Annotated in this window: 69 protein-coding genes; 59 read left to right on the forward strand and 10 right to left on the reverse strand. The window is 28.3% G+C overall.

The window, feature by feature from the left end; translation table 11 throughout:
- The 9 genes from IC218_RS20975 to IC218_RS21015 all read left to right on the forward strand — a co-directional run.
- Positions 1-256, forward strand: a 256-nt coding sequence (locus IC218_RS20975; protein WP_227825414.1) for a hypothetical protein, incomplete at its 5' end; no start/stop codon positions are given.
- A 16-nt stretch (positions 257-272) separates the two neighbouring features.
- Positions 273-1,739 carry a hypothetical protein gene (locus tag IC218_RS20980; protein ID WP_227825415.1) on the forward strand — a complete coding sequence of 489 codons (1,467 nt, stop codon included), beginning with the start codon at positions 273-275 and terminating at the stop codon, positions 1,737-1,739.
- Positions 1,740-1,755: 16 nt separating this feature from the next.
- Positions 1,756-2,052, forward strand: coding sequence for a hypothetical protein (locus IC218_RS20985; protein ID WP_227825416.1), 297 nt, complete (start codon positions 1,756-1,758; stop codon positions 2,050-2,052).
- Positions 2,052-2,234 carry a hypothetical protein gene (locus tag IC218_RS20990; protein ID WP_227825417.1) on the forward strand — a complete coding sequence of 61 codons (183 nt, stop codon included), beginning with the start codon at positions 2,052-2,054 and terminating at the stop codon, positions 2,232-2,234. The genes IC218_RS20985 and IC218_RS20990 overlap by 1 nt, the downstream gene beginning before the upstream one ends.
- 63 nt (positions 2,235-2,297) lie before the next feature.
- Positions 2,298-2,726: a phage holin family protein gene (locus tag IC218_RS20995; protein WP_227825418.1), complete on the forward strand. Its 429-nt coding sequence runs from the start codon at positions 2,298-2,300 to the stop codon at positions 2,724-2,726.
- A gap of 3 nt (positions 2,727-2,729) precedes the next feature.
- The gene (locus tag IC218_RS21000) at positions 2,730-3,524 is read left to right on the forward strand and encodes an N-acetylmuramoyl-L-alanine amidase (protein ID WP_227825419.1); all 795 of its coding nucleotides are present in this window, start codon (positions 2,730-2,732) and stop codon (positions 3,522-3,524) included.
- 59 nt (positions 3,525-3,583) lie between these two features.
- Complete coding sequence (locus tag IC218_RS21005; RefSeq protein WP_227825420.1) at positions 3,584-3,850, forward strand: hypothetical protein; 267 nt, start codon at positions 3,584-3,586, stop codon at positions 3,848-3,850.
- A 6-nt stretch (positions 3,851-3,856) separates the two neighbouring features.
- The gene (locus tag IC218_RS21010; protein WP_227825471.1) at positions 3,857-4,345 is read left to right on the forward strand and encodes a DNA methyltransferase; all 489 of its coding nucleotides are present in this window, start codon (positions 3,857-3,859) and stop codon (positions 4,343-4,345) included.
- A 131-nt stretch (positions 4,346-4,476) separates the two neighbouring features.
- On the forward strand, positions 4,477-4,812 hold the full coding sequence (locus IC218_RS21015; protein ID WP_227825421.1) for a BlaI/MecI/CopY family transcriptional regulator: 336 nt from the start codon (positions 4,477-4,479) through the stop codon (positions 4,810-4,812).
- A 10-nt stretch (positions 4,813-4,822) separates the two neighbouring features.
- Here IC218_RS21015 and IC218_RS21020 read toward each other — a convergent pair whose 3' ends face one another.
- From IC218_RS21020 to IC218_RS21030, 3 genes are all read right to left on the reverse strand, one after another.
- On the reverse strand, positions 4,823-5,338 hold the full coding sequence (locus IC218_RS21020; protein WP_227825422.1) for a hypothetical protein: 516 nt from the start codon (positions 5,336-5,338) through the stop codon (positions 4,823-4,825).
- A gap of 82 nt (positions 5,339-5,420) precedes the next feature.
- A complete protein-coding gene (locus tag IC218_RS21025) occupies positions 5,421-6,326 on the reverse strand; it encodes a ParM/StbA family protein (RefSeq protein WP_227825423.1) in 906 nt (301 codons plus the stop codon).
- 18 nt (positions 6,327-6,344) lie between these two features.
- Entirely contained in the window at positions 6,345-6,548 is a 204-nt protein-coding gene (locus IC218_RS21030; protein WP_227825424.1) for a hypothetical protein, read from the reverse strand.
- A 602-nt stretch (positions 6,549-7,150) separates the two neighbouring features.
- Here IC218_RS21030 and IC218_RS21035 point away from each other — a divergent pair.
- Positions 7,151-7,744 (forward strand): hypothetical protein, encoded by a 594-nt coding sequence (locus tag IC218_RS21035; RefSeq protein WP_227483849.1) that lies wholly within the window; start codon positions 7,151-7,153, stop codon positions 7,742-7,744.
- Between the two features lie 635 nt (positions 7,745-8,379).
- On the opposite strand, the gene IC218_RS21040 is transcribed toward IC218_RS21035, so the two are convergent.
- The 4 genes from IC218_RS21040 to IC218_RS21055 form a co-directional block, all read right to left on the reverse strand.
- A complete protein-coding gene (locus IC218_RS21040; protein ID WP_054277857.1) occupies positions 8,380-8,532 on the reverse strand; it encodes a type I toxin-antitoxin system toxin in 153 nt (50 codons plus the stop codon).
- 119 nt (positions 8,533-8,651) lie between these two features.
- Positions 8,652-9,395: an endonuclease gene (locus tag IC218_RS21045; RefSeq protein WP_227825425.1), complete on the reverse strand. Its 744-nt coding sequence runs from the start codon at positions 9,393-9,395 to the stop codon at positions 8,652-8,654.
- Between the two features lie 65 nt (positions 9,396-9,460).
- The gene (locus tag IC218_RS21050; RefSeq protein ID WP_227825426.1) at positions 9,461-10,696 is read right to left on the reverse strand and encodes a replication initiation protein; all 1,236 of its coding nucleotides are present in this window, start codon (positions 10,694-10,696) and stop codon (positions 9,461-9,463) included.
- A 54-nt stretch (positions 10,697-10,750) separates the two neighbouring features.
- Complete coding sequence (locus IC218_RS21055; protein ID WP_227825427.1) at positions 10,751-11,467, reverse strand: GIY-YIG nuclease family protein; 717 nt, start codon at positions 11,465-11,467, stop codon at positions 10,751-10,753.
- A 408-nt stretch (positions 11,468-11,875) separates the two neighbouring features.
- Here IC218_RS21055 and IC218_RS21060 point away from each other — a divergent pair, with 408 nt between their 5' ends.
- Complete coding sequence (locus tag IC218_RS21060) at positions 11,876-12,565, forward strand: helix-turn-helix domain-containing protein (RefSeq protein WP_227825428.1); 690 nt, start codon at positions 11,876-11,878, stop codon at positions 12,563-12,565.
- A gap of 148 nt (positions 12,566-12,713) precedes the next feature.
- Here the strand turns inward: IC218_RS21060 and IC218_RS21065 are convergent, their stop codons facing one another.
- The gene (locus IC218_RS21065) at positions 12,714-13,097 is read right to left on the reverse strand and encodes a BlaI/MecI/CopY family transcriptional regulator (protein WP_227825429.1); all 384 of its coding nucleotides are present in this window, start codon (positions 13,095-13,097) and stop codon (positions 12,714-12,716) included.
- Positions 13,098-13,469: 372 nt separating this feature from the next.
- Here IC218_RS21065 and IC218_RS21070 point away from each other — a divergent pair, with 372 nt between their 5' ends.
- Positions 13,470-13,976 carry an FxLYD domain-containing protein gene (locus IC218_RS21070; protein WP_054277862.1) on the forward strand — a complete coding sequence of 169 codons (507 nt, stop codon included), beginning with the start codon at positions 13,470-13,472 and terminating at the stop codon, positions 13,974-13,976.
- A 549-nt stretch (positions 13,977-14,525) separates the two neighbouring features.
- On the opposite strand, the gene IC218_RS21075 is transcribed toward IC218_RS21070, so the two are convergent.
- Positions 14,526-14,897: a helix-turn-helix domain-containing protein gene (locus IC218_RS21075; protein WP_227825430.1), complete on the reverse strand. Its 372-nt coding sequence runs from the start codon at positions 14,895-14,897 to the stop codon at positions 14,526-14,528.
- Between the two features lie 158 nt (positions 14,898-15,055).
- Between IC218_RS21075 and IC218_RS21080 the strand changes: the two genes are divergently transcribed.
- Genes IC218_RS21080 through IC218_RS21095 form a run of 4 tightly spaced genes read left to right on the forward strand, consistent with a single transcriptional unit; the run spans position 15,056 to position 16,732 of the window.
- Entirely contained in the window at positions 15,056-15,232 is a 177-nt protein-coding gene (locus tag IC218_RS21080; RefSeq protein WP_021402925.1) for a hypothetical protein, read from the forward strand.
- 16 nt (positions 15,233-15,248) lie between these two features.
- A complete protein-coding gene (locus tag IC218_RS21085; protein WP_227825431.1) occupies positions 15,249-15,467 on the forward strand; it encodes a hypothetical protein in 219 nt (72 codons plus the stop codon).
- Positions 15,468-15,496: 29 nt separating this feature from the next.
- A complete protein-coding gene (locus tag IC218_RS21090) occupies positions 15,497-16,519 on the forward strand; it encodes a helix-turn-helix domain-containing protein (RefSeq protein WP_227825432.1) in 1,023 nt (340 codons plus the stop codon).
- A gap of 27 nt (positions 16,520-16,546) precedes the next feature.
- A complete protein-coding gene (locus IC218_RS21095) occupies positions 16,547-16,732 on the forward strand; it encodes a hypothetical protein (protein WP_227825433.1) in 186 nt (61 codons plus the stop codon).
- On the opposite strand, the gene IC218_RS21100 is transcribed toward IC218_RS21095, so the two are convergent.
- Entirely contained in the window at positions 16,733-17,422 is a 690-nt protein-coding gene (locus IC218_RS21100) for a hypothetical protein (protein WP_227825434.1), read from the reverse strand.
- A 126-nt stretch (positions 17,423-17,548) separates the two neighbouring features.
- On the opposite strand from IC218_RS21100, the gene IC218_RS21105 reads away from it, so the two are divergent.
- The 43 genes from IC218_RS21105 to IC218_RS21315 form a co-directional block, all read left to right on the forward strand.
- Positions 17,549-17,806 (forward strand): hypothetical protein, encoded by a 258-nt coding sequence (locus tag IC218_RS21105; RefSeq protein ID WP_227825435.1) that lies wholly within the window; start codon positions 17,549-17,551, stop codon positions 17,804-17,806.
- 20 nt (positions 17,807-17,826) lie between these two features.
- Positions 17,827-18,288, forward strand: a complete 462-nt coding sequence (locus IC218_RS21110) for a hypothetical protein (protein ID WP_227825436.1) — start codon at positions 17,827-17,829, stop codon at positions 18,286-18,288.
- A gap of 21 nt (positions 18,289-18,309) precedes the next feature.
- Positions 18,310-19,641 (forward strand): DnaB-like helicase N-terminal domain-containing protein, encoded by a 1,332-nt coding sequence (locus IC218_RS21115; protein WP_227825437.1) that lies wholly within the window; start codon positions 18,310-18,312, stop codon positions 19,639-19,641.
- Positions 19,642-20,014: 373 nt separating this feature from the next.
- Positions 20,015-20,401, forward strand: coding sequence for a hypothetical protein (locus IC218_RS21120; RefSeq protein ID WP_021382783.1), 387 nt, complete (start codon positions 20,015-20,017; stop codon positions 20,399-20,401).
- 50 nt (positions 20,402-20,451) lie between these two features.
- Positions 20,452-21,156: a hypothetical protein gene (locus IC218_RS21125; RefSeq protein WP_227825438.1), complete on the forward strand. Its 705-nt coding sequence runs from the start codon at positions 20,452-20,454 to the stop codon at positions 21,154-21,156.
- 56 nt (positions 21,157-21,212) lie between these two features.
- Positions 21,213-21,398 carry a hypothetical protein gene (locus tag IC218_RS21130; protein WP_227825439.1) on the forward strand — a complete coding sequence of 62 codons (186 nt, stop codon included), beginning with the start codon at positions 21,213-21,215 and terminating at the stop codon, positions 21,396-21,398.
- A complete protein-coding gene (locus IC218_RS21135; RefSeq protein WP_227825440.1) occupies positions 21,395-21,787 on the forward strand; it encodes a single-stranded DNA-binding protein in 393 nt (130 codons plus the stop codon). Before IC218_RS21130 ends, IC218_RS21135 begins: the two co-directional genes overlap by 4 nt.
- A gap of 21 nt (positions 21,788-21,808) precedes the next feature.
- Positions 21,809-21,988: a hypothetical protein gene (locus IC218_RS21140; protein ID WP_227825441.1), complete on the forward strand. Its 180-nt coding sequence runs from the start codon at positions 21,809-21,811 to the stop codon at positions 21,986-21,988.
- A gap of 37 nt (positions 21,989-22,025) precedes the next feature.
- On the forward strand, positions 22,026-22,571 hold the full coding sequence (locus IC218_RS21145; protein ID WP_227825442.1) for a sigma-70 family RNA polymerase sigma factor: 546 nt from the start codon (positions 22,026-22,028) through the stop codon (positions 22,569-22,571).
- A gap of 29 nt (positions 22,572-22,600) precedes the next feature.
- Positions 22,601-22,747 carry a hypothetical protein gene (locus IC218_RS21150; RefSeq protein WP_227825443.1) on the forward strand — a complete coding sequence of 49 codons (147 nt, stop codon included), beginning with the start codon at positions 22,601-22,603 and terminating at the stop codon, positions 22,745-22,747.
- 15 nt (positions 22,748-22,762) lie between these two features.
- Entirely contained in the window at positions 22,763-23,071 is a 309-nt protein-coding gene (locus IC218_RS21155) for a hypothetical protein (protein WP_227825444.1), read from the forward strand.
- 18 nt (positions 23,072-23,089) lie between these two features.
- Positions 23,090-23,626 carry a LemA family protein gene (locus IC218_RS21160; protein WP_227825445.1) on the forward strand — a complete coding sequence of 179 codons (537 nt, stop codon included), beginning with the start codon at positions 23,090-23,092 and terminating at the stop codon, positions 23,624-23,626.
- 14 nt (positions 23,627-23,640) lie between these two features.
- On the forward strand, positions 23,641-24,447 hold the full coding sequence (locus IC218_RS21165; protein ID WP_227825446.1) for a hypothetical protein: 807 nt from the start codon (positions 23,641-23,643) through the stop codon (positions 24,445-24,447).
- A gap of 24 nt (positions 24,448-24,471) precedes the next feature.
- Complete coding sequence (locus IC218_RS21170) at positions 24,472-24,732, forward strand: hypothetical protein (RefSeq protein ID WP_227825447.1); 261 nt, start codon at positions 24,472-24,474, stop codon at positions 24,730-24,732.
- Positions 24,733-24,749: 17 nt separating this feature from the next.
- Positions 24,750-25,259 carry a hypothetical protein gene (locus IC218_RS21175; protein WP_227825448.1) on the forward strand — a complete coding sequence of 170 codons (510 nt, stop codon included), beginning with the start codon at positions 24,750-24,752 and terminating at the stop codon, positions 25,257-25,259.
- On the forward strand, positions 25,253-25,513 hold the full coding sequence (locus tag IC218_RS21180) for a hypothetical protein (RefSeq protein ID WP_227825449.1): 261 nt from the start codon (positions 25,253-25,255) through the stop codon (positions 25,511-25,513). The genes IC218_RS21175 and IC218_RS21180 overlap by 7 nt, the downstream gene beginning before the upstream one ends.
- A gap of 108 nt (positions 25,514-25,621) precedes the next feature.
- Positions 25,622-26,065 (forward strand): RNA polymerase subunit sigma, encoded by a 444-nt coding sequence (locus IC218_RS21185; protein WP_227483823.1) that lies wholly within the window; start codon positions 25,622-25,624, stop codon positions 26,063-26,065.
- 136 nt (positions 26,066-26,201) lie between these two features.
- Positions 26,202-26,753, forward strand: coding sequence for a hypothetical protein (locus IC218_RS21190; RefSeq protein ID WP_227483822.1), 552 nt, complete (start codon positions 26,202-26,204; stop codon positions 26,751-26,753).
- A gap of 3 nt (positions 26,754-26,756) precedes the next feature.
- Entirely contained in the window at positions 26,757-27,401 is a 645-nt protein-coding gene (locus tag IC218_RS21195) for a tyrosine-type recombinase/integrase (RefSeq protein ID WP_227825450.1), read from the forward strand.
- 220 nt (positions 27,402-27,621) lie between these two features.
- Complete coding sequence (locus tag IC218_RS21200; protein ID WP_227825472.1) at positions 27,622-28,074, forward strand: helix-turn-helix domain-containing protein; 453 nt, start codon at positions 27,622-27,624, stop codon at positions 28,072-28,074.
- A 557-nt stretch (positions 28,075-28,631) separates the two neighbouring features.
- On the forward strand, positions 28,632-30,371 hold the full coding sequence (locus IC218_RS21205; RefSeq protein ID WP_227825451.1) for a hypothetical protein: 1,740 nt from the start codon (positions 28,632-28,634) through the stop codon (positions 30,369-30,371).
- 22 nt (positions 30,372-30,393) lie between these two features.
- Complete coding sequence (locus IC218_RS21210) at positions 30,394-31,671, forward strand: phage portal protein (protein WP_227825452.1); 1,278 nt, start codon at positions 30,394-30,396, stop codon at positions 31,669-31,671.
- Entirely contained in the window at positions 31,649-32,410 is a 762-nt protein-coding gene (locus IC218_RS21215; protein WP_227825453.1) for a minor capsid protein, read from the forward strand. Before IC218_RS21210 ends, IC218_RS21215 begins: the two co-directional genes overlap by 23 nt.
- A 58-nt stretch (positions 32,411-32,468) precedes the next feature.
- Positions 32,469-32,795 (forward strand): hypothetical protein, encoded by a 327-nt coding sequence (locus tag IC218_RS21220; RefSeq protein WP_054277885.1) that lies wholly within the window; start codon positions 32,469-32,471, stop codon positions 32,793-32,795.
- Between the two features lie 23 nt (positions 32,796-32,818).
- The gene (locus tag IC218_RS21225) at positions 32,819-33,421 is read left to right on the forward strand and encodes a DUF4355 domain-containing protein (protein WP_227825454.1); all 603 of its coding nucleotides are present in this window, start codon (positions 32,819-32,821) and stop codon (positions 33,419-33,421) included.
- A gap of 27 nt (positions 33,422-33,448) precedes the next feature.
- A complete protein-coding gene (locus IC218_RS21230) occupies positions 33,449-34,372 on the forward strand; it encodes a hypothetical protein (RefSeq protein WP_074179422.1) in 924 nt (307 codons plus the stop codon).
- A gap of 13 nt (positions 34,373-34,385) precedes the next feature.
- Positions 34,386-34,667, forward strand: coding sequence for a hypothetical protein (locus IC218_RS21235; protein ID WP_227825455.1), 282 nt, complete (start codon positions 34,386-34,388; stop codon positions 34,665-34,667).
- Positions 34,660-35,031, forward strand: a complete 372-nt coding sequence (locus IC218_RS21240) for a phage head-tail connector protein (RefSeq protein WP_227825456.1) — start codon at positions 34,660-34,662, stop codon at positions 35,029-35,031. The genes IC218_RS21235 and IC218_RS21240 overlap by 8 nt, the downstream gene beginning before the upstream one ends.
- 11 nt (positions 35,032-35,042) lie before the next feature.
- Positions 35,043-35,390 (forward strand): hypothetical protein, encoded by a 348-nt coding sequence (locus IC218_RS21245; RefSeq protein WP_227825457.1) that lies wholly within the window; start codon positions 35,043-35,045, stop codon positions 35,388-35,390.
- Positions 35,390-35,746: an HK97 gp10 family phage protein gene (locus IC218_RS21250; RefSeq protein WP_227825458.1), complete on the forward strand. Its 357-nt coding sequence runs from the start codon at positions 35,390-35,392 to the stop codon at positions 35,744-35,746. The genes IC218_RS21245 and IC218_RS21250 overlap by 1 nt, the downstream gene beginning before the upstream one ends.
- A gap of 8 nt (positions 35,747-35,754) precedes the next feature.
- Positions 35,755-36,204: a DUF6838 family protein gene (locus IC218_RS21255; protein WP_227825459.1), complete on the forward strand. Its 450-nt coding sequence runs from the start codon at positions 35,755-35,757 to the stop codon at positions 36,202-36,204.
- A complete protein-coding gene (locus IC218_RS21260) occupies positions 36,205-37,260 on the forward strand; it encodes a phage tail sheath subtilisin-like domain-containing protein (protein ID WP_227825460.1) in 1,056 nt (351 codons plus the stop codon). It begins immediately after the preceding gene.
- A gap of 15 nt (positions 37,261-37,275) precedes the next feature.
- Positions 37,276-37,716, forward strand: a complete 441-nt coding sequence (locus tag IC218_RS21265; RefSeq protein ID WP_003425675.1) for a phage tail tube protein — start codon at positions 37,276-37,278, stop codon at positions 37,714-37,716.
- Between the two features lie 15 nt (positions 37,717-37,731).
- Positions 37,732-38,148, forward strand: a complete 417-nt coding sequence (locus tag IC218_RS21270) for a phage tail assembly chaperone (protein WP_227825461.1) — start codon at positions 37,732-37,734, stop codon at positions 38,146-38,148.
- Positions 38,149-38,327: 179 nt separating this feature from the next.
- Entirely contained in the window at positions 38,328-41,717 is a 3,390-nt protein-coding gene (locus IC218_RS21275; protein ID WP_227825462.1) for a phage tail tape measure protein, read from the forward strand.
- 46 nt (positions 41,718-41,763) lie between these two features.
- Positions 41,764-42,240 (forward strand): DUF4352 domain-containing protein, encoded by a 477-nt coding sequence (locus IC218_RS21280; protein WP_227825463.1) that lies wholly within the window; start codon positions 41,764-41,766, stop codon positions 42,238-42,240.
- A gap of 62 nt (positions 42,241-42,302) precedes the next feature.
- Complete coding sequence (locus IC218_RS21285) at positions 42,303-42,935, forward strand: LysM peptidoglycan-binding domain-containing protein (RefSeq protein ID WP_227825464.1); 633 nt, start codon at positions 42,303-42,305, stop codon at positions 42,933-42,935.
- 239 nt (positions 42,936-43,174) lie between these two features.
- Complete coding sequence (locus tag IC218_RS21290) at positions 43,175-44,704, forward strand: NlpC/P60 family protein (RefSeq protein WP_227825465.1); 1,530 nt, start codon at positions 43,175-43,177, stop codon at positions 44,702-44,704.
- Positions 44,705-44,718: 14 nt separating this feature from the next.
- The gene (locus tag IC218_RS21295; protein WP_227825466.1) at positions 44,719-45,045 is read left to right on the forward strand and encodes a DUF2577 family protein; all 327 of its coding nucleotides are present in this window, start codon (positions 44,719-44,721) and stop codon (positions 45,043-45,045) included.
- Positions 45,045-45,476 carry a DUF2634 domain-containing protein gene (locus IC218_RS21300; RefSeq protein WP_227825467.1) on the forward strand — a complete coding sequence of 144 codons (432 nt, stop codon included), beginning with the start codon at positions 45,045-45,047 and terminating at the stop codon, positions 45,474-45,476. Before IC218_RS21295 ends, IC218_RS21300 begins: the two co-directional genes overlap by 1 nt.
- Positions 45,469-46,521: a baseplate J/gp47 family protein gene (locus IC218_RS21305; RefSeq protein WP_227825468.1), complete on the forward strand. Its 1,053-nt coding sequence runs from the start codon at positions 45,469-45,471 to the stop codon at positions 46,519-46,521. Before IC218_RS21300 ends, IC218_RS21305 begins: the two co-directional genes overlap by 8 nt.
- A gap of 1 nt (position 46,522) precedes the next feature.
- Entirely contained in the window at positions 46,523-47,140 is a 618-nt protein-coding gene (locus tag IC218_RS21310) for a putative phage tail protein (RefSeq protein ID WP_227825469.1), read from the forward strand.
- Positions 47,141-47,777: phage tail protein (locus tag IC218_RS21315; protein WP_227825470.1), on the forward strand; the 637-nt coding region annotated here is incomplete at its 3' end.

Below are 47,777 nucleotides of genomic sequence, written 5' to 3' on the forward strand. Positions count from 1 at the left end.
AGATTTAAATGGAAAAATAGGAGATACAACACTACTTGAAACAACAGATAAAACAAATATAGTTAGTGCAATAAATGAGGTAAAGACTAGTGTAGATAGTATAGAAACAACAGCAGATAAAACAAGTATAAAAGATACAGATAACTTATTTGAAAGTGATAATGTTGAGGGAGCATTAAAAGAAGTAATGCAAGAAGTGAAAGGTAATAGAACTAGTATTATATCAAGTATAAATAGTAATCTAATACCAATGTAGAAAGAGAGGTGACAAAGTGAGATATTATGAAAGAACAACAGAAATGAAAAAGAGAAGGGGGATATATTCTGAAATTGATTTGTATGAAAATCAACAAGCATTTAAATACACTAGTGAACCAGATTGGAATTATGTAGGTACTTTTGGAAGAAGTAATATAAAAAATATTTCTATAAATCAAAGCACAAGTATATTCTTAACCACAAATAATATATATAAAATCCGTTACTCTGATAATAGTAAAGCAACTGTAACAGATTTGGAAATGAAACAAATACTTGATATTACATTTATAAAAGACCCTATAATTAACTTAACTCCAAGTGATATTAATAGAGGTTGTACTATAGATTATAGTATTGAAGACAATGAACCTACTCAAAAATTCATAGTAACAGAAAAATTAAATGGAACAGTTATAGCAAAAAAACCTAATTCTATTGGTGGCAACTATAGCATTGTACTTACAGATGAACAGATATTGCCACTACAAGTAAACTCACAAAATAATATAACTATAGAAATAAGTACAGAGCAAGGGGGATTAGTTACAAGTAAAACAGCAACATTTACAAGAACAAATAATAAACCAGTTATTAAAGTTAATTCATATAATTCTAATACTGCAAAATTTATAGCATCTGACTTAGATAATAACTTATCTAAAATAGAATGGTATTTAGATGATGTAATAAAAGAAACTTTTATGACAGATTTAACAACAGAAAAAACAATAAACTATGAACTTACAGACAATGCAATACACACACTTAAAATAGTAGCTACAGACGCAGAGAGTGCAACTGTTGAGAAGGTTTTGAGTATAAGTAAAGAAATAATGCCACTTCAATCGGATGCAACTTTACAAGATATATCGTCTAAATTAGTAGAAATTGGAGAAGGGTTTAGAAATGGGAAAACAAGTATTATAAATACTTTAGCATTAAAGAATATAGAAGCAAATTTAAATAATACACTCGTAGAATTATCAGAGAAAATTAAAACGAGTTTTGATAGTGGGGATGCTAGTATTGAGGATTTAACAAGCAAATTAACACAGGCTAATAATACTATAACACAGTTAAATTCTAAATATAAGGTTGCTAGTGGTAGCAGTGTTGTTAATAGTTGCACCAATATGAAAGGCTTTTATTTTAATAGTGATTATCTATTTTTATTTCCTGGAGCCATTCAAATTAACGGACTTAATTTTGTTCCTAATATATTTTTTACTACTTTTGAATTAATTGATAGTGGTTATTTTCGCAAATTTTTTGTTTTTGCTTGTCGTGGTATTTTCACTCAGGATTTTGTAATTACTGCACATTATCACCGCTTAGAAACATATTTAAAAGATTTTAAAGTTGAAGGCGAAGTTCTTAAATTAAATGAACGTGATGTTTATATGGATAATAGAGGTATACAACTTCCCTGCCAAAGACAAGGTTCTTCTTTTAAGTGGCAAGCTATAAAATTTACTTAATAAATGAGGTGATAAAATGAATAGACCAAATAGAATTATATGTGACCAAACAGGCAAAATACTCTTGCAAACAGGAGAAGCAACAGGAGATATATTAGAACATGATGAAATAACAGAATTACATTGTATTGATGTTCCGTATGGAAGTATTGATTATGCTAAAAACAGAGTTATAGGTATAAATATAGAAACTAAACAACCTATCTTAGAAGAAATACCAGTATATGTAAGTGAAGCAGAAAAAGAAAAACAAGAGTTAGAAAATCAATTACTTTTATTAATAAATCAAGAAATCGGAGGAGGAATTTTATAATGAGTATAAATAATGTTGTAGTAAGAATATTAGCAGAGAGAATATTAAACAAAGGATTAAACCCTTTGAAAAATAGACCTTTTGAACTGGATGACGTTACTAACGCAGAGTACAGGAAAGCTGTAGAGGATTATATTATAGAGCATAGTGGAGTAGTAGAAGGAACAGAACCAACAATATAGGTTCTTTTTTTATGGGCTTAGATAATTTCTAAGTCCTATTTTAATGAAAAATTAGGAGGAAGCATGAACATAACAATAGTTTTTTTAGCAACAAATATATTTATAAAGTTAGTAATATTAGCAATAGCTTTTGATACTCTTTTAGGATGTTTAAGAGCAATAAAAACACATCAGTTTAATAGTTCTTTTGGCATAAATGGAGGAATAAGAAAAGTTGCAATGATAGCATGTATATTTTTTTTAGCAGTAGTTGACATACTTACAAGGTTTAACTTTTTATTTATGTTACCACAAGAATGGATTGATTTTCTGAGATTAAATCATCTTGGAATATCTGAATTTTTCTCTATTTTATTCATTTTGTATGAAAGTGTAAGTATATTAAAAAATATGTACTTATGTGGATTGCCAGTGCCTAAAAAACTAAAGGAGAAAATAGGCAATTTACTAGATACAATGACAGACGAATTAAAAGTTAAGGGAGGAAAATAAACAATGAAAATAGCAATAGTACCAGGTCATACGCTAACAGGTAAAGGAACAGGAGCAGTTGGCTATATAGATGAAGGAAAAGAAAATAGAATACTAACTGATTTAATTGTCAAATGGTTAAAACAAGGTGGAGCAACTGTATATACTGGCAAGATAGATAAATCGAATAATTATCTATCTGAACAATGTCAAATAGCAAATAAACAAGACATAGACTTAGCAGTGCAAATCCATTTCAATGCAAATAATACAACCCTAAATCCTATGGGTACAGAAACTATATATAAAACTAATAATGGCAAAATGTATGCAAATAGAGTCAATGATAAACTATCAATGGTATTTAAAAATAGAGGTGCTAAAGTGGATGCAAGAGGTCTTTATTGGCTTGGTCATACAAAAGCACCAGCAATATTAATTGAAGTATGTTTTGTAGATAGTAAAGCAGATACGGAATATTATATTAGGCATAAAGATATAGTTGCAAAATTAATAGCTGAGGGTATTTTAAATAAAAAAATAGATAACGAGGGAGTTAAACAAATGTACAAACATACAATAGTTTATGATGGAGAAGTTGACAAAATACTTGCAACTGTACTTGGTTGGAAATATAGTGACGGAAAAATATTAATATGTGATATAAAAGATTATGTACCAGGCCAAACCGAAAACTTATATATTGTGGGTGGAGGAGCATGCAATAAGATAAATTCTATGACTAACGAAAATTATACTATGATAAAAGGTAGCGATAGATTTGATACACTTAATAAGATATTATATTTTATCAAATAATAAATTGCTGCAATATCTAATCAATATAAAATTTTATTCAACTTAGGAGGATTTGCAACATGCTTAACATAGAAAAATATAAATTATACAATGGAAATTGTTTAGAAGTAATGAATCTAATAGAAGATAAAACAATAGATTTAATTCTTTGCGATCTTCCTTATGGCACTACTAATTGCAAATGGGATACAGTAATTCCTTTCAAATCGCTTTGGAATCAATACAATAGAATTATAAAGAATGGAGGTGCCATAGTACTATTTTCAGCACAGCCATTTACTACAAACTTGATAAATTCAAATATTAAAAATTATAAATATTCTTAGTATTGGATAAAAAATACTACAACAGGATTTACATTTTCTAAATACCAGCCACTTCGAAAAGTAGAAGATATTAATGTCTTCTATAAAAAGGCCCCTTTATACAATCCTCAAGGCTTAAAAAAATTAGGCAAACCTATTGCATGTAAAAAGAAAAGTAAAACTAAAGATGGGATATATAGACATCATACTTTGTCAAAAGAATATGTTCAAGAATATACAAATTATCCTAATAACGTTCTGTATTTTAATAAAGAAACAAATTGCATCCATCCAACTCAAAAGCCAACAGATCTTTTAGAATATCTTATAAGAACTTATACAAAAGAAAATGAACTTGTGCTAGATAATTGCTTTGGATCTGGTAATACAGGTGTAGCATGTGCAAATACAGGCAGAAAATTTTTTGGAATAGAGTTAGATAACAATTATTTTCTTCAAGGTAAAAATAGAATTGAAAGAGCATATAGAGACAATATAGTAGCTAGTAAAAAATAAGATAGATATTAGTTAAAATAAAGTAAGAAGTGGCAGGTTCCTCCTGCCACCTTTTTTTTGGAATAACTTACCTGCGTTATTTTAATTAAAAAGATGTTACTATATTATAAACCATTTATAAGGAGTACATCATGTTGAAACAAAATTTAAAACGTGGCGAATTAAGCATAATGAAAATCTTTTGGAAAAGAAGTTCAAGCATATCAAATAAAGAAATTATTCGCCTCTGTAATGAAAAATACAAGTGGCGGAAATCCACAACAAAAATTCTACTTAAAAGACTTGTTAAAAAAAGAGTTCTGCTTAAGAGAATTAAAATTTTCCACATATATTACATACCTATAGTTACAGAAAAGGAATATTTTAAATGCAAAATAAATAATTTAGAGCCAAATTATTTAGATGGATATTTTATTCGATTAATGTCCACTGTACATAGATTTAAAAATTTAGATGAAGAAGATTAAGTATCTCCCTTCATCTACTCTTGACATATTTCAATAAACTTTCAAGTAAAAGTTGACTCAGCAAATCATGCTTATCATAATGTTTATTTTCATCTGCAAATTTATTAAACATTTCCCACACTGTATTATTCACCCTAATTGTTGTTCTTTTTATAGAATCATCTGGAAGATTTATAGATATATCACCTTCTCTAATGACATCTATATGATAACTATCATCTTTAGTTTTAAACCATTCCAGCACACTCTTTATATTATCAATTTCACTAGATAAATATTTAATATCATCATCAATTTTATTATCAATGATACTTATATGATATTTGTCATCATCAATTTTGTTATCCTCTACAAACCTATTTCCAACTCTTTTATATCCTTTTTTATTAAGCCACTTTCTTATAGTGCTTTCATTTACTTCTAACTCATCTCCAACTTTTTTAAGACTTTCAAATTCATTTAATTTATTATTAATACAATCAACAACTTCATTAATATTTTTTTCTTTTAAATCACTCCAAGTCATATATAAACCTCCAAAAAAAATAATAGATTACAAGTATCATATACTTGTAATCTATTATACATACTATAAACTAAATCCTTTTTTATTTCATCATTTTTTTGTATCCTTTTGCATTTGCAAAAACATGTTTATCTACATCACTCATGACTATTATACCAGTTATATTCTTTTTAAATGCTTCACCTAACAATTTAGCACCTCCACCCATAACGACAACCGCAGCTGTACTGATTGGATAATTTAATTTTAACTCGTTATAAATTTGCTTAAACAATGAAACAGATGCATCTATATTTTTCTTTATGTCTTGTTTTTCACCATTTAAGAAAAATCCTTTATCTATGTAGTCTTGTATTTTTTCTCTTTTTATCTCAACTTTACCTAAAAATCTTTCATCCATTTCAAGAGATTTTTTTATTGCATCATATATATTTATCGTCCCTATGTTTATAGAGTAAGGATCAGTTGCTTTATTTCCTTGCACAAGTGCAATATCTGTTGTCTTCCCACCAATATCAACTAAAACAACATCTCTTCCTGCAACTTGGCCAACTATATCTTTTGCATAGTGCAGATAACCAGTTATACCCTCTGGGAATACTTGCACAGATCTTATTGTTATATCTCTTTTATTTGTCTCATTTCCTCTTGCAAATTCAACATGATATTCTTTTCCTTGTAACTTTTCAATAAGATCTTTTTTTAGCCCAGCAAATTGCTTAACTGGTAGGCCTAGTCCTAGATCAACAGTTTCATCATCTGTATTTCTACATATAGCCCCTAATAGTAGTGGCAGGAAGTTTTCTTTCTCATATTTAACTATATTTATTTCCTCATCACCTTCGCCTAAATAATACGTTTTATTACCTATTTTAATACTATCCGAATCTGAACCAAAATTTCTTACATCTGTAACCTTGCTTTCAAAAATATCATCTGTACTTGTTTTAACTGCATAATTTCCAATATCTATACCTAATCTACTCATTTGCATTATTTCCCCCTTTTATTCTAAACTTCCAAAATCAAAATTATTTGCTGGATCTTCTACTTCTTTTTTCTGTTCAACCATAGCATTATCCTTTTTTTTGTTCATTTCTTCCCAAACTAACTCTTTTAAATACGCTGTAGCCGATATTTTGTCCTCTAAAAACTTCTCTATAGCCTTTTCTTTTTCATTATTTTTAAATGTCAAAAGTATTTTAGCCATACACTCACTTCCTTTTTATATAAATATTATAAAATTTATTAATATTTATATATATTTTAATATATTTTACATAATAATTCAATAGTTTTATGAAAAATTTTATTATAAAAATACATAAATTTATTAATATTTATATACATTTATATATATTTATATATTTTCACAAGATACTTATTTTATTTTGCACAAAAAAGAGTGTTTCACTTATTTCTAAACACTCTTTTCATAGATAATTATTTCTTTTTCAAATTTATAGTTTCCTCAGACCCATCTCCTTGGTATTTCCCATTTTTTTGACCTTTTATTATTTTTTCTTGGCCAACCTCTATATCTTCATTCACAGTTCTAATTACTTCTTTGCCAGCTAAAAACTTATATGAGTATTCAAATTTTTGCTTAAGCCCTTCCTTTTCATGTACTTTATTTCTAATGACGATTCTTTTTCAGAAGTCGAAAGTTCAACTTTTCCAATTTTCTAAATATTTTTACTTTTTTCTATTCTATTGCAATAGAATATATGATATAATTTAAAAAAGGAGGATTCAATAGCAGTTCTGACTGGTAATATTTAACCAGACAAATTAATAAGAAAGGGTGATTTTATGAAAAAATTTTCTAAATTATTTATTTATCTATCTTTAATGTTTTCTCTAATACTATTGATAACAGGCAGAAGTTATGCAAGTGACTCAAGCAACGAAATAATACATAAAGTTAAAGTTACAATTACAAACGATCAAACAGGAGAAATCACTACTTTAAATCCAATTGCATATAATAATAAATCAACAAATACAGGATGTGAAGTTTTTATTCCAATAGGAGAATTGATTACTCCTTTTGAATCTACAGGTGGAACACACACATCAGGAGGAGTAACCGCTAAGTTGAATGTTGATTATGATGTTAATTCTACCAATGAAAAAGTCAGATTAAATAGAGTTTATGGTAGTTGGACTCCAAACTCTAGTTTATATACTTTATCAAATAGGTCAGTTAATGCACATTCTGGTGTTATTACTGGTAAAAAATTAACTAAGAGCCCAACATCAAATACTTTCTCATATACTACTGGATGGGGATACAACGATAGAGCTTGGGGCAATAATGCACCAAGAGCTTGGAGCAGTGCTAAAATTCATGTTCAGGGGATGACTGCAACACATACGATTAATGTCGAGTTCACATACTCTTAAAATTTTGAAAGTAGTTGGTGATTATGAATAAAGAAAATATATTAAATAATATATTTCTTATTATTTATCCTTTTCTAGTATTAATAGCTATGTTTTTTAACTCATCATTATATGAACAAATAATAAGATTTAATATTAATAAACTTCAATTCCTAATTTTTATATTAGTTTATTTTTTAATATTTGCATTATTTATATATAAATTTTTCATAAAAAAAGAAAGTTTTCATATAATATCTTTGATTATAGGCATAATTTGTATAATAATAATGCAAATTCCACAAGTCTTATTAAAGATTTCACACAATTTATTCAATATTGTTTATAATCAACTTCAATTAGAGATATTTATGTTTGGAACAATTTTAACTCTATATATAATAATGATTATTATGTATTATAAAAAAAATAATAAAAAAACAAGAGATTAATACCTCTTGTTTTTTTATTATTTTAAAGTTTATCTAAAAATTTTTTATATTTACTATTTAACAATTCCATAAAAGAGATTTTTGACAATCCAATTTTAACAATTCAATATAAGATTGTATCATTTTGAAGATTTTGTGATATAATAAAAGCAAGAAGAACTACAATCTATTTTGCGTTAGAGTGGAGTTCATCATAAACATAGTTTATTTTTTGAATTTAAACATAAATTTAAATTCAACCTGTAAGTCACTCTTTGCGCGAGAGTGGCTTTTTGCTTTTTTGAATAGTTTACTAATTAAGTAAACTACCACGCTAGCAGTTAAACTAGCTAAAACGTTAAACAAAAAGTTATCCATGAACTCACCTCCCCTCGAATCGTTGGGAGGATAATCTTTTGTACATGAACTCCACTCTATAGATTGTATATTACGCTCTTCTTGCTAGATTTAATTATACCATATTTTGCAATATCTGGTTAATAACTTGTACTGCAATAATCAGAAAGCCTATCCCATTCGCAATTAATATCAATTATCTTAAGAATGTCATTAACTTGACTATTTAAATCTTTAATACTTGTCTTAGGCATCAAAGGATCTTCTGCAATCTTTTTCAAAAAATCAAATTTAATAATTATATCTATTTTTTTAGATGTGTTTTCAGATTCCATTAAAATTAAGTCCTCTAATCCATTGCTCCCTAATGTACTATAAACGACTTTTAATACAGTTAAACCAAAGTTATTTGTTTCTACTTCTGTATTTTTTCCTTGTAAAAAACAACTTATTTTTATATCCTTATTTCCGATAGATATTTCTTTATTAATGCTTAACTCTTTTAATTTTTTTAATATATCTAGTGAGTATTCATCCACTTGATAAGTTATCCCATAGCCTAGAGCCTTCAAATCTATTGAGAAATCCTCTTTTAGATATTCCTTCCATACTGAATCATATGAAAACAAAGTCTTATTTGTATTCATTTTCCCTTTTCCAACTTTATTGAATTTAGGCTTCAGTTTATTTATTAAATACATCTCATAGAAATCCATAACATATTTATCATCCAACATCATGTATTCAAATCTTAAATCTTGATTACACCAATCTTCTTTTTTATTAGTTAAATGGTCAGAATGTCTATTACAGATATTTTCCGTTTTTCCAACATATAGACACTCCTCTGTTATTGGATTAATATATTTATAAACACAATACATACTTATTTCTCCTATTCTTAATTAGATCAGCAGCACAAACTACTACTAAATTTATTATTCAAATATTATTTATAATAATATCCTTCTCTATTTACTATCCCTTGATCAAATAAATTCTGTCTTACAGTTTCAAGTTTTACAGGACCTTTACTATAATCAATTTCTCTCTTGTCTTCCTCAAGTTTTTCATTATTCCAATATAAATCTAGTTCCCCTTTAAACTTTAAATCATCATTTTGATCAATTATACTTTCGCTTATTTTATTTGAAAGAGTTGATTTGAAGAAATCATAATTTTTTGTGCTTATAATATCAGTATCATCTCTTTCAAATGATATAGCAATTGCCTTGTTAAATGCTTGCTCATAAATATAATTTTTAAAATCAAACTCTTTGAAATCTGTTTTAAACATTCTAACTGTTCCTTTGGTGAATGTAGTTTTATCTGGGATATAAAATTCATCAGTTTCATTGCTTCCAATTCCAATTGTTTCTTTTTCTTCCTCAATCTTAAAACTAGGCTCAACAACGCTCATAATATTATTTTCAAAGTATTTTCTTGAATCTAAATCCTTTACAGAAAAATCTATAGAAGTTACTTTTTTTCCAGTTTTATTCTCTTGCATTTTTATGCTAAATAATTCTAACTCATTTAATTCTTTAACAGCTGGTAAAATTACTTTATTTTTAAAATTGGCATATGTATCATATGATTTTTTCTTTTCTAACATAAAAAATTCTTTAATTTCATCAACACTATATGTTATGACTTGCTTTGTATTGCTCCAAAGCCTTAAAAGTTCATACAATCTATATGAGTAAACACCTTTTAAGGAAAACATAAGTGCTAAATTTAAAGGAGTATATCCAAAACTCTTATATGTAATAAGCATATCATATATAACATTATCAATACAAAATACATAAGAATCATCATCACTTCTATATGAGTATTTAAGTATAAACCCAAAAACTGACCAATCTTTTTTTCCATTTTTCTTTTCAACTTCATAGTAAACTGGCTTTTGTCTTAAGCCTTCAAAAACTCTATCTAGTTTAGATTTTTCAATATATTGCTTTGATGATGATACTTCTAAAAATTTTTCTCTTTCAATAGCTATAGCTATATAATCATCATATTTTTTTATATTTTTCATACTTTTATAAACTTCTACCTCTACTTGAAGATTATATAGTATAAATAAATACATTCTAAGTTCAGAAGCATTTAGATTATATTTTGCTCTTATCATAGCATTATGCTTATTTAATAACATTAGTTTATTTTCATCTTTTTCCATAAGTAATTTTCTCCTATATTTATTATCAAACTAGTTGTCGTCAAAAAAGTAATATTAACACCCAAACAACTCTAATGCATGCTCCCAAGTGTAATCAAGTCTTATTATGCTAAGAACTTCATTTATAAGTTTACCTAATTTATACATTTCATCTTCTAAATAAGGTAAATCTTTCAATCTTTTCAATACATGTATTCTGACTACAACAAAATCCCCCTCCCAAGATAGCACTTGACTGAATCCAGAACACTTTATCGCATTATAACTAATATTTATTATTTCTGGTTCTATAATATCCTTAAAAGGTTTTATATCTTTATAGCTATATTTAATTTTCAAGTTATTATTTTCGTAACTTATTTCAGTATTAAGATTTAATTTTCTCATTTCTTTTAATATATCTAACATCCTTTGATTTACTTTACAATCTATGCCTATATTTTTTCCTTTTGATTTTAAATCCTTTAAAAACTTCTCCTTAGAGTATTCTATCCATACGCCATTATATTCAAATTTTGCATTAGCAGTATTTATTTTTCCTTTTCCAACTTTATTGAATCTAGGCTCTAACTTATTTATTAAATACATTTCAAAATAATCTGTAGTATATCTATCTTCAACTTCAATGTATTCCAATTTCAACTTTGTAGTACACCATTCCTCTTTTTTATTAGTCAAATGTTCTCCATGTCTACTACTTAAATTTTTTGTTTTACCTACATAAACACAATTATCATTTTCTGGTTCAATATATTTATAAACATAATACATAATAGAGTTTCTCCTTTGCAAAATATATAATTACATTATAAATATTACCAGTTTTTAAATCAAGTAACATTTCGTCAAAAAAGTAATATTTATCGTTACAAAAGTAATACTTGTCGTCAAAAAAGTAATATTTATCGTTACAAAAGTAATACTTGTCGTCAAAAAAGTAATATTTATCGTTACAAAAGTAATATTTACGACTCTCAGTTGCAGTATTACCAAGCATTACAGGCTTGTCTAAACACTATTAAACACTATTAAAAGCTTTTTAAAGACTATTAAAGAACAGTAAAGACGTCTGAACTATTCTTTTTTTAATATAAAAACTTTATTATTTATTTTTCTAGTATACTTTAAATACTTAATAAAAATAAATTCTTACAAAAGATTGGAGATGAAGAATTTTTTATGCTTGAAAACGGAAAACAAACCTCAGAAGAAATTTACTTACCAATAGCAACGCATTGTTTAAAGGATAAACAATATTACATAAAAGAATATGGAGCACTATTAATAAAAAGTGCTGAAAGTAGTGAGATTTTTAATACTCATAAAAATAGGATTTTGTATAAGAATAAACTTAACATTCAAGAAATAGCAAATGAATTGAATGTTAACAAAACAACAATCCAAAGAAATATAAAAAGACTAGAAAAATTAGATTTTAAAATACTAAAAATAGAAAATACCTTAAATGGAATTGCGTATTGTTTACCTTCAGAAAATAATATTGATACCAATAAATTTGTAACTATACGTTATGAAATGCTTAAAAAAATGGTAAATAACTTTAAATCAAACACAATGAAAGTATATTTTTTACTGAAAACAATCACTACAGAAACTAATTTTGAGCCTGCAACAAATAGTTTTATAGCTGAAAATATAGGTCTGAGTTCTAAAAGTAAAAATAATTTAGACATTATAACTTCTGCTACTAAAATTTTAGAAGAACATAAGTACATTGAAACAAAAAAAGTAAATGTATATGAATATGACAAAGAAAAACTTAGAGAAGTTCCAAAGATAAAAAAAGTTTATCGAATTTGTAATTTTGATGAGTGGAAAAAGGAAATTGATAAAAATAAAGTTGATTAAATATAGTTTTAAGACATTTAGAGGCTTGTCTGACCTATTTTAATTATAAGTTTGATGTTATTTACCTAAAAGGATGTAAATTTGCTTAAAAATGGAAATATAAGGTCATATACAAAAATAGAGAACCAAATAAAAGTATATTGGCTCTCTATTTATCTTCTTCCCAATCCTCAATAAATTTCTCTAAACTTTTTAATTTATTTTCAGATACTTCTTCATCATCATGTAAAGCACTTAATAAACTTTCAAATGAATTTTTATGAAAGAAACTAAAGAAACTTTTAGTCTCAACCTTCAAATACTCTTCTTTTCCTATTAATGCTTTATAATATGTAAATCTATCTTTCTTAACAACTTCTAAAAAACCCCTACCAGTTAATCTTCTCAAAAAAGTTAACATAGTTGACTTTTTCCATTCATATTTTTCACCTAACGTTTTTAAAATTTCAGTAGATGCAACTTCTTCATCTTCACTGTCCCAAATGTACATCATTACCAAAAGTTCTGACTCTGGAATCTTTTTTATCTTCATAAATTACACCTCATTTTCAAAAGTATATCTAAAATACTATTACAATAGAGTTGACTACACAATACTAAATGTCTAAAAATATTATTCCAATTTTTACCAATTAATTTTAATTATAAAAAATACTTTATAATACTACTAATAAAAAATATTTCAAAGTAAAATCAAGAATTTATTTAATGCTATAGCCTAAAAAACAGTTCAATAGAAATGTATGCAATTAAGTACAAGCCTTTATAAATACCTTTAATACAACAAAATATTTGGGACATACCTAAAAAAAATTCTATAATCCCATAATACTACAGTTTTAGACAGAGGGGATATACTATAATATTGTTGAGGAATAATACAATAATTTGAGGGGGATTAAAAATGTCAAAAATGATTCAATGTAAATCATGTTCAAAGGAAATAGCATCTAATGCTAAATCATGCCCTAACTGTGGGGCTAAAAACAAAAAACCATTTTATAAAAGAGGTTGGTTTATAGTTGTAGTAGTTTTCGTTTTATTATATGCTATTGGCACTAGCGGAAGTGATGATACTGGAACTGATGATGGGGCAAGCCAAACAGCTAGTGTAGATAAGCCTAAAGAAGAGGTGAAAAAGGAAAAATATGAGATAGTTGGAGAAGTAACATCAGAAACAGACAGTATGGCTACTTATATAAAAGGTGTTATTAAAAATAATAGTGGTCATGATATATCATATGCACAAGTAACATTTACTTTATATGATAAGGATGGAAATCAATTAGGCACTGCAATGGACAATATAAACGATCTTAAAAAAGATGGTACTTGGAAGTTTAAGGCTATGGGAATGAATACAGATGGAGAAATCGCATCTTATGAGTTGTCAGAGATAACTGGATTCTAAAAAAAACAAAATTATGAAAGGTTATGGATTGTAGACGTAAAATTCTATTTTCCATAGCCTTTTTTTATTTTACATTATTATTGATATATAAACTCTATTTATGTAAAATTAAATTTTAAAAAATAATCAAAAATGGTAAATTTTGACATTTGATTAATGTTGAACGAGGTGTTACAATTGTAATATAAGGAAGATATATATCGAAATAATACATATAAACTACGTACGTAAAACACTTTTAAAATAATCACAATTTTACTTTCAGATTTTAAACTCATCTTAGGACATGACATACACAATCAAAAATATAGATTATATCAATTTAAAAAACTTAAAAATTGAAGAAAGGAGTCTGTTGTTTTTCAAAAGCGGGGTAATTGCAAGAATATAAATCAGAATATTTTGAAAATATGGGGGATAATTTTATGGGAGAATTAAAAAAAGAAATTATAAATTCAATTAAAAATACAAATGATGTAAAAAAATTGAAATCAATCTTAATATTTATAAAAACAATTCTCAATAAATAAAGCCGTTATTTTAACGGCTTTATTTGTCTAACTCTTTCATAAAATTAATTAAAAAATTTCTCTGATCTTTTGTAAGCTTGTTAAAAGCTATAATGACATTTTTCATGAACTTGTCATCTGAATTAATTATATTTGCTGCTATTTCTGCAACTAAATCATCATCTGATGAATCTGCAAACATCTTGCCTTCTTTGTTTTTAAGCCATTCTTCTCTGACGCCAAATTCTTTGCTTAATTGAGACGAAATTCTATCACTCAAAGGCTTGCCATTTTTTTCTATTTTAGATATAGCAGAAGGCGTCATTTTTAAAATATTTGCTAATTCGCTTTGATTTAACCCCAGTGCCTCTCTTAATGTTTTTAAAACACTTTCATCCTTTATGTTTTCCAATTTTAATCACCTCTTAAATATAATTATACAATATAAATGTGAAAAATTCAAAACAAAAATGAAAAAATAAAAAATAATTGTGAAATTTTCATATTTATATTGAAACTTTCACAAAGATGATTTATAATAAAATTATATTACAAGAGAGGTGAATAATAATGAAAAAGATAGATACAAAGAAAATATCAAAGAACATAAAAGAATCAACAGAATTTGGAATATTGTATTCTTCATTAAAAGACAAGCAGAGAGATCGAGTTCTTGGAATTATGGAAGGTATGAAAATAGCAAATGAATTGTCAGAAAATAATTTTATGGATATAAAACATTCATAAATTGGGAGGTATTAAAGTGAATGATGAAATGATTATAAAAATGTTTAACTTAAATGAAACATATAAAATGACCTCTAGAAGATTAAATTTAGAAGTAAAAGGCGTTATCACTCATATAGATAAAAACGAAATAGTCTTGGAATACTATGACAATGAATTAGAATGCATTACAACTAAAATATTGACAATAGATGACATAAAATATAATGATTACAATCTAAAACCTTTACACTAAGAAATATCTTTTAGGAGGGAGGTGGTGAAATGAATCTCTTGAGAGATGTAAGAAAAAAAGATTGGTTTTGGTTGGAAAATGATCTTATCGATAATTTAAAGTTAAATGCATATGAAAAGATGACATATATAGTTCTAGCTCGGCATGCAAATAGTGAAAGTATGTGTTTTCCTAGCAATCAAACTATAGCAAAAAAGGTTGGATGTAGCATAAACACAGCTAGGAAGGCAATAAAAACACTAGAAGAAAAACAACTTATAAAAAAGATTGCTAGAAAGAAAAATGAAAAGGAAAATGATAGTAATCTGTATTGCATTATGAGTGCGAAGGGTATATCACGAGATGACATACCTATAGCAGGAGATGATAGAGGGGTATATCACGAGATGACATACCCTATAGCAGGAGATGATAGAGGGGTATATCACCAGGTGATAGGTAACAATACTAATATTAACAATACTAATATAAGTAATGATGGTGAAGTTGCAGACTCGGTAAAAATACCAGATGGGTGCAGTAAAAATACCGTACCCCATCCAATAAAAATATCGGAACCCATCCAATATAAAAATGGTAACAAAGAGAAAAATAGTAACTTATATTTTTTAATATCTTCAAAAGCAAAGGTATGGAATGAAGTGCCTAACGTTAGGCATGATATGCCTAACCCTATGGCACCAGGTGCCTTACATGTTAGGCATGAGGTGCCTAGTAAAAAGACTAATAATAAAAAGACTTATATAAAAAGTAATACCACTCCACAAAAAGAACCTAAAACTGATTATTTAGATCTATCATTCTTGGACTTAGATATAGAAAAAGTAAAACTAACTAAAGATGAATATGACAAACTTATAAGCAAGTTTGGGAAGAAATACATACACGATAAAATTGTTAGTTTAGAAAACTATATCGTTAATGGGAAAGGGAGTAGGTATAAGAGTCACTACAGGGCTTTGTTAACCTGGGGAAATGGAGATATGAGTAAAGGTATATTAGAGCCAGTTGCAAAGGCTAAGAATCCACTTAGTGGCTTTAAAGAACTTTAAAAATTAAATGGATAGGAGGTAGACAGGATGAATGAAAAAGAAGAGACTGTTTATTTGAATAGTTCTAATGTGAAGTTATTCTTAGGAGTTAGAGATATTAAAGAATTTGATGAATTGATAGAAAATGTTAATGAGCAAGTTTATCAACTTCAAGAAGCAATTAATAAACTTGCTCGATTTAATATTGAGTTTAAGATTAAGTCAGATATTTAGTTATTTAGGCTGAATTGCTTTTGATTTTTCTGTTTTAACTTTTAAAACAATCCATGCAACAGAAAGCTCTATCAGCAATTTTAAGTCAGTTAAATCCTTATCTGTATGCTTTTGTATGTAGTGAGCATGGTCATTGCCAAGCCAAACTGCTCTTTTTGCGACTGTTTGGAGTTCTGGGAAGTTCATATTTTCGTTAATGCATTTGCCTAAAAATGATGATTTTATTACTTCTTCATTTTTAGAATCAAGTGAAATTAAATAATCTTTAATTAGGAATTCTAAGGCTTTACGGTATCCCATGCCAGCTATTTCGTCTAAGTCTTTTTGTTCAGCTATGTAAGATTGATTATAGATTTTTACAAACGCTGGAGAAATATTTGTAATTTCTTTATCGAACTCTAATAATTTAGCTTTATAGGGAAAAGAAACAGGATTATTAGTCTGATAATAATCCTCGCCTGTTTCATAAAAGAAATCATAATCTAGATCATAACGAGTAATAAAACATTCTTTGCATTTGGTACAAAGATTTAAAATGGATAAATGTTGATTAAACCCTAATAAAAAATATGAATTAAGTGTTTTAGGCATAATAGAAGTATGGCATATAGGACATTCATCTTCAATTATACATTGTATATCTACAATTTCATCAGTAACTATATTAAGTGATTCAATGCTTTTTTTCAAATAATTACCCCCTTGAAAATTTATGTATGTATATATAAATTATAGCATGTGATTCATTAGATTGTAGAATGAAACTTATAATATCTTTGAAATCTTAAAAATTAAAAGTAGATTAGGAGGTTAATTATGAAAGATGAAAAGTTAGAACTTACTGAAAAAGACTTACACTGTATTGCAAGACATTTGCAAAATGAGGTGCTAGAGATAGCATTTAGGGGAAACAGAGAAGCCCCTACGTCATGCGAAGTTTGCGATTACCTACAAGAATGTAAGGACTATTTTACTCATATAGATACTTTCGGTAAATTAAGCAAAATGACAGGTGTGAAAATTTCTATACTTAAAACTCATTGTTTAGATGAAAATCCTGAAAATATTATCTAATAAGTTAGGAGGTATGTTAAATGGAGAGCAAAGCATATGAACTTACAGAAAAAGATTTAGAAAGACTTATTGAAGGATTAAGAAATGATCCAAAAATAAGAGAAATGATACTTGAAAGTAAAAAGAATGTGGTTGATATAGATGAGATTTGCGAGAAAGTTAATGATAAGCTTGCTAGAAAATCTAAATCTTTTAAAATTCAGCATAGTAAACCTATGAAAATAATAGATTTTGATGGAAATTATGTAGAAATAAAACCAAGTAAAAATTATGAAACTAGAATAAATACAAGAAATAAATGCGAACAGTTTGTTGAGGAAAAACTTGCTTATAGAAGTTATGGATTTGAAACCTCAAAATACTATGCAAAACTTATTGCTGACATAATTGATATTTTAGTTTACAAAAATGTTCCAAAGGATCGTATTTGTGGGGTATTGTATGACGTTGAAAGGGTAATTCCTTTAGTTGTGACATTTTAATAATAAGTTAGGGGTGATTAAATGAATTACTCTTTAGAAGCAGAGCAAAACATTTTAGGAAGTTTTCTTATAAATGACTCAATAACATACAAAATTAGAGAATTAAAAGAAAATGATTTCTACTTTGAGTCACATAAAATTATTTTATCTTGCATGAAGAAAATAATTGACTCAAATAAACCTTTAGATCTTTTGCTTTTAAAAAATGAATTAGAAAAAATAGATAGATTAGTAGATGTTGGAGGAGTTAGTTACATTACCAGTCTAACAACTATAGTCATAACTACTTCAAACATAGATCACTATATAAAAATAATAAAAGAGAAGTTACTTAAAAGACAAATTTCAGAGTTAGCAAATGAATTAATTAATAATTCAAATTCAGATACAAGTATAGACGAATTGATTGTTGATATAAACGATTTAAAAGCACTTGTGGCTACGAGTAGTAGTGTAAATGATAATTACATTGATGCATCAAAAATAAAACGTGAAAAAGGCGTACACAAGTCCATAGATACAGGTTTTAATAAACTAAACAATGCTCTAGATGGATTTAGGCATGGAACTCTTACAATTTTGACTGGTAAACCTGCATCTGGAAAATCGACTATAGTTAATCAGTTTATAGCAGAAGCAATTGCGAATAAAGAAAAAGCATTTTTATATTCTGGAGAATTACCTGCTTTTATGGCTATGGAATGGTTTAGAAAAACTGTAGCTAATGATTACCATATAAAAAAATATCAAAGCGTTTATGGAGGCGCATACACAGATATTCCAGACTATGCAGTTGATTTGATTGCAGACTGGATAAAAGATAAATTTTTTCTCTATGATGAAGATGCAATAAGCGATGAAGTAAACCTATTAAACACCATAGAACACTTGTATTTAAAAAAAGGGGTTAGACTCTTTGTTCTTGATAATCTAATGACAATAAAAACTGGCAATAAGGCAGAGAAATATGATAGACAAGAACAGATAGTAGGCAACTTAAAAAATCTCGCTAAAAAATACAACTTAGTAATAATTTTAGTTGCACATCCTAGGAAAAATATGGGTGACATGAAGCCAACTATGTATGATGTATCTGGAGCAAGTGAGATTGTCAATTATGCAGATTATATTTTATCAACTTACAGAGTTATTGATGAAGAAGAAAAGACAGACGACACTTATTTATTAATTTTAAAAAATAGAATAACAGGAAAACAGAATATAAGTTTTAAAATGAATTTTTCAGAAAGAAGAAAAAGACTTTACACGACTAGTGAAGAGTTAAACAGAGATTACAAATATGATGTAGATAAACAATATGTGCAAGCAGAAATTCCAGAAGATGTATTTTAAAAAAAGGATAAAAAATAGGAAATTTTATTAAGTAATGATTTTGTAAGAAAAACCAATATTGAATAATTTAAAAATTCAATATTGAAAAAATACCGTTTTTCAATATTGAAATTAAAATTTCATGAAGTATTGAAAATCAATATTGAAAAAAATTAATAAATATAGCAATTGCAATACTTATAGAATGTGATTGCATTACACAAAAAACACAGGTTTAAAGAAGTTGTCAAAAATCATTAAAAGATGGTAATGATAGAGAGAAAAAAATAAAATCAAAAATTTCGATAAAAACGTTATTAAATTATAGTCAAAGTTTATTAATTAATTTCCTCGTAGAAAAATATTATTTCAAATAAATAAAGGAGTGATTTTTATGATAGCATTAGAAAAATTTGCAGGTGGAGTTCTAAAAGAAAAGTTTAATACAGAGTTGCAAAAAGTTTTAGATAATATTGCAGATCCAAATACGGATTTTAAAAAAACAAGAAAGATTAGTTTAGAGATAGTGTTTAAAGCAAATGAAGATAGAGATCTTGCAGAAGTAGATATAAAATCCAAGGCGACTATAGTAGAGGCAAAAGCAACGACAACTAAAGTTTTAATAGGAAAAGACTTGGAAACAGGAAGAGTTGAGGCATCTGAATTTAAAAATCAACTAGCTGGTCAGTTGTCTCTGGATGTTTCAGACAGTAATGAAACTGAAGAAACAGAAGAAAATAGTGCTGGCGTAATTGATTTTAGAAATGCAAGTTCAAAGTAATTTAAGAGAAGTAATAAAATATAAATTTAAATAAAAAGGAGAATAAAAAAATGATAAAAAATGCAATGGAATATTTAGTTAAGTTAGGAAAAAGAGAAACAGTATGCGTAGATGGATTTAACTACACAACAGATAGATTAGAAATAATAGAAGAGCCAAGGGCTAATGATTTAGAAATAACTACATTAAGTGGGCTAGTGGACTATATAAAAAGTGGCATAGATCATAAAGAGGATGAGCTTTTATTAATACAAGTTCTAACTCCAAAAAAAGTTCTTTTAAGATCTGCTTTAAGAAAAAATAGAGATAGAGAAACATACATTGAGTGTGTTGCGCTACTTCCAGATAAAAGATTTGATAGACCTTTAGATTTAGACACTTTTAACATAATGCTACAATCAGCATTTATAAAAAATAGCGATAGAGATACACTTTTGAAGATTGCAGGCAATATCCAAGAATCTACAGTAAAAAATGTTGGAGATGATGGAGTTTCTCAATCTGTAACAATAAAAACAGGTGTTGCTAGTGTATCAGAAGCAATAGTTCCAAACAGAGTAAAGTTAATTCCTTATCGTACTTTCCAAGAGATAGAGCAGCCAGAAAGTGAATTTATTTTTAGAATGAGTTCTGGTCCTGCAGCAGGATTATATGAAGCAGATGGTGGAGCATGGAAAAATCAAGCAATGTTAAATATTAAGTCATACTTACAAGAAGAATTAAAAGATTTTAAAAATGTAAATATAATTGCTTAATTGAAAGTCTAAGAGGGCTTATTGTAAGCCCTCTTAGTAAACAAGGAGGGGATTAGATGAAAAGGATTTGTCATATGAGTATTTTAGAGAGAGCTGAATTTACAGATAAAATAGCCAATGCAATCATGTATACAGATGAAAGTATTGGAAAGGGAGATGCTTTTGTTGATGCAATTGAGGTTGTAAAGCAGATGGAGAGAAGAGAAAACGAAACATATGAGAAAGGAGACATTGCTATATGAATAATACGGTTTTAGTTGGAAGATTAGCAAGAGATCCAGAGTTGAGATATATTCCAGGCTATGGCACTCCAGTTGCCACTTTTGCATTAGCAGTTGATAGGGGCTATGTAAAAAAAGATGGAACTAGGGAAGTTGATTTTATACCAATTGAAGTTATGGGAGGATCAGCAGAATTTTGTGCTAATTATCTAGCGAAAGGAAGAATGGTTTCAGTTCAAGGTCAAATAAGGATAGAGAAATATGAAAAAGATGGAGAGAAAAAAACTTTTACAAAAGTTAGAACTAAATCTGTTAATGCACTTGATCATAAACCTAAAGAGGAAAATAGTGAGGATAAAGAGAAGAATATCGGCTTTCAAGTTCTAGATGATGAAGATATTCCATTTTAAAAAGGGAAGGTGAGATTAAAAATGATTAAACTAGAAAAATGTGAAGTATGCAACATAGAAATGGATATAAAACTACTTACTCCAGTCAGTGGGAGAAGAAAAGGCAAAGAGATAATAATTTATTTGTGCGAACAGTGCTTAAATGAAATTGTAGATAGAATAAATAGTGGAATAAATGAATGGAAATGTAATTCAAAATAGAGAAATTGATAAGCCTAAATAAGTGGGTGGTGATTATATGAGAAGTTTAGAGGAGAGAAATAAATTATTTGAAGATAATATATTTCTTGTGCCTTTTATTATAAATAAACATTTTAAATGTTTTCTAAGAAAATATCCATATTTGCGAGAAGATTTATTTCAAGAAGGTTATATAGGATTATGTAAAGCAACAAGTTGTTTTGACGAAAGCAAGGGGAAGATTTCCACAATAGCATTTCCATATATATTAGGATATTTAATGAAATTTACAACTAGATATGTTAAAAAGCATTATAGATGCGATATAGATAGTTTTGAAAAATGTGTCTATAGAAATGATTCTGATAAAGGGATAAGAATGGAAGATAGATTGGCTAGTAATGAAAATGTAGATATAGAAAATGTTCATGTTATTAGATCTTGTATAAAAAGAAGTGAGATAAAAGATATACAGAAAATAGTTTATCTAAGAGAAAAAGGCTATACTCAAAAAGAAATAAGTAAAGTACTTGGAACTAATCAAACAGCAATCTTTAGGAGACTTGAAGAATTAAAAGCTGAAATTAATATACTAGGAAAATAATATAATAATTTAAGTTTATTGGAGGCAAAATGAAAATTAAAATTATCGCTGGCAGAGAGAATGAATGTCCTATTTGTCAAGGAAATGTATTTAAAATAGAAACATCAATTGGAATGGTGTGGCAATGTAAGGATTGTGGTTGTATGTATCAAGATATGGAATGTAAAAGAGATTAAAAGGGGGTATTAAGAATGGCTTGCGTTATAAAGTGCGATTTTTGCGATGAAACAATTGTAGAAGTTAAAACAATAAAAATATTCAAAGTTAATAGTAGAGGTGGAATAATAAGTTTCGGAAAAGATATGTGTGTAAAATGTTATGACAGATTACTTGGAGATAATTTGAATAATAAGATGACTAATTATGAAAAGATAAAAAATATGAGCAAAATAGAAATGGCTGAGTTTTTTGTGAGTGGTGGAAGTGGATGTACTAGTTGCACTTATGATTTCCAAGATTGTCTAGGGGGATGTTTAGAGGGCAGAAAAAAAATGGCTTGAAAGTGAGGCAGCGAAGTAATGAAAAAGACATTAATAATAATAGGAGTAGTTATTTCAATATTGATTATGTTTGCTTGTTTGTTCCTTGTAACTAAAAATAAAGCAATTGATTTAGAAGAGCAGGTCCAATCAGCAACTGCATCTGTAGAGGTGCAAGAAAAAAGGAGAATTGATTTAATTAAAAACCTAGTAGACTGCGTGAAAGACTATGCTAAATATGAAAATAAGACATTAAAAGAAGTAACTGACATGAGAGTAAGTACAAATGATAAATCTATTAAGGAAGCAAAATTAAATATACAAGCAGTAGCAGAGAAGTATCCAGATTTAAAAGCAAATGAAAACTATAAACAACTGATGAGCGAGTTAAGCATAACAGAAAATATGATTGCTCAGCATAGAGAAAATTATAATATACAGATTCGTAATTACAATAAATATATAAGAAAATTTCCAGCAAATATAATTTTAAGTAGCATGGGATATGAAAAAATAGAATCTAAATATACTGAATATAAAGCACAAGAGGATGCACCTCAAAATTTATTTAATTAATAAGAGGTGAAAATATGAAATTTAAAACTTTTGAAATAACTAAGAGAGAATTTTTAGTGAGCATAATAATTGTTTGTGCAATGATTTGCCTTGGATTTTTCATTGATGATAAAGTTCAATCAAAATTTTTAGAAGATAATGAAAGATATTACAAAGCAACTAAGATAAATAATGATAAAGATCTCTTTGATTATGCTATGAAAACAAGCGTGGGAGATTCTTTGATAAGTGGAGAATTTAAAAGTGTAGATTCTGTATCTATAGAAGAATTAAAAGGTGACTATTGGTTTATAGAAAGAACGGAAGAAAAATACACCATGCATACTAGAGTAGTTACTACTAAAGACAGTAAAGGACATTCACATAAGCATACTGAAACTTATTGGACTTGGGACTATTATAATTCAATAGAAAAGAAATGTAGTAAATTTAATTTTTTAGATAAAGAATTTGATACAAAAATAATCACTAATTTATACAAAGATAGATTAAGTTTAAGCAAAAATATATTAAAAAACAAAAGACTTAAAATTAAAGGTAATTATGCTTACATTAATAATAAGAGAAGGTACTACTATGAAGTTATACCTAAAGAATTTAATGGGACCATGTATGCTAATTTAAAAAATAATACTATAGTGAATCCAGGCAATAAAAATATAGAAGTTTTTAAGAATGAGTCTATACAAAATATTTTAGAAAATAACAATTTTAATATAGGTTTTTTTAAAGTAGTATTTTGGATCATTTGGATATTAGTAACTACAATCATTATATATGTATTTTATTATCTAAAAAATGATTGGCTTGAAGATAAATAAAAGAGAAAGAGGAGAAGATCAGACATGAAATGTAAAGTGTATCATGCTATTGAAGATATAAAAGATGCAAATGAGTTAATTGATAGATTTGAGACAGAAAATATATTCTTTGAATTAAATGACATAGATAATGAAAATATTCTAAATGGAGAAATGGATTTAACTGATATAGAAGATATTGTATCATTACAATTTATATTAGATGGAGACTTATTTATATTTAGTAGTTGTGATGAAATGATATTTATGAATAAATATACTCAAAAAGAGTTGGGACTTCAATAAGAGAGGAGATATTAAATATGGATTTGAAATTAATTAGCAGTATACCTAATTGGAAAGTAGAAGAGCAGTTAATAAAAATTGATGAAGAAGTAACTGAGTTTAAAGAGGCTATAGATGCAGGAATTACTAAAGATATAATCGCAGAAGGATTAGACGTTTGTCAAACCATTTTAACAATGTTTCAAATTTTAGAAATGGAAGATTATATTGCAGAAGGTGTAGAGATGCATAATAAGAAACTAAATGAAAGAGGATGGGATCTCAAAGAAATAGGAGATGGCATACTTAATATAATTAAAAATTTAATGATTAATGAATTAATTAATATGAATAAAAAATTAAAATGTGTTGATGAAAAAGAATTTAGTGCAAAAATACAATTTTTGGATGTAGATAAGCTATGGAATTTGTGCATGCCTTTAGTTAACTTAAGCACTATAAAAGGAGTTAATGAAAGCATTGATGAAATGAAAACAGGGCTCTTGAAAGATATTAATGGGAGTAAGGGGGATGATCTAATATGTTAATAGAAGTAACTGGAGAAAGTAATAGAGAATTAAAAGTAGGAGATATTATTGAAATTAGTGGTAATAACGAGTTATATATGATTCTTTCTTTAAAAGAGACATTAGGTGGGCATGTTATTGTAAATATGCAGAACGGATATGATTCATTTGGTGCTTATAGAAGTTTAGAACGACTAGAATCAGACTTGAAGGTAAGTGGTTATAAATTATACAGTTCTGATGATTATAAGTTGCAATTAGTGCCTAGAAAATAAGATATATTTCAAAAAAGAAAAAAAGGAGCATTATCTTACGCTCCTGCTTGTCAAAAATCTAAAACTGTCATCACAATATTATTATAACATAATTAGGAGCGTGAAGTAATGCAGGATAGCAAAAAGGACAATTTGTTTAGTAGTGCAGAAGGCAAGTTATATAATTATAAAAAAATAAAAGCGGAGATAGAAAAAATAGACATTGATATTCAGATGATAAAAAATGACTACAGAGGATGTAGTGGAGTTGAAATTAAAGAAAAGACAGGCAAAACATATGATATTAAAAGTGTAGTTGAGATAGAGACTGAAGAAAAAGAAAAGAAAATTGCTTTAAAAGAAAAAGAGAAGAGACATAAAGAGTTGATAATAGGAAAAATAGATAATGCAATGAAAATATTAAGTGAAGAAGAAAAAAAGATAGTACAGTATAAATACTTTTCAAGTAGCAGGACATCTTGGGAATATGTTGGTAAGATGATTGGTTTTTCAGCAAGTAAGTGTAAGCAAATGAGATTTGATATTATAGATAAGATAAAAGGATTGCTATAAAAATGTCCGATTTGTGACGATTTTAAACCGATTTATGTCTGTTTTATGTCTAAAAAATGTCCGATTTGTGACCGATTTATGTCTGTTTTGTGTCTTTTAGTCATGATAAGATTGTATTGTGAGAAAAATATATTTAATGAAAATGGCTTGGAATTTACGTTCTAAGTCTTTTTTATTGTCTAGAGAGGTGTTGAAGATTAAACGTGATATAACAGAAGAAATTTCAAGTGCTGCATATGTACCAGATGATCTAAAGTATTATGACAATGTAATGAAAGAAACTCCTAGTATGTATGGAAGAGAATGTTCTTTAGATTTTATAAAGAAAAAGAAAGAAAAACTCTTAAAACTAAAAAAGAAGGTTAAAAAAAATTATGATTCTAATATCAATAAGATAGACTTATATCTAAAAATTTTAGAGGAAAGTATAATTGATGAGTCTGATCGCGTTGAGTTGGTTGTCTTTAAATTATATTTGCAGTTAGAAAATGTAGTAAAAGTAACTGAAACTGTAAATGATTTAGGATTTAGAATAATGACCAGTACTTATGCAGGAGAAAGAAAATATAACACAAATGATGTAACCTCTATAATTACAGACCCTTTTGCCAATGTGGATGAAGATTTAAAAATGTTAGTTCAAGAGAGGCAAAGAAAAAATTATCATGGTAATAAGGAGTGTTTTTAATGAATGGAAGCACATAAAGGACAAAAAGTTAATCCTATAAAAGATATTGAAGATGTATTTAGGCTTTTAAATTTTTTAGAGGAATGGAATGAAAGAAATTATTTATTAGCTCTATTTGGAATGTGTACTGGACTTAGAATAGGTGATATATTAGCACTTAAAGTTGCAGATGTGACAGATGTCAAATGGGATAAAAAAGGCAAAAGGATAAGAGTATCTAAGGATTGGATTAGAGTCATAGAGGAAAAAAGGGATTATGATAGAGAAGTTTTCTTATCTGATGTAATAAAGAGTGCTATAGAAAACTATACTCAAGATAAACCAGGAGAAGAGTTTTTATTTAAAAGTGGCAAGAGGAAGAAATTTAATAGGCCTATCCAAACAAGGCAAGCAGGAAGAATAATAAAAGGAGCAGCAGAAAAGGTAGGAATAAAAGAAAATGTTGCAACACACTCTTTAAGAAAGACATTTGCAAGGCATATTTATGATGAGGAAGAAAATAAGACTTATGCATTAGAACTTATAAGAAAGATTTTAGGGCATAAGACAATAGAAATGACAAGAAGATATATTGGAATTGATAAGGATGAAGAAGTAAAGGCAATAACTAAATTTACTAATAAGTTAAAGAAAAGAAAAAGAAATTAAAATATCTTGTATTTTATCTAAAATTTAATATGTTACGTTTTTCAACAACAGGACATTATTAGAATGTAAAGAACCTTAACAATAGAGTTTTCAAAGAATAGAGCAGATTTATTAAAATGTCTGAAAATACATATTAAAGGTCATTTATTCAAGGTATTTATAGGGATGTAGATATTTAAATGTTTATTTAGAAGCTGAGTAAAGAGGTGATTAATTGGATGTGAATGAAGTTGAAATAATCGATAGTAGCTATGAAAAAGGTAAAGAGTTAACAGAAGATCAGTGCAATATGGTAACTCTATTGATTACAGGTACTACAGTAACAGAGGCTGCCAGAATTATTGGAGTAAATAGAAAAACCATATATAATTGGATGAATAAAGAGCATGTTAGGAAAGAAATGGACAGACGGAAACAGGAGCTAACAAACCAAGGGAACTTAATGATATTAAAAGATTTAGATAGTTATATCAACAATATCAAGGAACTAGCTAGTGACAAGAGCGATAAGAGGGTTATGTTAGCAGCCAATCAGTATCTTATAAATCGTATCTATGGTACTCCTACAAGTACAATTATACAAGCAGAGGATAATAGTGTTGGCATGGGTATGGATACAACGGAGATAGAGGCAGCTATAGCTAAGATAAGAATAAGAACAGGCAAGAAGTAATTAGATATGAAATAAATCTTGCAAGAACATTGTTTAATCACGTCTGAAATCAATTAAAGTAAAACATATATTATATGTGTATTAACTTTAATAATTAAGATATAAATTGAATTTGAGTTTAATTATATTGAATTTAATAAAATTTAGTTAGACTTAATAATTAAAGTTTAATGCAGTGAAGTGTTGAGGTTTATTAGAATATATGTGAACCTATTGGAAATGCTAGGTTCTTTTTAACTATGCCGAAAATACATATTTAAGGAATAGTTGAAAGATAATTAATAATTCTAACCAAAAAAATATTTCTTGCAAGAAAATAATTCAAAACAAATTAATATTTATTTATTTTTTATTTATAGGGGGTATCCTTCTATTTTGAAAAAAGTATTTTTTATGGAAAATGAGTTCTAGAAATTTTCTAGTAAAATTTAAAAACCAGAGACATATTTCAAAGAGGGTGATTTTATTATAGAGAAAATTGTATTGTTCATTTTATTAACTATATTGCTAACTGAACCTAAAAAGAAAATAGAAGGAATAAAAGGATGTAAATACGAGTGGATAATTTAGAAAGAAATATACAATTAATATTTAGTTATCTAGCAAAGACCTTTATAAGAAATGGAGCAACTATAAAAGACGCTGAAAAAGAAGCAAATGAGATTATAAAAGCTAATTCAAACAATCTTTTTGGTGTTAATGGCCTTGCCTATCAACTTGGGAAAATAAATTTAGAATTTTTCTGTATGTATTTTATGCAAGACACATATTTACCAAAAGAAGATAATGCTGCTGCTCCTATAGCTAAAGTTCATCATGAGTTATGGGAAGATATACAAGAATCTATAATTGGAGATGGATCACAACAATTAGGAAGAATTTATCCAAGAGGTACAGGTAAAAGTGCATTTGGAGATTTGGCAACAACTGTATGGTCACACTGTTATAAACATAAAATGTACACATTAATTTGTTCAGATATAGGTTCTACAGCAGAAAAATTTGTAAAAGATATAAAGAATGCTTTACTTGAAAATGAGTATATCAAAAAAGCATTTGGAGTACTTTTAAATGATAATGATAGAAAATATATTTGCAATAGTACTCAACTAGAATTAACTAATAAAACCTTTATTGAAGCAATATCATCTTCATCGCCAATGAGAGGAAGAAAATACAATAATAATCGTCCAGATCTTATTATACTTGACGACTATCAGTCAGAAGAAAATGTTAGAACAGAAGATGCTAGAGAGAAAAAATTTAAAAGATTTTCTGATGATGTAAAATATGCTGCTCAAAAACCAGTAATCAGAAATGGTAAGACTATAAAAAGAGGAACAACTTTTATAGCATTAGGAACCTTACAACACAAAGAATGTTTCTATAGTAGGCTAAAGAATTTACCAACATGGAAGTTTAAATGTGAAAAAGGAGTTTTAGTTGATAATGTAGATGAATTATTTAACTCTGGATTATGGCTAAAATTCAAAGAACTATTATTTGATTTTAAAAATACAAATCATCTTGAAGATGCTAAAGAGTTTTACTGGGATAATGAAAAAGAAATGAAATTTCCTATATTGTGGCCAAGTTTTTGGGATTGTTTAGACATGGCTTTAAGTTATTATGAAAATCCAACATCTTTTAAACAAGAGGTACAAAATGATGTAAATTCGATAGGTGAGAAATGGTTTAAAACAATCAGAACTGAATCTAGGGAATGTATTGAAACACATAACTTCAAAAAGACAATGCTATTATGTGACCCAGCGTCTGCTGGTGGGTCTAAACATGACTATAGCGCTTTTCTTGTTGGGAGTGAGTCAGATAATGGTTTACTATATGGGAGATTAGCAGAACTAGCTAAAATAAATGCTAGAACTGATTTTGATAAGTATATAGACCATATGATTTATTTATTAAAAGTGTATCCAGATATAACACATGTTTATATAGAAAAAAATACATTTAATGGTGCAGATGCTAATCAATTAGAACTTAAAATAAAAAATGATGATGTCCTTTACTACAGAGATATAGAAATCATTAATGAGCACCAAAAGAAAAATAAAGATGATAAAATCTCTACTTTAATACCTGTTTTAAATAAAGGTCAAATGATTTTTGCAGAAGAAGATAAGGAATTTATACAACAAATACTTGATTTTACAGGTCAGAAGTATTCTTTACATGATGATGCTCCAGACATATCAGCAGAATTTATAAATAGGATTTTTAATATTAAAGTAAATGAAAGTATTACACTATTAGATAGAAGAAATTTAGGTCTTTGATTGTATGGAGGTGATACATTAAGTGGAAATAGGTTTAGATTTGATAAAAGAAATATACGATGATTGGGATTCTAGTAAATCTGAATATGACACTATGTATAAGTATTATGAGGGCGAAACAGATGCTATTAGTAACTATAAAATGGTTACTAAGAGGTCTAATAATAAGATAAACACTAATTTCTTAAAAAAGTTTATTAATGAAGAAGTCGCTTATTCTCTTGCAAATAAGATTACTTATACTAGTAGATCTGGTGATGAAAAGATTATAAATGATTTAGAATACTATACTTGCCATTGGAGTAAAAAACATGACTCAGATTTATTGAGATATACACTGCTATTTGGGCTTTGCTATGAACTTTACTATGTAAAAGATGATGAGATGCAAGTAAAGATAATAAAGCCAACGGATGGTTGTCATTATGAAAATGAAAATGGAGAAATAGTATGCTTTATTAGAGAATTTACTAAAAATTTTGAAGATGAAACATATATAGATGTATATGATAAAGAATACATCTATCATTTTGATTCAAATTTTAAAGAAGTTGAAAGCCCTACAGTGAATAATATATTTGATGGTCATGTACCAATATCAATATGCAAAAGAAGTGAAGAACTAGGAAAAAATACAATATATAATGACATAAAGGGTTTACAAGATGCTTATGAAACTAATTTAAGCGATATAAGTAATGAAATTAGTGATTTTAGAAATGCTTATTTAACCTTCTCTGGATGCAATATTAAAGAAGATGATTTGCCAAGGATGAAAGAACTTGGAATACTTCAAGTTAATGGAGAAGGTAAAATAGAGTGGCTTATTAAAGATATGAACGATACATTTGTTCAAAATACACTATCTTCAATAAAAGAAAATATGTATGAAATTACATCTCATATAAATCATAATGAGAAAATGCAAAGCAATACATCAAGTTTAGCAGTTATAGCAAGATTAATCAGTACAGAATGGATTTGTAGTCAAAATAATGATAGTATTGCAGATACTTTATTTAATAGGTACAAATTATTGTGCATTTGGCTTAACAAGAAATATGGTTTTGACTATGACTACAAAGATATTAAGGCTAAATTTACCCCTAAGATTCCTCGTGATGATTTAGTTGTAGCAAACATATTAAGTCAACTTGGAGATAAACTATCTACTGAGACAGGGCTATCCCAATTAAGTTTTATTGATAATCCTCATGCTGAAATGGAAAAAGCAAAAAAAGAGCAGGAAATAGTTTCAGAAGGAGAGATTTTATTAGATGAATCAGAAAGCGATAACTAAATCAACTGAAGATATATATAAATCTGCTGAAAATAGAACAAAATCATTTTATAAATATCAAAAAGAAAATAAGGATAAACTCTTGCTGGAAATAGCTAAAATATTGCTATCATACAATATTGTTGATGAATATGTAAAAATTAGTGATAAAGATAAGAAAAGATTAAGAGCAAAACTTAATAAAATTATAAATGAGTATTCAAATAATTATGATGAAGAAATAAAGGATATAGAAAGTATTTTATCTGACTCATCTAGAAATAAGTATTCAAATCTAGTAATTTTATTAGGAGTAATAGTAAAAATTAGAGATATGAATAATCTTAACAGTAAAATTATAAATAAAATAGTAAACAACAAAGTTGACAATAAACACTGGAGTGATAGGCTTTGGATCAATAAAAAAGGTATAGAAGAATCTCTTAAAAAAGAAATAAAGGACTTTTTAAATGGAAAAACTTCTGTAAATAAAATAGAAAAAGCAATAAGAGACAAATATTCAACTGGTGCAGGGCAAACCAGCAGACTAATAGAAAATGAAGTCGCCAGATGTCAAAGCGAGATAAATGAGTATTTTTTCAAGGTTCAAGGAATTATAAAAGTAATGTATTGTGCAGATTTAGATTCTCACACATGTAGTGACTGTGGTATTTATAATGGAGTGATATTTTATGTCAATGAAGATAGGCCTTCTTTGCCTAGGCATTGTCATTGTAGATGTCAGTATATACCTGTTTAGCACGTATTAATTAATTTAATAGGTGTTTTTATTGTGTCTAAAAAATACGAGGTGAAATATGAAAATTGAAATACTAGGAACAGAATACTTAGTGACAGAGAAACTTGAAAGCGAAGATGTGCTATTAAAAGAAAGAGCTGGATATTGTGATCACTCTGTTAAAGAAATTGTTATAGAGAAAATAAACTCTGAAGAAGGCTCATTAAAAGATTTGAGCGTATATGAAAATGAAGTTACTAGGCATGAAATAATTCATGCCTTTCTTAGTGAAAGTGGATTGAAGAGTTGTAGTTCTTGGGCTACAAATGAAGAAATGATTGACTTCTTTGCAATTCAATTTCCTAAAATAGTAAAGGTTATGAATAAAATAGAGTGTTTGAATTAAATTTTTAAAAAGGAGAATGATGTATGTTAAAAAAAGAAGTATTGGAATTACTAAAAGAAATAGAAGATGATGCAGAAATAGATTCTTTATTACAATCAACAGATTTATTCAAATCTGCATCTGATAAAAAGATTACGATAGAAGAATTTAGAGAATTGATTAATAACGATACAGACTTTAAAACCTTTATAGATAGCGAAAAAAATAAATATCATAGTGAAGCACTTGAAAACTTTAAGAAAAAAGATATGCAAACACTTATAAGTGCTGAAGTTCTAAAAAGAACTGGAGCTAATGAAACAGAAGAACAAAAAGCGATAAGAGAATTAAGAGAAAGTTTAAATAAGTTAGAGAAAGAAAAGAAACATGCAGAGAAAGTTTCTAAATATAAAGATATTTTAGTTGAAAAGAAAATACCTACAAACTTAATTGAATATTTATTATCTGATGATGATGATAAAACAAATGCAAATATAGAGATATTTGAAAATTCAATGAAACAGTATGTACAATCAAGGGTAGATGAAAGAATTAAAGATGGTTCATACGTTCCACCTGGTAAAGATAATGCAGGTTCACTATCAGAAATTAGAAAACAAATAAAGCAAGGGTTAAATAGTCTTTAATATAAAAAAGAAAGGATGATTTTATAAATGGCAAATGTATTAGAATATGTAACACTTTTTCAACAAGAACTAGATATGCAGGTAACAGTTGGCTCAACTACTGGATGGATGGAGAAAAATGCTGGCCAAGTTATATATAATGGAGGAAGAGAAGTAAAAGTACCAAAAGTAACGATGGATGGCTTAGGTGATTATGATAGATCTAAAGGGTATACGCAAGGCGCAGTTACGCTTGAGTACGAAACAATGAAAATGGAGATGGATAGAGGCAGAACATTCATGTTGGATTCAATGGATGTAAATGAAAGTAACTTCGTTGTAAATGCATCTTCCGTAATGGGATTATTTCAAAAGCAACATGTTATACCAGAGATAGATGCATATAGATACTCAAAAATATTTTCTGAAACAGCTAAAGTGGATGAGCGTGTAAAATATTCATATGAAGCATCTGTTGCAACAATTTTAAGTGAATTGAAAAATCAACTTGCATCAATACAAGATTTATCTGGAGATATACCTCTTATTATTAGTATGTCTAGCATAATTGCAAGCATATTAGAACAATCATCTCAACTTGATGATATTGAATTTGGAGATGGAGATATAAAAAGAATTGTAAAATCTATAGACAATGTGCCTATAATAAAAGTTCCATCAAAAAGAATGAAAACAGAATATGTATTTAGAGATGGTAAAACGTCTGGGCAAACAGAAGGTGGATTTACTGAAGGAGCAAAGGCTTTAGATATAAACTGGTTAATAACTCCAGCATCTGCTCCAATTGCAGTGTCTAAGACTGATAAACCAAGAATATTTACTCCAGATCAAAATCAAACAGCAGATGCTTATCAAATAGATTATAGAAAATATCATGATTTATGGATATTGGACGAATATTTAAAACTTTGCAGAGCCTCTGTAAAACAAGCTAAAGCTGTGCAAGGATAAGGAGTTGTTTTAAATGTTTACACTTCAAAAAAATAATGTGATTAAAGTCGTTGAAGATGAAACTTCGAGAGATAAGTTGATTTCAAAAGGATTTAAAATATACTTGGAAGAAGTAACTAAGGATAATATTGAGAAAAAAGAGGAAAAAATCGAAATAGTTAAACAAAACTCTAATGATTTATTTAATCTATCTAAACCAGAACTTATAGAAATTGCTAAAGGTAAGAATATAAAGGGGTATTCAAGTAAATCTAAAGAAGAGTTATTACAGATATTAGGTATCCAAAATGATTAATAATATTAAGTTAATTTTGAATTTAGAGGATGATAGATATGATAAGCTTATAACTCTTTATCTAAATAAGATAAGTGAAATGGTTTTAGAATATTGTGGTAGGCAGGAACTAAGTGTAGCACTAGAAGGATTTGTAGAAGAAAAAGTAATATCAATATTATCTTCAAGATTTGAGGAACTTAAGAAAAATAGTGGACTTGATAATCTAGAAAAGGGCTTAAAAGCTATAACTAGAGGTGACACTAAGATAGAATATAATGCTCTGACATTACAAACTGCTGAAAATAGCATAAGTTCATCATCTTTTTTAACTGATGCTGATAAAAAATTTCTAAGTCCATTTTGTATTGTTAGTATGTACTAAGAGGTGGTTACGTGACCGAAGCAGATATATTAGAAATGACATATGTTGATAAAATGACTATTATCAGAAAATCAAAAGGTTGGAATCAAGAAACATGTTCTAATGATTTTAGCAATGTTGTTATAGCTGAAAATGTACCATGTGCCATTTCAAGAAAAGAAGAGGCTATTGTAAGTGGTGATATTGGAGTTATAGTCGTAAATAGAAAGCTATTTTGTAGACCAGAAGTAGATATAAAAGCAGGTGACACTATAAATGCAACTTATAGTCATGGAGAAGAAGCTATATTTAAGGTTTCTATGGCTAACATATATCCAAGCCATATGGAAATACCTATTACAGAATTGGAGAGAATATAATGGGAATAGATAATTTAGGGGTTTTTGAATCATTAGCATTAGATTTAAAATTAAATGCATCTAACTTCAATAGAAAAATCAAGAAATTTACAAAAGAAACTGGGCAAGAACTAGCAGAAAATATAAGAGATGAAACGCCTGTTAAAACTGAAAAGTTAAAAAAAGGATGGGAAGAAAAACAACCAGAATATGATACTTATATTGTTAAAAATGAAGTTGATTATGCTACTTTAGTAAATAATGGCCATGCAACTAAAAATGGTGGAGTTGTTCCTGGTGTATTTATGGTTGAAAAAGGGATTGAAAAAACAAAGGAAAATATGACAAGCGCAAAAGCAAATCTATTTGATTGGTAGGTGATTAGTTGCTTACAAACAGAGACATTATAATAGCAGTTAATAAAAGAATCGAGAATGAATTTAAAGATATAGATATTTTTATTAATGAAGATAACACACAAGGCTTTGAGGAGGCTTGTTTTTTTGTGCAACTCTTACCTGTTTCTAATAATATTGGAAATAAAGTTTTGGATATTAAAAAGATATTCATAGATATTGAATATTATCAAAGAGCTAGAAAAAATAAATTAAATCTATATGACATACAAAGTAGATTAGAAAAAATATTTAACAGAAGCATTAGAGTTAATGATAGGAGTTTGACTATAGAGAATATATCTCCATCAATTGTAAAAGATCCTGTAGGATATAAGCTAACTTTTCTAATGACTGTATCTTATTTTGAAGAAGTCTATTTTGAAAATGAAACATTTGAAATCATGGAAAGCGTAGATTTAGAGATGGGAAGTGATTAAATGGGTTTACCGGAAATTAATATTTCTTTTATCCAAGCAGGGAAAACTTTTGTCAAACGTTCTGGGGGTATTGTAGCACTTATTTTAAAAGACGCAAAAAATACAGGATTGGTTGAGATAAAAGAAATGGAGGATATTCCAGAAAATTATTCTGCTGCTAATTTAGATTATATAAAAATGGCTATGAAAGGAAATATATATCCTCCAAACAAAATATTGGTTTATACATTAGATACAGATGAATTAATAGATGATGCTTTAGATTTTCTTGAAACTTGTGAGTTTAATTATCTTTGTATGCCAGAAGAAACAGAGCAGGATTTGCCTAAAATTAAGACATGGATTAATAAGATGAGAGAAGATAATAAAATAAAAGTTAAGGCTATCACTGCAAATAATGTAGCAGATTATGAAGGTATAATAAACTTTACAACAACTGACATTGAAGTTGAAGGCAAAAAATACACTTCAAATGAATTTCTACCAAGGATAGCGGGTTTTATTGCAGGAACTCCTTCAACTCAATCTGTAACATATGCGGAACTGTCAGAAGTTACTAATATACCTAAATTAACAAGAGTTGAAGCAAATACAGAAATAAATAATGGAGAATTAATCTTAATAAAAGAAAGTGGATCTATAGTAGTTGCTAGAGGGGTTACATCTTTTACAACTACTAACGATTCAAAAGGTGATATATTCAAAAAGATTAAGTTAGTTGATACACTAGATCAAATTCACAATGATATTAAAAAGATAATTGTGAAAAATTATATAGGAAAAACTCCAAACACTTATGACAATAAGTGTTTACTTATTGTTGCAATACAATTATATCTTCAAGAATTAGAAAAAGATGGTTTAATTGATGAAGGTTCAACTGTAGAAATTAATTTAGACGCTCAAAGAGCATGGTTAAAAAAACAAAATGTAGATATATCTAATATGGAAGAACAACAAATAAAAGAATGTAATACAGATACTCTTGTATTTTTAAAAGCAAAAATTAAATTAATAGATGCGATGGAAGATGTGTATTTAGACATCTCTATGTAGTTTGGAGGTTAAAATTTGAAAGCTAAAATAGATGCAAAAAGAATAATATCTGGTACTTTTGGTGAATGTTGGTTAGATAATAAGCAACTTACATCAACAAAAGGAATGGAAGCTAAAGTTGATATAGATAAAGAAGAAATAAAACTTTGTGGTCAAATAATGACTACATATAAAATGATAGGTGCAACTGGAAAAGGATCTATAACTCTTTATAAGATAAGTACCTTATTTGGTGAGTACGTCGAAAAAATGCTGAATGAAGGCAAAGAGTTTAAAGTAACTATAATAAGTAAATTGCAAGATCCAGATTCATATGGCTCTGAAAGAATTGCGCTTTATGGATGTATGTTTGATGATTTAACTTTAGCTGATTGGGAAGCTGCAAAAGTTGGAGAAATAGAAGTACCATTCACATTCGAAGGCTTTGAATACTTAGATAAAATAAAAGAAAAATAGGAGGATTTTTATTATATGAATACAGTAGAAAAATTATTAAATATGGATGCAGGTAAATTAAAAATGCCATCTAGCGTATTTGAATTATATTGTAAAAAGCTAGATGATACTTTAGAGATAGAGTGCAAGGCTATTGATCCAGAACGTTTTGACGAAATAAGAATGAACTCAATGGATGTTAATAGTGGAGATTTAGAAAACATTAATATATATGAACTTAAAGTAAATACAATATTAGAATCATGTTCTATATTTAACAATATGGAATTAGTTAAAAAGTTTAGCGCAATTACACCTAAGGAGTTGGTTAAAAAACTACTACTTAGCGGGGAAATAGATAAATTATATGAGGAAGTTAATAAAGTAAATGGCATAGATGCTGAAGGCGATAAAAAAAGACAAAAAGAAAGAGCTAAAGATATAAAAAACTAATAAAAACGGATGGAGAAGTTAACTTGATGTACTTATTATTTAAGTACAAAGGTATAATGCCATCCGTTTCTTATTGTATGTTAAAAGGCGAAAAGGAAATTACCAGTATCTTCATGGATCAAGAATTAGACGAGAGGAAAGAAGAAATGAAAGCTGGTGCTGGAAGGTGGTTTTAATGCATGAGTGATGGTACAAGAGTTTTACAAGCAATTATAAGAATGAGAGACGAAGCTAGTGCAACTTTAAGAAGAGTTGCAGCAAATACAAGATCTCTGCATGACTCAACTTCTAGCGCCTCTAAGGCTTTAAATAATGTTCAAAACAATTTAAAAAGTGTTGGTTCTACTGCTTTAAAAACAGGAAGTGCCATAGCTGCTGTATCTGGTGGAATACTTGCTTTAAGTGCCAAATCAGCTATTGAATTTGAAAGCGCTTTCGCAGGAGTTAAAAAGACTGTAAGTGCAAGTGATGCTGATATTAATACATTTAAAAAAAATATCATGGATTTATCAAATACAATGCCACAAACGGCTGTTGAAATTAGTGCAGTTGGAGAAGCAGCAGGGCAATTAGGTATTAAAGTTGGTAAAAATGCATCAAATATTACAAATTTTACAAAGACAATGGTTATGCTTGGGGATGCCACAAATATGTCATCTGATGAGGCTGCCACAGCCCTAGCTAGATTTGCAAATATAGTCCAGATGCCACAAAAAAACTTTGACCGACTTGGAGCTACAATAGTTCAATTAGGAAACAATTTAGCAACAACAGAAAGTGAAATTGTTGAAATGGCTCTTAGACTGGCTGGTTCTGGAAAACAAGTTGGAATGTCTGAAGCACAGATAATGTCTTTTGCAGGCGCATTAAGTTCAGTTGGTATAAAAGCAGAAGCAGGAGGCTCGGCTTTTTCTAAGGTTATGCAAAAAATGCAGTTGGCATGTGAAATTGGAGGAAGTAAATTAAATAGTTTTGCCAAAGTCTCTGGGATGAGTGCATCAAAATTTAAAGCGTCATTCCAAAAAGACGCTGCTGGAGCGATTATATCTTTTGTCAAAGGTCTTGGAGACGCTAAAAAACATGGAAATAGTGCTATAAAAATGTTAAATAAGATGGGCATAACTGAAATAGGTATGACTGATGCATTGCTCAGAGCATCTGGTGCTGGCGATTTATTTAATAATGCCATTCAATTAGGTAACGATGCTTGGAAGGAAAATGTAGCTCTGACAAATGAAGCGAATCAAAGATACGCAACAACAGAATCTCAACTCAAGATGATGAAAAATCAGATTACTCAAGTAGCAATAATCATAGGGAATAATTTATTGCCTTTTATAAGAAGCGCAGTACAAGTTGTATCTAATATGGCCAATGCTTTCTCTAACTTGCCTACAGCCTTCCAATCAACTGTAACAGGTATATTGTTGGCTGTTACAACATTTGGCTTGTTGGTCGCTACTGTAGGAATTGTAAGTCTTGTTATTTCTAAAGCAGCAGGCCTATTCGCTTTCTTTATTCCTATAATATTAAGAACAAAAATTGCCTTCAGAGCTTTTGTAATTGGTATGAAACCATTAAGTGCAGTATTTTTGGCTGTAATGGGTCCTATGGGTTGGACTATAACAGCTATAATTGCATTGTCAGTAGCCTTTACTGTCGCTTATGCTAAATCTGAAGTCTTTAGAAATAAAGTTAATTCATTAGTAAAATCATTTGTAGAATTTGCAAAACCTATAGTAAGTTTTTGTATGCCTGCACTTAAGCAATTAGGTGAAAAATTCAAAGAATTATTATCTTCGCTTGGACCATTATTTGCATCTATATTAAATTTAGGTAGTGTGATAATGAAGGTGTTAGGACCTGTCTTAATTGGTGTAATAGGTTTTCATATAGCAAAGTTAGTTGTAGTTTTGTCTACTATTGCAACTGCCTTTAAAGCTGTAGTTGATACTATAACTAATGTATTAAATGGCCTTGTATCTATTTTAAATGGTATTTTTGATTTAATTATAGGCATTGTCACAGGCGATAGTAAAAAAATGATGAATGGAGTTAAGCAAATATTTGATGGTGGCGCTAAAATTATAAAATCAATTTGGAAAGGTTTCATAGATTTTATAACTGCTCCAATAGAAGCAGTAGCTGATATTGTAGATAGTTTATTTAAGGATAAAGCGAAATGGCTTACAGATAAATGGAGAGATTTAAGAACAACATTAGAAAATCCAATAGAAGCAACTGCTAAAATTGCTACCAAAACAAATGTAAATATACCCGGAAGTAAAGCAGCAGATGCAGCTGGAAAATCTACATCAAATACAGGTGGATTAAAACAAACAATGGCAAATTTAAAAGGTTCATTTAGTGATTTTAAAACTTTTATTAAACCTATGACAGATTCTATAAGTCAAGGAGTCGAATCTGGAAAGACTAAATTTACAGAACTGCAAAATAAGATATTAAATGATGTTAAACCTGCACTAAAGATTCTAGAGGATTCTGGAGTAAATTTTAAGAATAAATTTAAGGAGTCAATAACTTCAATAAAAGATAAATTTAATGAATTAAAGGATATATTAGCTGGAAATATTAAAACAAATATAGATAATCTAGTAAAAGCATTTGAACCTTTAAAACCTCATTTAGATAATTTGAAAGAGTGTTTTGATAAGGTTAAAAAAGCAATTACTGACTTTTTTACTCCAGCCAAACAGGTTGGAGATACAGTAAATAAGGTAAGTCAACCATTGGATAGTGTTAAAAAATCTACTGATGGAATTAAAATTTCTTTCCAAAGCTTAGGTCAAGCACTTGCTCCTGTTAAAACTTGGTTTCAAGGATTTATGCCTTTCTTATCTCAAATAGGGCAACAATTGTTACCTTCTATAGGAATAGCAATAGCTGGTGTTGTTGGTGGAATAATTTTAGCATTTACATGGGTTTTAAATACATTAACTGCTATTATAACAATGGTGTCTGGTATCATAAATGGCATCATGTCTTTTATATCTGGAATTATAAATGTTGTCATGGGACTTATAACAGGAAATGCTGATCAGACCATGGATGGACTTAAGCAAATATTTGATAGTGGAGTAGGCGTAATAAAATCAATTTGGAATGGTCTAGTTGATCTAGTTAGTGGAGTACTAGAACCTGTAATAGATCTTGCTGATTCCCTTTTCAAAGATAAGGTTAAAGGAGTAAAGGAAGCTTGGAATAAACTTAAAGAGTTCTTTAATAATCCAATCAAAGGAATGATTGAGATTGTAAAAAGTGGTCCTAGCTTAAAAATAGGAAAAGGTGCAGATGCTGCTGGCGGTCCAAGAGGAGCATTCGGTATAAATAGAGTTCCTAGAAATGATTATTTAATAAGAGCACACGAAGGAGAAAAACTTTTAACTAAACAAGAGGCCAATCAATATAAGAGAAATAGTTCAAATGGAAGTTTATTTCTTGATAAGTTAGCAGATACAATAATTGTAAGAGAAGAAGCAGACATAGATAAAATTGTAAAAAAACTAAACAAAAAAATATCTCTTGCGAATGCTGGAGGCATATTGTAAATTATCGTGCTATAATTGTAGTATATAATTTACAGGGGGTTATGTTATGAATAAAAAAATACCAGTATTAGCAATATCAGTTGTACTATCTTTAAGTTTAGTTGGATGCAGCACAAATGATTCAAAAAATGGAGATAGTAAACCTAAACAAAATACTGAAGAAATTAAAAATCATAAAATAGGCGAAGTTGTTGATTTAGATGGAGCAAAGGTATCTGTTAAAAATGTTAGAAAGCTAGAATCAGATAGTAATGTATATGCAGTTGAAATTGAAATCACCAATACAGGAGAAACAGATCTTGAAAGTGATTTCCTTCAAAACTACATACTAAAAACAGATGATAATACAGTTGGAAATGCAATAAATAATCAAGAATTAAATGGAGAATTACTATTTGACAGAATACATCCAGGAGATACTTTAAAAGGCGAAATAGCATTTGAACTTACAAAAGATACAAAGCCAAAAACAATTGAAATTGCTTATGAAAATGTGGGGAAATATACAGTATTTGATTTATAATAAATCAACATTTAAAAGGTGCTTATTTTTTAAGTACCTTTTATTTTTTTTAGGAGGATATAATGGAAATTTGGTTAAGGCAAGCAAATAACTCTTTTAGATTCCCTATTTTACCAACTTCTTTTGAGATAAATGGAAATACAACAATAAATACATCCAACATATTAAACATTGGAGATATTGCAGTATTTGGAGGGCTAGGACTTAAGAGTATAGAAATAGCATCATTTTTTCCAAGTCAAGAATATAGTTTCTGTAATTATAATGGATTCCCAAAACCTTATGATTGCGTAAATTTAATACAAGGTTGGATGAAAGAGGGATTTATATTAAGATTTATAATTACAGAAACTAATGTAAACTTTGAATGTATCATATCAGATTTTAATTACAAAGAACAAGATTGTTCAAGAGATGTTTATTTTACCTTAAGTTTAAAAGAATATAGAAGAATAAAAATATCTAAGGTCAATGCTAAGGATGGCGATTTATCTTCTAGTATTGACCTACCCATTACAAAAGGATTTGAGACTAAGCAAAAAACTCACAAGGTCATTGAAGGAGATACTCTTTTTAAGATAGCTAAGAAATATTATGGAAATAGTGACCTTTGGCAGAAAATTTACGAAGCCAATAAGGATAAAATTAAAAGCCCAAACATAATACAAAATGGATGGATTTTAATAGTTCCATAAAAGGATGGTGATTTATAATTAATAAAATCAAAATACAAGTTCATATAAAAAACGGAAATATATATAATATAACTGATTTAGTAGACAAATGTACCTGGTCTGGAGATTATAGATCACCATCAAGAACACTTGAATTTTCTATAATTCAATCATCATCTGATATTAACTTTAGGCAAATAGATATTCCAGTGGCAAGTACAATTTGTTTCTATATAGATGATAAAGAGATTTTTAGAGGCATGATAATAGACAGATCTCTTGATTCAAGTAATAACAGTATTGATTTTACTGCAAAAGATATGGGTTTTTTACTTTTACAAAGTGAAGTTTCGTATAATTTTAAAGATAAATTAGTTGAAGATATTGTTAAACAAGTTTTTACAGATAATAAACTCCCACTAGGTAATTTACCTAAGACTAATGTTAAATACACTAAGATGTTTATTGGTGTAAATGGATATGACACTATAATGAGTGTTTATACAGAAGCAAGCAAAACGACAAAGAAGAAATATATGATAGAAGCCAATCTTGATAAATTTAATGTCATTGAAAAAGGAATTGTTACTCTAGATATTACCTTTGAAGAAGGTTTCAATCTTATTAATACAACCTTTTCAGAAAGTATGGAGAATGTGAAAAATAAAGTACTGGTTGTTGATCAGTATGGCAATAAGGTTAACGAAAAAATAAATGACTCTATATTCAAAAATGTTGGAGTAATTATGCAAAAGGTAATACAACAACAAGAAAATGACACTGTAGATATAGATAATGAGTTTAAAGACATAGAAAGAACTTGCTCTTTAAAAGGGTATGGTGATATAAGTTGTATAACTGGTAGAGGTGTAAAAGTAAAAGATTCATATACAAAATTAATAGGATTTTTTTATATAGATACAGATAAACATATTTGGCAAAATGGAGATTATCAGATTGAACTTGAACTTAACTTTCAAAATATTATGGATGAAAAATCTGCTGGCCAAGATGAACAAAAAGAAGATGGCAGTTCAGAGTATACTGGAGGAACAGAGTTTCCTGCTGAATTTACTGCCTATTGTCCTAGAAAATCTGAAGGTGGAGATACAGATTGTAGAAAGAAAAAATTAGACCCTTCTAAAAAAACATGTGCAGCCCCTATGGTTGGTGCCTTTAAACAATCTTACTATACAAAAGATTTCTTAGATAAACATCCATTATTAAAATATGGTGATGAAATACAATTAGTTACAGGAGTTTCAAATCGAGATGGAACATACAAAGTAAATGATGTTGGATCTGCCATAATTATAGACAAAGATGGAACTTATCACATAGATATTTTATTTGGAAATGTAGAAGATATGATGGCTTTTGGAAGAAGAAAAGGGAAAATAGTCATAGGTGGTTATGCTGGAAACATGACAGAAAGAGCAAAAGCAGTAATAGCAGAGGCAAAAAAACATCTTGGAAAACCATACAAATGGGGTGGTAATGGACCAAGTAACTTTGACTGTTCTGGACTTATGGTATATTGCTTTAAAAAAGTTAATGTTAATTTACCAAGAACATCTAGCCAACAATCTAAAGTTGGTAAAAAAGTAGAACAAAGTAATTTGCAAGCAGGAGACTTAGTATTTTTCCATAATCCAGTTAGTCATGTTGGTTTATATATAGGTAATGGAGAATTTCTACATGCCCCACAAACAGGTGATGTAGTTAAAATAAGCAAAACAAGCAGTAGTTATTACACTAAAAACTTTTCTACAGCTCGAAGAGTTTTATAAAAAGAGGTGATAAAATGGCAGATCCAATTAATGAATTTATAGGAATAATGAGAAAAGAAGGTAAATATCATAATCAGCCTTCTTTTTTTATTGGTAAAGTTAAAGATAAATTGCCAGATTTAAAGATAGAGATAAATACTCTTTTATTGGAAAAAGAAAATCTTTTAATAGATAGTTGGATACTTAATAGTCAGATAGAAACATTTGAAACAGAAATAAATCAAGAACACAAGCATAATATAAAAAACCCTTTTATTAATAATCTTGAACCTAGAGATATGGTAATAATGTTTAAAATAGGCGATAAATTTGCTGTTGTAAGTAAGTTGGTGAGTTTATAATGAGTACAATATTCCCTTTCATGGGTGTCCCAGAGGATTATACTTCTCCATCCAATGAAGAATTACCTATTTTTAAGGAATTTGCTTGGGATTTTGAAAAAGATGAAAAGATAATTGAAAATGGAGACTTTAAATTAGTTGAAAGAAATGAAGCAATCAAAGTATGGATTTATAAAACTATAAAGACAGATAAGTATGTTCATTTAATATACACTTGGGATTATGGAACAGATATAAAAAATCTGATTGGCCAAAAATATACTAAAGGTCTCACTGAAAGCGAGGCAAAAAGGTATATACAAGAAGCACTTTTAATCAATCCATATATATTAGAAGTTAATGTAACAAATACTGAATTTAAGGATGATAATTTATCTATAAATTTGAATATAAAAACAATCTATGGAGAGGAGGAGATTACTTTTGTATGATAGCCAAACATTTAGTGCCTTAAATAATAGAACTTTAAATAACATAAATCTGCCTCTTTATAAAGGTCAAGGATCTTCTCTTTATAATATAGTTTCTCCAATAAATTCAGAACTTGCACAGTTATATATAGAACTTTCTTATATACATAAGAGAGTTTTTATTCAAGATAACTTTGACGATTTTCTTGATAGAAGAGTCAATGAATTTGGTGTGTATAGAAAGTTAGGAACAGAAGCAATAGGTGAAGTAACATTTGAGGGCAAAATCGGAACTCAAATACCAAATGGAACAATAATATCTCATAGTGATTTACTATTTGTAGTTATTAAAGATATTACAATAGATGAAGATAGTAGGTTAAATGTAAGTCCTATACAGGCTTTAGAGGTTGGTATTAAGTATAATTTATCAGCTAACACAGAATTTAAACTTATAGACAATATAAATGGTGTAACTAAAATTTATAATGAACTGGACCTAAAGGGTGGCGCAGAAATAGAAACTGATGAAGAGTTAAAAGAAAGATTTTATAAAATACAGAAAAATCAAGCCACAAGTGGCAATAAAGCTCATTATGAGGCTTGGGCTTTAGAAGTTGAAGGAGTTTATAATGCTAAAGTAATCCCTAGATGGGATGGTCCAGGTACAATCAAGATTTTGCTTTATGGTCAAAATAATCAATCTGTAGATAATGAAATTTTACAAAGATGTACTGAACATATAGAAGAGGAAAAGCCAATTGGGCCTATTGTTACAGTTGTTACGCCAAGCATTTTTGATGTTAGTATTAGTGCAACATTAACACTTGAAAATGGATATGATATTGAATCTATAAAAGTTGTGTTTTTAGATATTATAAATTCTTATTTAATAGAAAATTCAAGAGAGATTATTTATATAAAAATAATGAGTTTATTAGCAAGCATAGAAGGAGTGCACGATATAAAAAATCTACTTATCAATGAAGATATTAAAAACATAATAGTTGATGAAGAAAAAGTTCCTGCTGTTTCAAATGTTACATTTAATATCGAGGTGAGTTAAATTGAAGTTAATTGACCATTTACCAAGTTTTGCAAACAATGAAATTGATATACAAATTCAAGATGCACTTGAAAATGAACTTCTAACATTACTTGATGAAAAGAATGATTTATTAGATCAGTTTTTTATAGATACAGCAACTTGGGGACTTGATGACTGGGAAGATCTATTAAAAATAAAAACAAATTCTAAGTTGGATTTTGATACTAGAAGAAGTAATATAAAAGCTAAATTAAGAGGTAAGGGTACAACTACAATAGAAGTTATAAAGGCAATCTCAGGAGCTTACGCAAAGACTAATGTTGATGTAGAGGTATTTAGTAATCTATTTAGTTTTACACTTAGTTTTATAACAAATAATTGTAGTTATAATACCATCTTAGAGTTAGATAAGAAAATAGAAGAAATAAAACCAGCACATTTAGAACATAAATTTGAAATGATTTTATATAATCAAAATGGACTTTATACAGGAGCAATGTCTAGTACAGGAGAAACAGTTACAATCTACCCTTATACTCCTAAAAATATAGAATGTTTTGGAGAAATAATACTAGCTAGTGGAAACAATAAAAGTGCTGAAAGGGTAACATTATACCCTAAACAGGAGGTGATATAATTGGCACAAGCACAATATTATACATTACTTACAGAAATAGGTAAGGCGGCTATAGCAAATGCTACAGTACTCGGGACTAGAGTTGATTTTGCAAAAATAAAAGCTGGGGATGGTGGTGGAAGTGCATATATTCCAACGGAAACTCAGACAGTACTTAAAAATGTGGTGTGGGAAAGCACATTAGAACATGTTCAAGCAGACGAAAAAAATCCTAATTGGGTAGTTATCCAAAAAACTATAACTGGAGATACTGGAAGCTTTACAATTAGAGAGGTAGGGGTATTTGACTCTAAAGACCAACTTTTGGCAGTATCTAGTTATCCCGAAACTTATAAACCTGCTCCGGATTCTGGAACAGTAAAAGAAATATTAATTAAAATTATATTAGCTGTGTCTAATACAGCAAGTATAAACTTAAAAATAGACCCAACGGTTGTGCTGGCAACTTTAAAAGATATACAAGAGTTAGACACTAAAATAGATACAACTAAAACAGAGTTAACAAGTAATATAGAAACTGCTAAGACAGATTTAAATGGAAAAATAGGAGATACAACACTACTTGAAACAACAGATAAAACAAATATAGTTAGTGCAATAAATGAGGTAAAGACTAGTGTAGATAGTATAGAAACAA

The sequence above is a fragment of the Clostridioides sp. ES-S-0005-03 genome (genome assembly GCF_020658455.1).
In the GTDB taxonomy this organism is placed as follows: domain Bacteria; phylum Bacillota; class Clostridia; order Peptostreptococcales; family Peptostreptococcaceae; genus Clostridioides.

Excerpts from the sequence above, each read along its gene's own strand:
- IC218_RS20985 (WP_227825416.1), top strand. The coding sequence starts at position 1,756 with ATGAATAGACCAAATAGAATTATATGTGACCAAACAGGCAAAATACTC.
- IC218_RS20990 (WP_227825417.1), top strand. The coding sequence starts at position 2,052 with ATGAGTATAAATAATGTTGTAGTAAGAATATTAGCAGAGAGAATATTA.
- IC218_RS20995 (WP_227825418.1), top strand. The coding sequence starts at position 2,298 with ATGAACATAACAATAGTTTTTTTAGCAACAAATATATTTATAAAGTTA.
- IC218_RS21000 (WP_227825419.1), top strand. The coding sequence starts at position 2,730 with ATGAAAATAGCAATAGTACCAGGTCATACGCTAACAGGTAAAGGAACA.
- IC218_RS21005 (WP_227825420.1), top strand. The coding sequence starts at position 3,584 with ATGCTTAACATAGAAAAATATAAATTATACAATGGAAATTGTTTAGAA.
- IC218_RS21015 (WP_227825421.1), top strand. The coding sequence starts at position 4,477 with ATGTTGAAACAAAATTTAAAACGTGGCGAATTAAGCATAATGAAAATC.
- IC218_RS21020 (WP_227825422.1), bottom strand. The coding sequence starts at position 5,338 with ATGACTTGGAGTGATTTAAAAGAAAAAAATATTAATGAAGTTGTTGAT.
- IC218_RS21025 (WP_227825423.1), bottom strand. The coding sequence starts at position 6,326 with ATGAGTAGATTAGGTATAGATATTGGAAATTATGCAGTTAAAACAAGT.
- IC218_RS21030 (WP_227825424.1), bottom strand. The coding sequence starts at position 6,548 with ATGGCTAAAATACTTTTGACATTTAAAAATAATGAAAAAGAAAAGGCT.
- IC218_RS21035 (WP_227483849.1), top strand. The coding sequence starts at position 7,151 with ATGAAAAAATTTTCTAAATTATTTATTTATCTATCTTTAATGTTTTCT.
- IC218_RS21040 (WP_054277857.1), bottom strand. The coding sequence starts at position 8,532 with ATGGATAACTTTTTGTTTAACGTTTTAGCTAGTTTAACTGCTAGCGTG.
- IC218_RS21045 (WP_227825425.1), bottom strand. The coding sequence starts at position 9,395 with ATGTATTGTGTTTATAAATATATTAATCCAATAACAGAGGAGTGTCTA.
- IC218_RS21050 (WP_227825426.1), bottom strand. The coding sequence starts at position 10,696 with ATGGAAAAAGATGAAAATAAACTAATGTTATTAAATAAGCATAATGCT.
- IC218_RS21055 (WP_227825427.1), bottom strand. The coding sequence starts at position 11,467 with ATGTATTATGTTTATAAATATATTGAACCAGAAAATGATAATTGTGTT.
- IC218_RS21060 (WP_227825428.1), top strand. The coding sequence starts at position 11,876 with ATGCTTGAAAACGGAAAACAAACCTCAGAAGAAATTTACTTACCAATA.
- IC218_RS21065 (WP_227825429.1), bottom strand. The coding sequence starts at position 13,097 with ATGAAGATAAAAAAGATTCCAGAGTCAGAACTTTTGGTAATGATGTAC.
- IC218_RS21070 (WP_054277862.1), top strand. The coding sequence starts at position 13,470 with ATGTCAAAAATGATTCAATGTAAATCATGTTCAAAGGAAATAGCATCT.
- IC218_RS21080 (WP_021402925.1), top strand. The coding sequence starts at position 15,056 with ATGAAAAAGATAGATACAAAGAAAATATCAAAGAACATAAAAGAATCA.
- IC218_RS21090 (WP_227825432.1), top strand. The coding sequence starts at position 15,497 with ATGAATCTCTTGAGAGATGTAAGAAAAAAAGATTGGTTTTGGTTGGAA.
- IC218_RS21095 (WP_227825433.1), top strand. The coding sequence starts at position 16,547 with ATGAATGAAAAAGAAGAGACTGTTTATTTGAATAGTTCTAATGTGAAG.
- IC218_RS21105 (WP_227825435.1), top strand. The coding sequence starts at position 17,549 with ATGAAAGATGAAAAGTTAGAACTTACTGAAAAAGACTTACACTGTATT.
- IC218_RS21110 (WP_227825436.1), top strand. The coding sequence starts at position 17,827 with ATGGAGAGCAAAGCATATGAACTTACAGAAAAAGATTTAGAAAGACTT.
- IC218_RS21115 (WP_227825437.1), top strand. The coding sequence starts at position 18,310 with ATGAATTACTCTTTAGAAGCAGAGCAAAACATTTTAGGAAGTTTTCTT.
- IC218_RS21120 (WP_021382783.1), top strand. The coding sequence starts at position 20,015 with ATGATAGCATTAGAAAAATTTGCAGGTGGAGTTCTAAAAGAAAAGTTT.
- IC218_RS21125 (WP_227825438.1), top strand. The coding sequence starts at position 20,452 with ATGATAAAAAATGCAATGGAATATTTAGTTAAGTTAGGAAAAAGAGAA.
- IC218_RS21130 (WP_227825439.1), top strand. The coding sequence starts at position 21,213 with ATGAAAAGGATTTGTCATATGAGTATTTTAGAGAGAGCTGAATTTACA.
- IC218_RS21135 (WP_227825440.1), top strand. The coding sequence starts at position 21,395 with ATGAATAATACGGTTTTAGTTGGAAGATTAGCAAGAGATCCAGAGTTG.
- IC218_RS21140 (WP_227825441.1), top strand. The coding sequence starts at position 21,809 with ATGATTAAACTAGAAAAATGTGAAGTATGCAACATAGAAATGGATATA.
- IC218_RS21145 (WP_227825442.1), top strand. The coding sequence starts at position 22,026 with ATGAGAAGTTTAGAGGAGAGAAATAAATTATTTGAAGATAATATATTT.
- IC218_RS21150 (WP_227825443.1), top strand. The coding sequence starts at position 22,601 with ATGAAAATTAAAATTATCGCTGGCAGAGAGAATGAATGTCCTATTTGT.
- IC218_RS21155 (WP_227825444.1), top strand. The coding sequence starts at position 22,763 with ATGGCTTGCGTTATAAAGTGCGATTTTTGCGATGAAACAATTGTAGAA.
- IC218_RS21160 (WP_227825445.1), top strand. The coding sequence starts at position 23,090 with ATGAAAAAGACATTAATAATAATAGGAGTAGTTATTTCAATATTGATT.
- IC218_RS21165 (WP_227825446.1), top strand. The coding sequence starts at position 23,641 with ATGAAATTTAAAACTTTTGAAATAACTAAGAGAGAATTTTTAGTGAGC.
- IC218_RS21170 (WP_227825447.1), top strand. The coding sequence starts at position 24,472 with ATGAAATGTAAAGTGTATCATGCTATTGAAGATATAAAAGATGCAAAT.
- IC218_RS21175 (WP_227825448.1), top strand. The coding sequence starts at position 24,750 with ATGGATTTGAAATTAATTAGCAGTATACCTAATTGGAAAGTAGAAGAG.
- IC218_RS21180 (WP_227825449.1), top strand. The coding sequence starts at position 25,253 with ATGTTAATAGAAGTAACTGGAGAAAGTAATAGAGAATTAAAAGTAGGA.
- IC218_RS21185 (WP_227483823.1), top strand. The coding sequence starts at position 25,622 with ATGCAGGATAGCAAAAAGGACAATTTGTTTAGTAGTGCAGAAGGCAAG.
- IC218_RS21190 (WP_227483822.1), top strand. The coding sequence starts at position 26,202 with ATGAAAATGGCTTGGAATTTACGTTCTAAGTCTTTTTTATTGTCTAGA.
- IC218_RS21195 (WP_227825450.1), top strand. The coding sequence starts at position 26,757 with ATGGAAGCACATAAAGGACAAAAAGTTAATCCTATAAAAGATATTGAA.
- IC218_RS21215 (WP_227825453.1), top strand. The coding sequence starts at position 31,649 with ATGAATCAGAAAGCGATAACTAAATCAACTGAAGATATATATAAATCT.
- IC218_RS21220 (WP_054277885.1), top strand. The coding sequence starts at position 32,469 with ATGAAAATTGAAATACTAGGAACAGAATACTTAGTGACAGAGAAACTT.
- IC218_RS21225 (WP_227825454.1), top strand. The coding sequence starts at position 32,819 with ATGTTAAAAAAAGAAGTATTGGAATTACTAAAAGAAATAGAAGATGAT.
- IC218_RS21230 (WP_074179422.1), top strand. The coding sequence starts at position 33,449 with ATGGCAAATGTATTAGAATATGTAACACTTTTTCAACAAGAACTAGAT.
- IC218_RS21235 (WP_227825455.1), top strand. The coding sequence starts at position 34,386 with ATGTTTACACTTCAAAAAAATAATGTGATTAAAGTCGTTGAAGATGAA.
- IC218_RS21240 (WP_227825456.1), top strand. The coding sequence starts at position 34,660 with ATGATTAATAATATTAAGTTAATTTTGAATTTAGAGGATGATAGATAT.
- IC218_RS21250 (WP_227825458.1), top strand. The coding sequence starts at position 35,390 with ATGGGAATAGATAATTTAGGGGTTTTTGAATCATTAGCATTAGATTTA.
- IC218_RS21260 (WP_227825460.1), top strand. The coding sequence starts at position 36,205 with ATGGGTTTACCGGAAATTAATATTTCTTTTATCCAAGCAGGGAAAACT.
- IC218_RS21270 (WP_227825461.1), top strand. The coding sequence starts at position 37,732 with ATGAATACAGTAGAAAAATTATTAAATATGGATGCAGGTAAATTAAAA.
- IC218_RS21275 (WP_227825462.1), top strand. The coding sequence starts at position 38,328 with ATGAGTGATGGTACAAGAGTTTTACAAGCAATTATAAGAATGAGAGAC.
- IC218_RS21280 (WP_227825463.1), top strand. The coding sequence starts at position 41,764 with ATGAATAAAAAAATACCAGTATTAGCAATATCAGTTGTACTATCTTTA.
- IC218_RS21285 (WP_227825464.1), top strand. The coding sequence starts at position 42,303 with ATGGAAATTTGGTTAAGGCAAGCAAATAACTCTTTTAGATTCCCTATT.
- IC218_RS21290 (WP_227825465.1), top strand. The coding sequence starts at position 43,175 with ATGATAATAGACAGATCTCTTGATTCAAGTAATAACAGTATTGATTTT.
- IC218_RS21295 (WP_227825466.1), top strand. The coding sequence starts at position 44,719 with ATGGCAGATCCAATTAATGAATTTATAGGAATAATGAGAAAAGAAGGT.
- IC218_RS21300 (WP_227825467.1), top strand. The coding sequence starts at position 45,045 with ATGAGTACAATATTCCCTTTCATGGGTGTCCCAGAGGATTATACTTCT.